The organism is Blastococcus sp. CT_GayMR20 (genome assembly GCF_004570345.1).
Map to the genome: position 1 here is coordinate 56,956 of NZ_SPQM01000001.1, position 56,156 is coordinate 113,111.

Below are 56,156 nucleotides of genomic sequence, written 5' to 3' on the forward strand. Positions count from 1 at the left end.
GATGCGCGCCGGCTCAGCTCAGGAAGCGCTGGTCCCAGGGGATCGTCGTCTCCATGACGTGCGGGAACTTCCGTTCGGCGTAGCGCTCGTAGGCCTCGATGTGCCGGCGCATCCGCTCCGCCGACGCCGCCGCGTCACCGGACTTCAGCGCCTCGAAGATCTCCTCGTGCGCGACGAGGATGGCGCTCCGGTGGTGGACGGGGTAGTCGACGCCCAGCGTGGTCCCGTCCATGATGCCGAGCAGCGACTCGATCATGTAGCCGAAGAGCGGGTTGCCGGACGAGCGGGCGATGACGTCGTGGAACCGCTTGTTGGCGTCGAGGAAGGAGTCCTGGTCGTCCATCTCGCGGTGCATCTGCTCGATGGTGTCGCCCAGCTCGTCGAGGCAAGCGGCGCTGATCCGCTCCGCGGCCAGGCTGCTGATCATCGGCTCGAGGGCGCTGCGCACCTCGACGATCGTGCGGAACGGCGCGCCCTGCAGCTGCATGAGCAGGACGACGGTGCTCGCCAGATGGGAGCCGTCCGGGGTGCGCAGCACCGGGCCGCCGTGGGGTCCCGGCTTCAGCGAGATGACGCCCTGGACCTCGAGGAGGCGGAGGGCCTCGCGCACCGTGCCGCGGCCGGCCCCGTACTTCTCCACCATGGTCCGCTCCGGGACCAGGAGGTCGCCGGGCTTCCGGTTCTCGCGGAGGGCGTCCTGGACGATCCGCTGGGCGACCAGCATCGCGGCCTTCTGCGGGCGAAGTGCGGAACTGGCGTACATGGGCGGTCCGTCCCCCTAGATGTAGAGAGCAACCATGCTAAAGATTAATAACGAACCCGCCAAGGGTCTGAGGGCGTGTGCCCCGATGGGAGGACGGCGAGATGGCGGTTGAGACGGCCCTGCAGGCCGAGGGCCTGGCGCGCGAACTCGGGGCGCTGGTCCGCGACTGGGGCGTGCGCGAGGTCCGTCCCCGGGTCCGCGAGCTCGAGGAGAAGGGGGAGTTCCCGCACGACCTCTACCGGCAGATGGGTGAGATGGGCCTGTTCGGCTGCTGCTTCCCCGAGCGGCTGGGCGGCAACGGGGCCGGCTTCCGCGCACTGGCCGCGGTGGCGGAGAACCTCGCCTGGGTCTACCCGCCGCTGTCGGCGCCGATGAACCTGCAGGCCGCGACGGTCCCGCTGACGATCGCGAACTGGGGGACGCCGGAGCTCGTCGAGCGCTACGTGCCCGGCCTGGTGAGTGCCGAGCTGCTCGGCTGCAACGCGATGACCGAGCCCGATGGCGGTTCGGACTTCCTCGGTGCCATGCGCACGCGGGCGGTCCGGGACGGGGACGACTACGTCATCAACGGCGCCAAGATGTGGATCACCAACGCCAACGTCGCCGACGTCGCCGTGGTGTATGCGAAGACCGATCCGGCGGCCGGGCACAAGGGTGTCACCGCGTTCCTCGTCCCCACCGCAACGCCGGGCTTCGAGGCGACCCGGGTGCCCTGCCGCGTGCTGGGAAAGCTCATGCCGACGAACTCGGTGACCCTGACCGACGTCCGTGTGCCGTCGTCCCACGTGCTGGGCGCCGAGGGGCAGGGCTTCGCCGTCGCCATGAACGCGATGGACTACGGCCGGCTGTCGGTCGCCGCCCGCTCGGTGGGCCTGGCGCAGGCCTGCCTGGACGCAGCGCTGGAGTACGCCGACCAGCGGACGGCGTTCGGCCAGAAGATCGGCGAGTTCCAGATGGTCAAGAAGCAGCTCGCCGACATGACCGCCGAGGTGGCCGCGGCACGCGCGCTGGTCGACGCGGCGGCCGCCGCGTACGACGGGGGATCGGTGGCGACCCGGGAGAGCTCGATCGCCAAGTACTTCGCCGGCGAGGTGTGCAACCGCGCGGCTCAGGCGTGCGCGGAGATCTTCGGCGGGGCGGCCTTCAGCGACGAGCTCCCGGTCAGTATCTACCTGAACTACGCGAAGCTCTGGCAGACCGGTGAGGGCTCGGCGAACATCCAGGCGGTCCTCATCGCGGACGACGCGCTGGGCTGGAAGGACATGGACCGGCACCGGACCCCGCTGCCGGCGCTGGTCTGAGAACGGGGAGAACACCGATGAGCCCGTGTCCCGTCGTCCGGTTCGACCACCACTCGCCCGAGCACGCCGCGGACCCCGTCGCCAGCTACCGGGCGCTGCGGGAGCAGGGCCCCGTCGCGTGGAGCGAGGCGCACGGCGGGTACTGGATCGTCTCCGGGTACGACGCGGTCTTCGCCGCGGCCCGCGATGACGACGTGTTCTCCTCCGCCCGGTCGTCCGACGGTGGTGAGGGGCTGACCGTCGTGATCCCGAAGACCCCGATGCACCTGCACATCCCGATCGAGCTCGACCCACCTGAGTTCCGGAAGTACCGGAAGATCATCAACGCGATCACCGCGCCCGCGGCCATCGAGCGCATGACCCGGATGATCGACTTCTACTGCACCTGGTTCGTCGACCAGGTCATCGAGCGCGGCGAGTGCGACTTCACCGAGATCATCGGCGTCCCGTCGATCGTGACCGTCGACTGGCTGGGCCTGCCGGTCGAGGGCTGGGCGCGCTACGCCTCGGCGCACCGGGCCACGCTCGCGAACCCGAAGGGCAGCGCCGAGTACCAGCAGGCGGTGCAGGTCGACCACCCCTACCTCGCCGAGCAGATGCGGACGACGATCGCGGCCCGCGCCCGGGAACCGCGCGAGGACGCCATCAGCTTCCTGTTGGCGCAGTCGGTCGACGGCCGGCCGCTCACCGAGGACGAGGTCTTCTCGATGGTCGACCTGCACCGCCTGCTGGTACTCGGCGCTGCCCTTCGGGTTCGCGAGCGTGGCCCGGTGCGCCGAGGCGTAGCGCGCCCAGCCCTCGACCGGCAGGCCCAGCCAGTCGACGGTCACGATCGACGGGACGCCGATGATCTCGGTGAAGTCGCACTCGCCGCGCTCGATGACCTGGTCGACGAACCAGGTGCAGTAGAAGTCGATCATCCGGGTCATGCGCTCGATGGCCGCGGGCGCGGTGATCGCGTTGATGATCTTCCGGTACTTCCGGAACTCAGGTGGGTCGAGCTCGATCGGGATGTGCAGGTGCATCGGGGTCTTCGGGATCACGACGGTCAGCCCCTCACCACCGTCGGACGACCGGGCGGAGGAGAACACGTCGTCATCGCGGGCCGCGGCGAAGACCGCGTCGTACCCGGAGACGATCCAGTACCCGCCGTGCGCCTCGCTCCACGCGACGGGGCCCTGCTCCCGCAGCGCCCGGTAGCTGGCGACGGGGTCCGCGGCGTGCTCGGGCGAGTGGTGGTCGAACCGGACGACGGGACACGGGCTCATCGGTGTTCTCCCCGTTCTCAGACCAGCGCCGGCAGCGGGGTCCGGTGCCGGTCCATGTCCTTCCAGCCCAGCGCGTCGTCCGCGATGAGGACCGCCTGGATGTTCGCCGAGCCCTCACCGGTCTGCCAGAGCTTCGCGTAGTTCAGGTAGATACTGACCGGGAGCTCGTCGCTGAAGGCCGCCCCGCCGAAGATCTCCGCGCACGCCTGAGCCGCGCGGTTGCACACCTCGCCGGCGAAGTACTTGGCGATCGAGCTCTCCCGGGTCGCCACCGATCCCCCGTCGTACGCGGCGGCCGCCGCGTCGACCAGCGCGCGTGCCGCGGCCACCTCGGCGGTCATGTCGGCGAGCTGCTTCTTGACCATCTGGAACTCGCCGATCTTCTGGCCGAACGCCGTCCGCTGGTCGGCGTACTCCAGCGCTGCGTCCAGGCAGGCCTGCGCCAGGCCCACCGAGCGGGCGGCGACCGACAGCCGGCCGTAGTCCATCGCGTTCATGGCGACGGCGAAGCCCTGCCCCTCGGCGCCCAGCACGTGGGACGACGGCACACGGACGTCGGTCAGGGTCACCGAGTTCGTCGGCATGAGCTTTCCCAGCACGCGGCAGGGCACCCGGGTCGCCTCGAAGCCCGGCGTTGCGGTGGGGACGAGGAACGCGGTGACACCCTTGTGCCCGGCCGCCGGATCGGTCTTCGCATACACCACGGCGACGTCGGCGACGTTGGCGTTGGTGATCCACATCTTGGCGCCGTTGATGACGTAGTCGTCCCCGTCCCGGACCGCCCGCGTGCGCATGGCACCGAGGAAGTCCGAACCGCCATCGGGCTCGGTCATCGCGTTGCAGCCGAGCAGCTCGGCACTCACCAGGCCGGGCACGTAGCGCTCGACGAGCTCCGGCGTCCCCCAGTTCGCGATCGTCAGCGGGACCGTCGCGGCCTGCAGGTTCATCGGCGCCGACAGCGGCGGGTAGACCCAGGCGAGGTTCTCCGCCACCGCGGCCAGTGCGCGGAAGCCGGCCCCGTTGCCGCCCAGCCGCTCGGGGAAGCAGCAGCCGAACAGGCCCATCTCACCCATCTGCCGGTAGAGGTCGTGCGGGAACTCCCCCTTCTCCTCGAGCTCGCGGACCCGGGGACGGACCTCGCGCACGCCCCAGTCGCGGACCAGCGCCCCGAGTTCGCGCGCCAGGCCCTCGGCCTGCAGGGCCGTCTCAACCGCCATCTCGCCGTCCTCCCATCGGGGCACACGCCCTCAGACCCTTGGCGGGTTCGTTATTAATCTTTAGCATGGTTGCTCTCTACATCTAGGGGGACGGACCGCCCATGTACGCCAGTTCCGCACTTCGCCCGCAGAAGGCCGCGATGCTGGTCGCCCAGCGGATCGTCCAGGACGCCCTCCGCGAGAACCGGAAGCCCGGCGACCTCCTGGTCCCGGAGCGGACCATGGTGGAGAAGTACGGGGCCGGCCGCGGCACGGTGCGCGAGGCCCTCCGCCTCCTCGAGGTCCAGGGCGTCATCTCGCTGAAGCCGGGACCCCACGGCGGCCCGGTGCTGCGCACCCCGGACGGCTCCCATCTGGCGAGCACCGTCGTCCTGCTCATGCAGCTGCAGGGCGCGCCGTTCCGCACGATCGTCGAGGTGCGCAGCGCCCTCGAGCCGATGATCAGCAGCCTGGCCGCGGAGCGGATCAGCGCCGCTTGCCTCGACGAGCTGGGCGACACCATCGAGCAGATGCACCGCGAGATGGACGACCAGGACTCCTTCCTCGACGCCAACAAGCGGTTCCACGACGTCATCGCCCGCTCGTCCGGCAACCCGCTCTTCGGCTACATGATCGAGTCGCTGCTCGGCATCATGGACGGGACCACGCTGGGCGTCGACTACCCCGTCCACCACCGGAGCGCCATCCTCGTCGCGCACGAGGAGATCTTCGAGGCGCTGAAGTCCGGTGACGCGGCGGCGTCGGCGGAGCGGATGCGCCGGCACATCGAGGCCTACGAGCGCTACGCCGAACGGAAGTTCCCGCACGTCATGGAGACGACGATCCCCTGGGACCAGCGCTTCCTGAGCTGAGCCGGCGCGCATCGTGATGGCGCTCAGCCGGCCGCGTCCTCGGCCGGCTTCTTCATCATCATGCCGGTGCGGTGGCACAGGTGGATCAGCTCGTCGCGCTGGTTGTAGCCGCGGTGCTCGAACCACACGATGCCCGCGTCCGTGCGGCTCTTCGACTCGCGCTTCTTGAGGATGGTCGACTCGGCACGGATCGTGTCGCCGTGGAAGACCGGCGCCGGGAAGGTCATCTTCTCGTAGCCCAGGTTGCCGATCGTCGTCTGGAAGGTCAGCTCCGGCACGATCATGCCGCCGACCAGCGCCGCGATGTACAGGCTGTTGAACAGCCGCTGCCCCTGGGGCAGGTTCTTCCGCGAGTACTCCTCGTCGAGGTGGATCGGCGCCACGTTCATGGTGAGCGAGGTGAACAGCACGTTGTCCATCTCGGTCACCGTGCGGGTGAACGCGTGCTTGATCTCCATGCCATCGTCGAATTCCTCGAAGTACAGGCCGCGCATGAGGGGTCCTCTCCCTGGGGTCGAACGGGGCTCAGATGCCGCCGTGCAGGCCGGCCAGCGCGTCCACCCGGGCGAGCCACCCGGTCGCCTTGTCGGCGTGCGCCTTGTCGATGTGGATGTCGCCGTACATGACGGCACCGAGACCGGCGGCCTCGGCGTCCTCGTACGCCTTGAGCAGGCCGCGGTAGAAGTCCACGTCCGCGGGGTCGGGCGTGTAGACGCGGTTGACCACCGGCACGTGGGTCGGATGCAGGACGACCTGACCCCGGAAGCCCATCTTGCGGCTGTCCACGGTGAACGCCTCCAGACCCTCGAGGTCGCGGATGCGCTCCCACAGCGCGGTCAGCGGGTGCACCCCCGCGGCGCGCGCGGCGAGCAGGATCCGGGAGCGGTGGTACCGGGACTCCGTTCCCTCCGGCGACCACTCGTAGCCGACCGCGATGGCGATGTCGGCGTGCTCGGCCGTCGGCCCGATCAGCGCGCCCACCCGCGGGGAGGCGAACGCGATCTCCTCGCAGTGCTGGATGCCCTCGATGGTCTCGATCGGCAGGATGTACTCGATGCCGGAGGCGCCGTTGCGGCGCTCGAAGTGCTCGACGAGGGCGTCGTACTTGGCGACGTCGACGGCCGAACCGACCTTGGGTGCGAAGACACCGGTCAGCCCGGGGACGACGACGGCCTCGAGGTCGGCGCCCGTCTCCCCCGTGTCCAGGGCGTTGGGGCGCACGAACAGGCCGACCCGCGGGTGCTCGTCGGAGATCCGCCCGATGGCGTCGCGGATGGCCTCCCGCGCGGACTCCTTCTCCGCCGGCGGGACCGAGTCCTCGAGGTCGAGGCAGAGGCAGTCGGCGCCGGCGACGACGGCCTTGTCGAACCAGGAGGGCTTGTTCCCGGGTACGGAGATGACGGTGCGGTAGGGCTTCATCGGTTCATCCGTCCTCGGCGAGCTTGAACTGGGGCTTGCGCTTCTCGAGGAATGCGGTGGCGCCTTCGACCATGTCCTCGCTGCCGATCGCCTGGACGAGCATCCCGAGCCCGGTGCTGAAGGAGTCCCGGGACTGGTTCCACCAGATGTTGGAACTCACCTTCGCGATCTCGAGGTAGCGCGGGCTCTTCTCGTGCAGTTCGTCGCACCAGCGCTGGACCTCGGCCTCGAGTTCGTCGTCCTCGACGACGGCGTTGACGAGGCCGTACTCCAGCGCCTGCTCGGCGGTGTAGCGCCGGCACAGGAAGCTGAGCTCCTTGGCGCGCTTCTCGCCGATCTGCACCGACATGACGTTCGTGGCCCCGGTGACCGGTGCGCTGCCGACCCGGGGGCCGGTCTGCCCGAACGTCGCCGAGCGGCCGGCGATCGCGAGGTCGCAGGCGACCACGAGCTCGTTGCCGCCGCCCGCGGCGGCACCGTTGACCGCGGCGATCACGGGGCGGGGGCAGGCCCGGACGGCGTCGAACATGCGCAGCGAGGCGCGGTAGAGCTTCCGCATCTGGGCCGTCGTCGGTGTGCTGAGCGTCGCCAGGGAGCCGCCGGCGCAGAAGCTGCGGTCGACACCGGTGATGACGACGGTGCGCATGCCGCTCGCGGACTCCAGCGCGTCGGAGATGATCCCGGCCATCGCCTCGTCGTAGGCATTGCGTCGCTGGGGAGCGTTGAGCCGGATCCACCGGGTCTCGCCACGGTCCTCGACCTGCACGGTGTCGTCGGCGTCACTCACAGATTCATAATGATGGTGCGCAGGGATTGCCGTCAAGCAGAGGGGAGCCCGGAATGGTCGTCGACGCCCACGTGCACGTCTGGGACCTGCAGGCGCACGACCACGGCTGGATGCCGCCGGACGCCCCGATCCGCCGTGACTTCGGCCTCGACGACCTGCGGTCCGCGGTCGCCGGGACGGAGGTCTCGAGCGTCGTCCTCGTCCAGGTGATCAACGACGCGGACGAGACCCGGGTCTTCCTCGAGCACGCACGGAGCGAGGAACTGGTCGCCGGCGTCATCGGCTGGATCGACCTGGCCCGGCCCGACGTCGACGAGGCGCTCGGCGCGCTGGCGGGCGATCCGGCGCTGGTCGGCATCCGGCACCAGGCCCTGGCGGAGACCGACCCGGCCGGCTGGTTGCGGTCGGATGCCGTCCAGCGGGGGCTGGAGGCGCTGGACGCGCTGGGGCTGCCCTTCGACCTGATGATCCGGCCGGAGCACTTCCCCGCGGCGGTCGAGTCGGCCCGCGCCCACCCGTCGCTGCGGTTCGTCCTGGACCACCTGGGCAAGGCGCCGATCGCGTCCGGACAGGTGGAGCCGTGGGCGACCGGCCTGAGGGCCCTGGCCGCGGAGCCGAACGTCTGGTGCAAGCTCTCCGGCATCCACACGATCGCCGCACCGGGCGCCACCTACGCCGACCTGGCGCCTTTCGCCGACGTGGCGATGGAGGCCTTCACGCCGGCCCGCGTGGTGTTCGGGTCCGACTGGCCGGTCTCGCTGCAGCGCGCCTCGTACGCCGACGTCGTGCAGACGGCCGCCCGAGCGTGCGCGGCCCTCGCCCCCGCCGAGCGGTCGGCCGTCCTGCGCGGGAACGCGCGGGAGGTGTACGGGCTGGATCAGCTCCAGTCGACGAGGTCGTCCATGCGGGCCGGGTAGCGCTCCTCGCAGTACTCCTTGTAGCGCATCATGTGCTCGCGCATGAGCCGCTCCGCCCGCTTGGGGTCGCGCTTCTCGATCGCCTTGGCGATCGCCGCGTGGTCGCGCAGGACGTCGTCGCGCTGGTCCGGCGGGTAGAGCACCCGCGTCACGCGGACCGACCAGATCGCGTAGATCGCGTCCGCGGCCAGCGCGAGCACCGGGTTGCCGGAGGCGAGCCCGACGGCACTGTGGAAGCCACCGGTCGCCGCGGAGTACAGCGTGTCGTCGTTCGCCACCCCGGCGTCGCCGGTCATGGCGGCCCGCATGATCGCGGCCGCGTCGTCCCCCTCGCGCTCGGCCGCCTTGCGGGCCAGCACCGCCTCGTACTCCACGCGCGCGTCCAGGAGCTGGCGGTAGGTCGTGCCGAGGGCCTGCAGGTGCAGCGTCATCATCTGGCCGAAGTGGGCCGGCTCGAACGGAGCGACGACCGGCCCGCCCCGGGGGCCGGGCTTGAGGACGACGAGCCCGTTGACCTCCAGGATGCGCAGCGCCTCGCGGAGCGACCCGCGGCCCACGCCGAAGCGCTCCAGCATCGCGCTCTCGGGGGGCAGCGTCGAGCCCGGGGCAAGGTTGTTGCGCCGGATGTCCTGCACGATCTCCCGTGCGACGGACTCGGCTACCTTCTCGGTGCGCTGCGCCACCCTGCGACCTCATGATCCGTGCGGGCGGCTGCGGTGCCTCGCCGCAGACGAGCCTGGACGGTGCCGATCATAGGCACCGAGCCGCCTCGAGATCACGTCGGGCTATCACGTGGTGACCCGTTGGGGTCAGTAGGACCGTGGGAGGCCCATCACCTTCTCGGCCAGGTAGGCGAGCACGAGCTCGTTGGAGATCGGCGCGATCCGCTGGACGCGCGACTCCCGCCAGTACCGCTCGACGTGGTACTCGCTCGTGTAGCCGTAGCCGCCGTGCACCTGCATGGCCCGGTCGCACGCCTCGAAGGCCCAGGTCGAGGCCAGGTACTTCGCCTCGTTCGCCTCCTTGCCGCAGGGCATGCCGTTGTCGTACATCCACGCGGCCTTGCGGATGAGCAGCTCGACGGCATCGAGCTTGGCCAGGGAGTCGGCCAGCGGGAACTGGATGCCCTGGTTCATGCCGATCGGCCGGCCGAACACCTCGCGCTGCTTGACGTACTCGGTGGCGCGGCGCAGGGCGACCCGGCCCATGCCGAGGCAGCCGCCCGCGACGATGATCCGCTCGGCGTTGAGGCCGGCGAGCAGGTACTTGAAGCCCTTGCCCTCCTCACCGATCCGGTCCTCCTCGGGGATGAAGAGATCGTCGATGAAGAGCATGTTCGTCGAGACGGCGTTGCGGCCGACCTTGGGGATCGGCTGCACCTTGATGTGCTCGCGGTCCATCTCGGTGAAGAACAGGGTCATGCCGTCGGTCGGCTTCACGCCGGCGTCGCGCGGCGCCGTCCGGGTGATCAGCAGCAGCCGCTCGGCCTGCTCGGCCCGGGAGATGAACACCTTGCGCCCGTTGACCTTGTAGCCACCGGGGACCTTCTCGGCGAACGTCGTGATGTTCGTGGTCTCGGTGCCGGCGTCGGGCTCGGTCACGCCGAACGACACCTGCAGCTTGCCCTCGGCGGCCTTCGGCAGGAAGCGCCGCTTCTGCTCCTCGCTCCCGTGCTTGACGATCGGCTCGAGCCCGAACAGCCCCACCTGCACGGTGGTCCCGGCGTTGAGCGCACCTCCGCTGCCGGTGACCTCCTCCAGCAGGAGGGCCGCTTCCTGGACGCCGGCGCCGCCGCCGCCGTACTCCTCGGGGATGCAGATCCCGATCCAGCCGGCCTCGGCCATCGTGTCGTGGAACTCCCACGGGAACTCGTGGTCCATGTCGTGCCGCATCCAGTACTCGTCCGTGAACCCGGACATGGTCTTGCGGAGGGACGTGCGGATCTCCCGCTCGTCCTCGGCACTCATCATGTCGACCACAGCAGCTCCCATCACCGATTTCTGCTAATGGTGATTAGGGTAAGCGCCCGGCGTGAGATTGCAAGGGGCCGCGTCGGCTCCTCGAACGTGCCTCGCGGAGGTCGACCCGGCCGAACCGGCCGGCCGGCCCTGCGGTCAGTCGACGGGGGTGGGCAGCCGCGACGTCGCCGTCTCGCCGCCGTCGACGACGAAGTCGGCGCCCGTGCTGTAGGTGGAGTCGTCCGAGATCAGATGGACGACGAGGGGCGCGACCTCGCCCACCGATCCGGGTCGACCGGTCAGGTTCCTGACGGCTGTGGCGGAGCGCGCTGCCATCGCTGTGGTCACGACACCGGGCGCCAACGAGTTCACCCTGATGCCCCACGGTGCGAGCTCCACAGCGGCGGAGCGGGTGAGCCCCCGGACCCCCCATTTGCTGGCGGTGTAGCCCGAGATCGACGGAACTCCCGTGAGCCCGGCGGTACTGGCGACGTTCACGATCGAGCCCCCTCCGGACTCGCGCATGAGGGGCGCACAGTGCTGCAGTCCGAGGAAGGTGCCGGTGAGGTTGACCTTCAGCACCCCCTCGAAATCCGCCAGCGGCATGTCGGTGATGCCGCCACGGATGACGATGCCTGCGTTGTTGACGAGGCCGTCGAGCCGACCATGGCGTCTGCGCACCTCGGCCACGAGCGTCCGCCACGAGATCTCCTCGCGCACATCGAGCTGCAACGCCGCACAGTCCGACCCGGCACTCTCGGCCGTCGTGGCAGCCGCCGCCGGATCGATGTCCGCGGCGACGACATGCGCCCCTTCGGCGGCGAGCGCATGGACGAACGCTGCCCCGAGTCCGCCGCCCGCCCCGGAGACGACGACGACCTTCCCCTGCACCCTGCCGCGGCGCTCGGTACCCGTCATGTCCCGGTCTCGACCAGCACCGTGGCCGGACCCCGGGTGCGGAGACCGACGTCGGCCCCCGTCTCGCCGTCCGCCAGTCGCAGGCTCGGGAAGGCGTCGAGGAACTGATTGAGCGCGACGTCCATCTCCGTCCGGGCCAGCATCGCGCCGATGCAGAAGTGACGACCCGCGCCGAAGCCGACGTGGTCGGCGGCGCCGCTGAAGGCACGGGTGTGCAGCAGGTCCTCCCGCCCGACGCGGAACTCGTCGGGTCGCTCGTACTTGGCTGGGTCCCTGTTGGCGGAGGCACCCACGAGGTACACGATGCTCTCGGCCGGGATGACCGCTCCCGCCAGCTCGACGTCCTCCTCGGTGAGCCGGGTCGTCATCTGGCTGGGGGGCGAGAACCGGAGCGTCTCCGCGATCGCGGGCGTGACCAGGGAACGGTCGTCCCGGACGCGTTCCCACTCGCCGTAGAGCAGCAGATTGCGGATCAGGCTGGAGAACGCCTTGTCCGTCGTGTCGCCGCCGGCGGTGAGGAGCAGGCTCGCGTATGCCCGGACCTCGTCGTCGGTCATCCGGTAACCGTCCACCTCCGACTCGACGATCGCCGAGACGAGGTCGCTGCCGGGCTTCTTGCGCCGTTCGGCGATGAGCGGCAGGAGGTAGTCGGTCAACTCCTGCTTCGCCCGGACCCCCCGGGCGTTCACATCGGGATCGGCGGCGTAGTTCGTCACGAACGCCATCAGCCGCGTGTACCAGTCGATGAACTGCGGCCGGTCGGCCTGAGGCAGGCCGAGCATCTCGGCGATGACGGATATCGGGAACCTCTGGGAGAACTGTGCGGCGATGTCGACCGCGCCCCCGGCCGACCCCTGTTCGATCAGCTCGCCGGTCAGTGTCGCTGCGCTGCGGGGCGCGATCTCGGACACCAGCTGCGCAGCTGCCTGGTGGATCCTGTCGTCGAGCGCGTCGAGCGCCTTGCCCCGGAAGTGCGGCGTGAGGAGCGCCCGGTTCTTGGCGTGCAGGCTTCCCTCCAGCGACAGCACGGTTCGCCCGTGGATGGTCTCGAGCGTGGCCTGGTACCCGCGCGTGGAGAACCGGGTGTCCCGGTACGCCTCCCAGACGGCGTCGTACGTCGTCACCAGGTAGGCACCCATCCGGGGGTCCCGGTACACGGGCGCATGCTCGCGGAGACGTGCGTAGTGGGCGTGCGGATCCTGCCCGACCTCCGGATCGAGGAGCGACGGGAAGGCGCTGCCGGACGGAACGGTCATCCGATGACTCCTCGGGATCGGGCTGTCGAGCAGGTCAGTCGGTGCCGGCGTAGGCGAAGGCGTCGTGGCCGGGCTGAGCGTCCATGACCCTGTGGACCTGGATGTTCTTGTGGGCGATCTTGAGGTCCCCGTCGACCTCGACGTGGTCGTCGGCGTAGCGGCCGATCAGGATCTGAGTGCCTCGATCGTGGAAGAGCCGCGCCTGGAAGTAGGCGCTGGTCCGGATCAGGTGCCCGTCCCGCGACGCGATCACATTCGTCACCGCGTGCTGGCACACCTGGAAACCCCGGAGGATGTGCGCCCGGTAGATGTCGAGGAACGCCTCGGTCCCGCCTCGCTCCGCCTTTCCGCCTCGGGTGATGCGGATGTCGTCCGTGGCGAGCTCGCGCAAGGTGTCCAGGTCCTCGCGATCGACCGCATCCGCGTAGAGGTGGTAGAGCAGCGCACTGCGCGTCGTCAGACCCGCCCGGTCGTCAGTGACAAGCATGTGGGTCCTCACGTCTCGGCTCTGACGGGAACGCTGCGTCGAGACGTTCGTCCGCTCGACGGGCGTCGTCAGAACCGTGATAATGGTTCGCTTGGATGTAGCGGCATGCTGTCAGAGCGCTCGACGCTGCGCAAGCGCCCGGCTCAGGCGCCGGTCCACTCCGGGGGCGGTGCCGGCGCCCCCGGAAGCCCCCCGAAGACGTCGGGCAGGTCCGCCGGGACGGTCCGGGTGAAGCGCGCCGGCCGCCGCTCCAGGAACGACGCGACCCCCTCGGCCACGTCCGGGCTCGCGCCCCGCTCGACCATCGCGCGCGACTCGGCGATGTGGGAGTACATGGGATGCGGGAAGGCCAGGCCCTGCCACAACAGCTGACGGTTGAGCGACACCGAGACCGGGGCGGCGGCGTCGGCGATCTGCCGCGCCAGCTCCATCGCCGCCGGCAGCAGATCGTCCGGGGCGTGGACGGCGTGGACCAGGCCCGCGGCGAGCGCCTCCTCGGCGCCGAACACCCGGCCGGTGAGGGTCCACTCCGCCGCACGCTGGATGCCGACGAGCCGCGGCAGGAACCAGCTCGACGCGCTCTCCATGACGATGCCGCGCTGGGCGAACACGAAGCCGAACTTCGCCCGCTCGCTGGCCAGTCGGATGTCCATGGGTAGGGTCATCGTCACCCCGACACCGACCGCGGCCCCGTTGACCGCCGCGATCAGCGGCTTCGTCGAGGCGAAGAACCGCAGGGCCAGCTCGCCACCGCTGTCGCGCTGCCGGGCGCTCTCGTCGTCCCCGGCACGGGCGAAGGCGTCGGGATCGGACAGGTCCATCCCCGCGCAGAAGGCCCGGCCGGCCCCGGTCACCACGACGGCGCGAACGTCGTCGTCCCGGTCGAGGTCGCCGACCACCGCGACGAGGTCGTCCTTCATGGCGACGGTGTAGGCGTTGAGCTGGTCCGGGCGGTCGAGCGTGACGACGGCGATCCCGTCGGCCTTCTCGACCGCGATCGTGCCGGCCACTACCGACCGGGCCGGACCGTCGTCGCGCAGCCCTCGGGGCGCCCGGATCGGCAGTACGGGGGGCTCGGTGGGCGCCGCGTCATGGACTAGCCTTTCCGCAGATAGTTTGGCGTATAATCATATCCATCAATCTGCTGAACGGCTGAGCCGGTGGCCGAAACCATCCCGTCGACGTCCACCGACCCATGGCCGAAGGTGAGCCGAACATGACCCACTCGATCCGACCCCAGAAGATGGCGCTCATCGTCGCCCAGCGCATCGTGCGCGACATCGAGCGCGAGGGTCTGGGGCCCGGCGACAAGCTGCCGCCCGAGCGGGTCATGATGGAGACGTACGAGGCGGGCCGCGGCACGCTGCGCGAGTCGCTCCGATTCCTCGAACTGCAGGGCGTCCTCTCGTTCAAGCCGGGGCCCGGTGGGGGTCCGGTCATCGAGAAGCCGACCGCCGACAACCTCGCGACGACGCTCACCCTGCTGCTCCAGTTCGACGGCGCGCGTTACCAGGTGATCGCCGAGGCGCGCGAGGCCTTCGAGCCCGTGATGGCACAGCTGGCGGCCAGCCGGATCACCCCCGAGCACCTCGTCCAGCTCGAGCAGACGGTCACGGACATGGCCGACAACCTCGAGGACGTCGAGGTCTACCTCGACGCCAACCGCCGGTTCCACAACGTCATCGCATGGGCGTCGGGCAACGCGCTGTTCGGTCACCTGGTCGACGTCATGGGCGGCGCCATGGACATCAGCGGGGCCGCGCAGGGCATCCAGTACCCGCTGAAGCGGCGCCAGGCCGTGCTCAAGGCGCACCAGGAGATCTTCGAGGCGATCCGGAACTCCGAGCCGGAGCAGGCCGAGAAGAGCATGCGAACGCACATCGACGAGTACCTGGTGTACGCCTCCCGCAAGTACCCCGACGCGCTGGACAAGCCCATCCGCTGGTGAGCGAGGCCCCGCCTCAGAGCAGCTGACATCGAGCCCGGACGATGTTGCCCACAGCATCCGGAGGTTCTCGGTCAGGCCGGTGGCCGCCCACGTGGTCGCGCCGTAGACGGTCCCCCGTGACGAGGTTGCTGCGTCGTCCGCTCACCGACCTGCTTACTCCGCCAGCGCGGCCTCGCCGAGGAACGCCCGCAGCACGGAGGCGTGACTGCGCGCCTCCTTGGCCTCACCGGTGTAGACGACCTCGCCTCGGGTCACGGCCACGACCGCGTCGGCGACGTCCAGTCCCGCTTCGGCGTTCTGCTCGACCATGAGGATCCCGATGCCGGCGTCGGCCATCGTCCGGACCCGCTCCAGCACGGTGTCGACGACGACGGGAGCCAAGCCCATCGACGGCTCGTCCATCAGCATGATCTTGGGCTGCGACATCAGGGCGCGGCCGAAGGCCAGCATCTGCTGCTCGCCGCCGCTGAGCAGCGCGGCGGCGCCCTCGCTGCGCTCCCGGAGGATCGGGAACATCTCGTAGACCCGGGCCAGCGTCTCGTCGAATTCCGTTCTCGACGCGGTGTAGCCACCCAGCCGCAGGTTCTCGGCGACGGTCAGGGGACCGAACACCCGACGGCCCTCCGGCACGAGCGCGACACCCCGGCGCACGATGGCGTGCGGGGCCAGGCCGGTGAGGTCGGTGCCGTCCAGCGTCACGGTGCCGCTGGCCGGCGGCTCGAGGCCGGCGACGGCCTTGAGCGTCGTGCTCTTGCCCGCACCGTTCGGTCCGAGTACGAGGGTGATCTTCCCGGGGTGCACCGAGAGGGACACCCCTCGGACCGCCTCGACGTGGGCGTAGTTGACGTGCAGGTCGCTGATCTCAAGCATGCTCGCGGAACTTCCTTCCGAGGTAGGCCTCCTGCACCAGGGGGTTCTGCACGACCTCGCGCGGCTCGCCCTCGGCGATGAGCTTGCCCGTGTTCATGGCGAACACGTAGTCGCACGTGTCGATCATCATCTGCACGTCGTGCTCCACGAGCAGCTGGCAGAGCTCGCCCTCCGAGCGCATGTCCCTCAGCAGCCCCGAGATCTCCGCGCGCTCCGCCTGGTTCATCCCTGCCGTCGGCTCGTCGAGCAGGAGCAGCCTCGGTTCCATGGCCATCGCCCGAGCGATCTCGACCCGACGCTGAGTGCCGTAGGAGAGCTCGGTCGGGTAGTAGGACTCGAAGCCGTTCAGGCCGGTCCGCGCAATCGCGGCGGCGACGGGAGGTGACGGCGGGGTCGTCCCGATCCCGGCCATGCCCTTGACCCGCGAGAGGAGGTCCCCGCGCGGAGCCGCGGAGCCTGACCCGCCGCGGCCGGTCCGCGCGTCCGCACCGACCTGGATGTTGGCCTGGACGTCGAGGTCGGGCAGCAGCCGGACCGTCTGGAAGGTGCGCGCGACGCCCAGGTGCACCAGCTTGTCGGGCCGCACCCCGGTGTAGTCCTGCCCGTCGAACAGGAGGTCGCCGCGCGTCAGCTGGGTCAGCCGGGTGATGGCACCGATCAACGTCGTCTTGCCCGAACCGTTGGGTCCGATGATGCCGTAGATCAGGCCGGGCTCGAGCTTCAGCGTGACGCCGTCGACGGCCTTGACCCCACCGAAGTGGACGGCGACGTCGCGCAGCTCCAGCACCGGTGCACCTGCGCTCTCCTCCCGGCGTCCCTCCTGTGACTGGTCGACGCTCATGCCTTGCCCCCCAGCAGCGACGTGGACGAGGACGCGCCCGTGGCGGGCGAGGTGTTCTGCGCCCCACCGGCCGTCGGACCGGTCATGAGCGGTTCGAGGTCGGGCTCGGGCTCCAGCTCTGCCGGTGGTGGGGCGGCCGGCTTGCGTCTGCGGCGCTGGATCGCACGGGTGATGTCGACGAAGACGCCGTGGATCCCGCGCGGCAGCAGGACCGCGGCGACGGCGACGATGACGCCGTAGAGCAGGGTCTCCCACTCGCCCACGAACTCGAGGAAGGTCGGCAGCCAGGTGAAGACGATCGCGCCGATCACGGCGCCCTTCCACGACATGGCGCCCCCGACGATGATCATCGTGAGTGCCAGGACGATCAGGTGGAAACCGATGTCGAGCGGGCCGATCGTGGTGCGGACCATGACGTTCAGGGCGCCGGCGAGCCCGCCCAGCGCACCGCTCACCACGAACGCGGCGAGCCGGTACCGGCGGACGTTGATCCCCGCGGACGCGGCCAGCTGCTGGTCGTCCCGGACGGCGTGCACCCGACGGCCGACCTTGCCGTGCTCGCTGAGCACCACCAGGCCGAGGACGATCAGCGTCAGGACCCACATCGTCGGCATCGTGAAGTCGGTGAGGACCCCGTAGAGGCCCGTCGACGACCCGGTGAACGTCCCGCCGTTGATCGCGATGACACCGATGATGAGGTCGAACGCGACGGTCGCCATGGCGAGGTAGAGGCCGGCGAGCCGGGCGATCACGAGGCCCAGCAGCAGGCCGATGACCGCCGTCAGGACCACGGCCAGGCCGATGGCGGCCAGGGAGCCCAGTTGCCAGTGGATGGCCATGAGGGCCGCGGCGTAGGCGCCGATGCCGTAGGAGCCGACCCCGGCGAAGGAGAACACCCCCATGCGCAGGGGCACCTGCACCGAGAGCGCCATGAGCAGGCCGGTGAGCGTCGCCTGAACGAGGACCAGGTTGGCGTAGTACCAGGTGCTCATGCCCGTCGAACCTCCTTGCGGCCGAACACGCCGGACGGCCGGACCAGCAGAACCAGGAAGATGAGTCCGAACGCGACCGCATCGGTCCACGAGCCGCTGGTGTTCAGCAGGACCCAGGTCTCGACGGCCGCGAGGGCGAAGGCGCCGAAGGCGACCCCGAGCATCGAGCCGACACCGCCGAGGATGACGATGGCGAACGCCTTGATCAGCAGGATGTCGCCGCTCTCGGGCGTGATCGCCCCGAGCGTGTAGGTGAACAGCACCCCGGCGAGGCCGGCCATGCCGCCGGAGACCGCCATGGTCACCAGGGCGAGCTGCCGGCGGTTGATGCCCATCAGGCTGGCGACCTCGGAGTCCACGCCGATCGAGCGGAGCGCGAGGCCGTGCTTGGACCGGCGGAACCACAGTGCCGTGACGGCCCACAGGGCGATCCCGATGACGATCGTGAGCACCGCGACGTTGGTGATGCGGACGTCCCCGAACTGCCAGACGTTCACGTCGAAGCTGGACTCGGAGAGCCCGAACGGGTTGCTCTTGGTCTGGCGCTGCGCGATCGCCAGGGGGATGGTGGCGATGCCGATGCCGCCGATCAGGATCTGCATCTCCGCGGAGCGCTTGGTCCGCGCGCGCTTGAGGATCTGCTCGAATGCGAGCACCTGGATCAGCAGTGACAGCAGCGCGCCGACCAGGACGCCGACGAGCACCACGCCGAGGATCGGCAGCTGCACGGAGCCGAGCACGAGGTACGCCGTGAACGTGGCGAACATGAAGATCGCCCCGTGGGCGAAGTTCAGGATGTCGATGGTGCCCCACGTGAGGCTCAGCCCCAGGGCGAAGAGCAGGTAGATCGAGCCGAGGCTGATAACGCTCAGTAGTTCCTGCAACAGTCCGCTCCGCTCTGGATGGGATCGGGAGTGGCGAGGCGGCGGGCCGCGATCTGATGTGCGGCCCACCGCCTCGCGTCAGCGTGACAGGTGGAGACTTCCGACGGGAAGGTCAGCCCTCGGCGGCGTAGAGCAGTTGGCTCTCGGTGCCGGTCCACTCGACGGCGGCGCCGGCCACCTGGATGGTGCCGTCCTCCCACGTGAGGTCCTCACCGAGCGCACCGGTCCACGGCTCCGCCGCGACGGCGGCCATTCCCTCGATGATGTCCGCCCGCTCGGCCGAGCCGGCCTCCTTGATGGCACGCGCAAGGAACCAGGCGGCGTCGTAGCCCTCGGCCGCGTAGTTCAGCGGGTCCTCGCCGTACTCCTCGTTGTAGGCCTCGACGAACGCCTGGCTGGACTCGACCTCCTGTGCCGGGTGGAAGTCGGTCGCCCACACCATGCCTGCGCCGTCCTCACCGGCCGGCGACAGGTTGCCGGCGCTGGCGCCGGCGTTGCCCAGGACCGGCCCGTCGTAGCCCGCCTGCCGCAGCTGTGTCATGGCCGTCGGGTTGGCGGCACCGACCAGCAGGAGCGACACCACGTCCGGGTCGGCGTCCAGGACCTGACTGATCGCCGCGCTGAAGTCCTGCGTCGTGGGCGTGGTGCCCACCTCGGCGACCACCTCGAGGCCGAGGCCCGGGATCGACTCCTTGGCGACCTCCTCGAGGGTCGGGGTGGGCGCGTAGATGACGCCCACGGTCTCCCAGCCGTTCTCGTCCACGTACTCCTGGAGGGCCGGGTAGTAGGAGCTCATCAGCGGCGTGGCGCGGTACGTGGCGTCACCGATCACGACGCCCTCACTGCCGGCCTGCGTGTAGATGATCGGCAGACCCGCCTGCTGCGCCAGCGGCGACTGGGCGACAGCCTCCTGGCTGGACACCGAGCCGTACACGGCCGCAACGCTCGGGTTCGCGATCGCCGTGCTGAGCTCGCTCGCGGCAGTGGGGATCTGACCCTTGGTGTCCTTGTACTCCACCTCGATGGTCGTGTTCTCGCCGAGGAAGCCCTGCTCGTTGATCTCCTTGACCGCGAGCTTGAAGCCGTCCTCGGCCGAGAGGCCGGCGAACGCAGCGGGGCCGGTCTCGGGGTTGATGCTGACGAAGTTGATGACCTCCGGAAGGTTGGCGCCCTCGGAGCCACCCCCGCCACCACCACCGGTGCCGCCTCCGTCGTCACCACCACCGCATGCCGCCACAAACAGCAGGCCGGCGGTCGACAGAGCGACCACGGCCCGGCGTGAACGCAGAATCCTCATTCCAGCCTCTCCAGACATATGACAATCATGCGCATCATCGGCATGTGTGACGGTCACCATAGGGCGAGTCCGGAGGGATGTCCATAGCCCGTTCCCGACCTGTGACAGGCGGGCTCAGGCGACCAGGAAACGGTCCAGCGCCTCGTCCCGTTCACGACAGAATCTGCGGGTGAGTGCCGCGTCCGGGGCGAACAGGTCGAAGCCGTGGACGCCGCCGGGGTAGACGTGCAGCTCGGTCGGGACCTGGGCCTCGAGCAGCCGCCGGGCGTAGTCGACGTCCTCGTCGCGGAAGAGGTCCAGCTCGGTCGTCGCGATCCAGGTGGGCGGCAGACCCACCAGCCGGTCCGCTCGCGCCGGGGCTGCGTAGGCCGGCACGTCGTCCCCGGCCAAGCCCCCGAGGTAGGCCGCCCAGCCGATGCGGTTGCTCTCGTGGTTCCACACCCGGGGATCGGTGACCGCGCGGCTGGAGACGGTGCGCTCCCGGTCGTCCAGCATCGGGTAGACCAGCAGCTGGCCCGCCACGGCGGACTCGCCACGGTCCCGCGCGAGGAGCGTCAGCCCGGCCGCCACCCCGCCTCCCGAGCTGGCCCCACCCACCACCACGCGGCCGGGGTCGGCGGCGATCCCCTTCAGGCCGGCGGTCACCGCCGCCAGGACGGCGTAGCAGTCGTGCAGGGCGGCCGGGTACGGGTGCTCGGGCGCGCGGCGCCAGTCGACGGCCAGCGCCACGCAGCCGGTGCGGGCGACGACCGTGTCGAGCAGCGGGTCGTCCTGCTCCGGCGCCCCGAGCACGTGACCGCCGCCGTGCACCCAGAGCAGGACGGCGCCGGTCGCCTCCCCCACCGGCCGGTGCACCCGGACGCGCACGTCGGGGTCGCCCGCCGCTCCGGGGACCCATCGGTCGTCGACGAGCACGCGCCCGCTGGGGGTCCACCGGGCACGCCCGGCCGCGGCCAGCCGGTCACGCTCCTCCCGGGCCCGCGGGATGTCCGTGAGGTCGAGCGAGGGGATCGTGTCGAGCACGGCCTCGACCTCGGGATCGCACCGGCCCGGGAGGGTCACCGGTCCGCGCCGAGACGCGGCCCGGGGGTGAAGGTCGCCGGGATGCGTTGGAAGCCGGCGTTGACGCCCTGGTGCGGATAGGTCTGCAGGCCCGCCTCGTCCACGACGTAGTCGGGCATCCGGCGGATCACCTGCCCGATCAGCTCCTTGGCGATCGCCCGCCCGACATGGGCGCCGGCGCAGCGGTGGATACCCATGCCGAAAGCGGTGTGCCGGTTCGGCCACCGGGTCAGGACGACGTCCTCCGCGTCCTCGAACTGCCCCGGGTCGCGGTTGGCCGAGCTCCAGGCCAGCAGCACCCGGTCGCCCCGCTTCATCGGGCAGCCGCGGAACTCGGTGTCCTGCGTGACGGTGCGCGCGAGGGCCTGGGTCGGGGAGAACGCGCGGAGGAACTCCTCCACCGCCCGCGCCAGGAGGTCGGGGTCCTCCAGCAGCTGCCGGCGCTGGTCGGGATGCCGGCTCAGGTGGACCAGGGTCTGGCTGACGAGGGACGCAGTGGTCCCAACGCCGCCGGAGATCAGCAGCTCCACCATCGAGTAGGCGGCGTCGTCGCTGATCGGCGTCCCGTCGACGTCCTGGGCGAGGAGGTAGCTGATCAGGTCGTCGCGCGGCTGCGCCCGGCGGGCTGCGATGGCCACCGTGATCTGCCCTTCCATCCACGGGATGTCCACCTCGACGGCGTGCGTGTGCGCCGGGCTGCCCGGGGAGTCCGCGAGGACCGAGTGCAGCGCCCGCGAATAGCGGCGCCAGTCGCCGACGTCGAGCCCGAGCCAGTCCAGGGTCACCACGGCGGGCACCCCGATGACCCCGGCGAAGTCGCACTCCCCCGTCTCGATGACCTGGTCGACGAACCAGGTCGTCCAGCGCTCGATCATCGGCTGCAGCTCGGCGACCGCGGCGGGCGACGTCACCGGGTTGAGGATCTTCCGGTAGCTGCGGTGCTCGGGCAGGTCCAGCTCGACCGGGATGTGCAGCCGCACGGGCGCCTTCGGGATGGTGTTCGCGAGCCCCTCACCGCCGTACGGGCTGCGGCCGGAGCTGAACACCGCGTCGTCCCGGGCGGCCGCGAAGACGGCGTCGTAGTCCGACAGGACCCAGTACCCCCCGTGCGCCTCCGTCCAGGCCACCGGGGCCTCGGCCCGAAGCCGGGCGTAGGAGGCCACGGGGTCGGCCGAGTGCCCCGGCGAGTTGTGGTCGAAGGGCACGACCGGGCATTTCCGTGGTTCGGTCATCCGACATCCTCCCAGGAATCAATGCATATGATAGGGAAGGACACCCGCCCTCGACCAGGAAGGTCGACATGCAGATCGGCGTGATCCTCGGTGACGTCCACGGCAGCGTGTCCCCCAGGCAGCACCTGGACGCGCTGCTCCGGCAGGTGGAGGCCGTCCAGCGCAACGGGCTGACCTACGTGACGATCGGCCACCACTACCTCTACGGCGACTACCGCTGGCTCCAGCCGATCCCGACGCTGGCCCGCATCGCCGCCGAGCTGGACGACTCCGTCACCCTGGGCACCGCCGTCATCCAGGTGCCGCTGCTCCACCCCATCGCCCTGGCCGAGGAGCTGGCCACCCTCGACATCATGACCCGCGGCCGGCTCGTCGTCGGCATGGGCGCGGGGTACCGCGAGGACGAGTTCACCGCGCTCGGCGTCGACTTTGCGAAGCGCTTCGCGATGATGGACGAGGCCATCCAGATCATGCGGCAGCTCTGGACGCAGGACGTCGTCAGCTTCGAGGGTCGGTTCTGGTCCTTCCGGGACGGGCACACGCACATCCGTCCGTGGCAGGACCCGCACCCGCCGCTGTGGATCGGCGCCATGAAGGACGCCGGCGTCCGCCGCTCGGCACGGCTGGGCGACGGCTGGCCGGTCACGCCGGAGACCACGGTGCCGGAGATGATCCGTCTCATGGCTCTGTACGAGGACGAGCGCGAGCGCCTGGGCCGGCCGCAGGTGAGGCACCCGCTGCGCCGCGAGATCGTCCCCGCGCCGACCACCGACGCCGCCTTCGACCGCTTCGAGGGCATGGCCAAGGAGCGGCTGCTCGCGTACGCCGCCCGGTCGCTCGAGACCCGGGACGCCGGGGTGCTCAGCCGCCAGTTCCGAGCGGTCGCCGCGAAGGAGACCTTCATCGGCACGCCGGACGAGTGCATCGAGCAGATCCGCCAGCTGGCCGCGATCGTCCCGATCGACCCGATCCTCGTGCGCGCCCAGTGGCCGCGCATGACCAGCGATCAGGTGGTGGCCTACCTCGACGACCTCGGCCGGGACATCGTGCCCGCCGTCCGGGAGATCGAGTCGGTCGACCGCGTCGTGCGCGAGGCGGCCGTCCCGTCCTGAGGTGCCGAAATGGCGGTTTCGGCACCTCGCCACAGGTGCCGAGATCGCCATTTCGGCACTAGGGCTCGGCGACGACGCCCGTCTCGAGCAGCTCGTCCACGGCAGCGCCGTCGTAGCCGCACTGGGCGAGGATCTCGCGCGTCTGCTGCCCCGGCGACACCGCCGGAGAGGGCACCGGGGTCGTGCTGCGGCTGAACCGCGGGGCCACGGCGGGCTGCGGATGCGGGCTTCCGTCGAGCGGTTCGTAGGCCGACCGGGCGACGGCGTGCGGGTGCGCCGCCGCCTCGTCCAGGTCGAGCACCGGCGTGACGCAGGCGTCCACCCCGGCGAAGGCCTCCGCCCACTCGTCCCGGGTACGCGTCGCGAACGCCGCGGTGAGCGCCTCGCGGAGCGCCGGCCAGCGGCTCCGGTCCTTGTGGCTGCCGGCGAGCCGGGGGTCCTCGTCCAGCCCGAGGACGGCGAGCATCGTCCGGAAGAAGCGCTCCTCGATCGTGCCCACGGCGACCCAGCGGCCGTCGGCGCACGTGTAGACGTCGTAGTACGGGCAGCCGGTGTCGAGCAGGTTGTCGCCGCGCCGGGCCGACCACCGCCCCCGCGCGCGCAGCCCGTGGATCAGGGCCATCAGCGTCCCGGTGCTGTCGAAGACATTCGCGTCCACGACCTGCCCGCGCCCCGACCGACCCGATTCCAGCAGCGCGCAGACGATGCCGAAGGCCAGCGACGACGCTCCTCCGCCGAAGTCGCCGACCAGGTTCAGCGGCGGCACCGGCCGCTCGCCGGCGCGCCCGATGGCGTGCAGGGCCCCGGTCAGGGAGATGTAGTTGACGTCGTGGCCGGCCGCCCCGGCGAGCGGGCCGTCCTGGCCCCAGCCGGTCATGCGGCCGTACACCAGCCGCGGGTTGCGGGCCAGGCATTCGTCCGGGCCGAGGCCGAGCCGTTCGGCCACACCCGGCCGGAAGCTCTCCACGAGGACGTCGGCCGTCGCCACCAGGTCGAGCACGACGTCGCGGCCGCGCGGCTGCTTCAGGTCGACGGCGATCGACCGCCGGCCCCGCTCCAGGACCGGGTTCGGGGTGTAGTCGGCCGACGCGGGCCCGGCGCGGTCCACGCGGACGACGGACGCACCCATGTCGGCCAGCAGCATCGCGCAGTAGGGGCCCGGACCGATCCCGGCGAGCTCCACGACGGTGATGCCCGCGAGCGGGCCGGTGTCAGTCATCGGCGGACTCGGCGGCGAGCAGCGCGCGCAGCCGCGCCTTGGCCACCTTGTCGAGGGTCGACCGCGGCAGCTCGTCCACCACCCGCACCTCCCGGGGGCGCTTGAACGCGGCGAGCAGAGCCGCGCAGCGCTCGGTCAGCTGCTCCGGGGAGAGGACGGCATCCGGCCAGGCGGTCACGAACGCCACCGGGACCTCGCCCAGCATGCGGTCGGGCCGCCCGACGACGGCGGCCTCCCGGACGCCGGCCACCCCGAGGAGCACCCGCTCGATCTCCGGCGCCCCGATGTTCTCCCCGCCGACCTTGAGCACGTCCTTGGCCCGCTCGGCGAACGTGAGCGTGCCCTCGACGTCGAGCCGCACCCGGTCGCCGGTGACGAACCAGCCGTCCGAGGTGAAGCACCGCGCCGTCGCCTCGGGGTCGTGCAGGTACTCCTGGAACAGCGAGACCCCCCGCCTGCCCCGCACGCGCAGGGTGCCGTCGGCCCCCGGCTCGACCGGGCGGCCGTCGTCGTCCAGCACCGCCACCTCGTACTCGGGCGCCGGGCGGCCCATCGACCCGGCACGGTCGGGGTGCAGCAGCCCGCCCACGACGGGGTGCGAGACGGTCTCGGTCATGCCGAACCACCCGATCACCGGGACGCCGCCCGTCACCGGCGCCGGATCCAGGCACGCGCTGCCGCCCCAGCCGCGGTAGCGGTGCCCGGACGGCACCTCCCGGTCGGCGAGCGCGCGGAGGCAGAAGGACACCACCGACGTCCACGTGGCTCCGTACCGCACCGAGACGTCCCAGAAGCGGGACGCCGAGAACTTCGGCATCAGCACGACCTGGCCGCCGGACCACAGGCTGGAGAGGAAGGAGTACGAGAGCGCGTTGGTATGGAACAGGGGCAGGTGCACGAGGTTGACGTCGGACGGGCCGAGCCCCTGGTGCGCGGCGCCGACCTGCCCGCCCCACAGGCAGTTGGCCTGGGTCCAGACGACGCCCTTCGGCCGCGCCGTGGTGCCGGAGGTGTACTGCACCGACGCCGGCGTCGACACGGGCAGCACCCCCGTCACGCCGTCCGGCTCCACCGCCAGCAGGGTCGCCACCGCGTCGGCACCGCCCCCTCCCGCGCCGCTGACGGCGAGGAACCGCAGCCCCGGGAGCGCCGTCGCGACGTCGTCGGCACGGTCGGCGGACACGACGGCGGCGACCGCGCCGCTGTGCTCGCCGGCGTAGCGGAGCTCGTCGACCGAGCCCGCGGGGTTGAGGCAGACGGCGACGGCGCCCACGGTCGTGGCGGCGGTCCACGCGAGCAGGAAGTCCGGGTGGTTCGGCAGCACGATGGCGAGGGAGTCGCCGGGGCGCAGCCCCCGCGCACGGAAGGCGGCGACGAGGGACGCCACGTCGCGGGCGAACTCCCCGCGGGTCCAGGCGGCCGGGCCGCCCTCGAAGGGCACCCAGGTGAGGAAGGGGCGGTCCGGCGCCGTGTCGGCCCAGCGTCGGACCAGCCAACCGACGTCGCGGCCCCCTCCCGGGGGCACAGGATCCGTCACGCGGGCCATTGCAGGTGCTTGACGGTGAAGAACTCCCCGAAGCCGTCCTCGCCCATGTCCATGCCGACGCCCGACTGCTTCGCACCAGCCCAGGGCACATCGGGCCGCGACCCGCCGCCCCCGTTGATGGCGACGGTTCCGGTCTCGAGACGGGCGGCGACCGCCCGCGCCTCCCCGGGGTCGCCCCACACGAGCGCGTTGAGCCCGTACCGGCTGTTGTTCGCGACCGCCACCGCCTCGTCGACGGTGTCGTACACGAAGACGGTGGCCACCGGCGCGAACAGCTCGTCCTGGGCGATCTCGTCGTCCGGGTGCACGTCGCCGAGCAGCGTGGGCTGGAGGAAGAAGCCGTCGAGGCCGTCGGGGCGCCCGCCTCCGGCGAGCACCGTCGCCCCCTTGTCCACGGCCCGGGCGAGGTAGCCCTCGACCCGCTCCCGGTGCTCCGCGGTGATCAGCGGGCCCACCTCGGTCGCCTCGGCGTACGGGTCGCCGACGGGGAGCGCGGCCAGCACCGTCCGGGCCCGCTCCAGGAAGGCGTCGGCGTCGTCGCGGTGGACGAGGATGCGGGTGGTCGCGCCGCACCCCTGCCCGGCGTTGCGGCAGAACCGCAGGATCGACGGCGTCACGGCCCGGTCCAGGTCCGCGCCCGGGAGGATCACCGTCGGCGACTTGCCGCCGAGCTCCAGCACGACCTTCTTGGCGGTCGGCGCGGCGGCGGTCATGACGGCGGCACCGACCGCGTTCGACCCGGTGAACGTCACCATGTCGACGGCGGGGTGGGAGCAGAGCCGCTCCCCCACGGCGGGATCGCCCGGGACCAGGTTCAGCACGCCCGGCGGGATCCCGGCCTCCTCGGCCAGCCGGAGGAAGGCCACCGAGCACAGGGCGCCGCGGGGCGACGGCATCAGGACGACGGAACAGCCGGCGGCCAGCGCCGGCGCCACCTTCCAGCTGATCATGTTGATCGGGTAGTTGTACGGCGTGATCGCGGTGACCACCCCGATCGGCTCCCGCAGCAGCACGCTCTCCGACTGCAGTGCCCCCGTCTGCGGCGGGAGCACCTCCTCGTAGCCGCCGCGCGGGCCGCGCTCGGCCATGTCGGCGGCCCACCGGAAGTTGACCGCCGGCGTGGCGGTCTGCAGGGTCCGCGCGAGGGAGATCGGCGAGCCCACCTCGGCGACGACCAGCCGGGCGAGCTGCTCGTGGTCCCGCTCGAGCAGGTCCGCGAGGCGGCGCAGCACGGCCGCTCGCTCCACCGGCGTCCGGCGGCGCCAGTCGCCGGCGTCGAAGCTGCGCCGGGCCGCAGCCACTGCGGCGTCGGCCTGGTCCACGCCGGCCAGCCGCCAGGTGGCCAGCTCGGCGCCGGTCCCCGGCTCCACCGAGGTGAAGGGGGCGCCGGTGCCGGTGGTCCACGTCCCGTCGAGGTAGCAGGTGCGCTCGGCGAGGGTCGGGTCGATCACGGGAACTCCCTGTGCTTACAGATCGATGTCCAGGACGAGGGACTGGAAGGCCTTGCCGTGCGGGTCCACGCGCAGGGTCATGGAGACGCCGCCGTCCAGGGCCCGCTCGAGGACGAAGTTGAGCCCGTGCGCCGCGGGGATCTCGTACCGCGTCACCGGACCGCGGACCAGGTCGCCGAAGTGTTCCTGCACGACCTCGGCGGTCAGCCGCTCCGCCAGCTTCGGGTAGTCGGCGGGGTCGTAGACGAAGACGCAGATGTTGCTCACCTCACCCTTGTCGCCCGAGCGGCTGTAGGCGAGCTCGCGCAGCTTCATGCCGCGACCACCTCGACGTCGAGCTCGACCAGTTCCCGGGGGACGTAGGCCGGGGTGACGCCGAGCGCCGGGACGACGCTGCCGGCGGCTCCCCCGCCGCCGGCCGGGCCGAAGTAGAGGAGCTCCATCTCGTGCACCGCCGCGCGGGCCAGATCGGCGTCCCGGGTGCGCAGCGCCATGCGCAGCCGCACCTCCGTCGGGTAGCCGCCCCGGAGCCGGTCCCCGAACAGCGAGTCGAACCCCTGCAGGTCGAAGCGCAGGTCGTCGATCCGGTCGGCCGCGGGCTCGAGGCGCCGGCGCACGATCTCCTCGGCCCGGCGTGCCCGCTCGACGCATCCGGGGCCGCCGTAGGACATCTCGCCGGTGGCCTTCCAGCCCTGGTCGACGCCGACGAGGACCTTCAGGTGCGTGGGGCGGGGCCGCCCGCGCGCACCGCCGAGGCGGACCCGGTCACCGCCCAGGTCCTCGAACGACACGGTGGAGAAGTCGGCCGTGACGTCGGGGGTGAGGTAGGCCGCGGGGTCGTGGATCTCGTAGTAGACCTGCGTCTTCATGGTCCGCTCGTCGACGGCGCCGCCGGTCCCGTCGAGCTTGGTGACGACGACCGACCCGTCCTCGACCTCGGCCAGCGGGAACCCGAGGTTGTGCGGGTCCGGGACCACCCGGTACGGCGGGTCCTCGAAGTTGCCGCCGGTGGAGTGCACGCCGCACTCGAGCAGGTGCCCGACCAGGGTGGCGTGGGCGACACGGTCCCAGTCGTCGAGCGCCCAGCCGAGCTCGTGGCAGATGGGGCCGACGAACAGCGAGGGGTCGGCGAGCCGGCCGCCCAGCACGATCTGCGCGCCGCCCTCGAGCGCCTCGACGATCGGCTCGGCCCCGATGTAGGCGTTCGCCGAGACCAGTGCGCCGCCGAGGGCGCGCACCGTCGTCCCGAATTCCGGCAGCTCCAGGTCGAGGTCGCGCACGAGGTCGCGGACGTCGTCCCCACGGATCACGCCGATGCGCGTGCCCGACAGGCCGACGGCCTGCAGGTTGCGCGCGAAGTCCGCGCAGGCGGCGTCGGGGTTGGCCGCCCCGAAGTTGCCGACCACCTTCCGGCCGGACGAGAGGTACCGGGCCAGCAGCGGCACCAGCGCGTCGATGCGTTCGTCCTGCCCGGCGGCGGGGTCCCGACGGCGGCGCACCTGCGCCAGTGCCATCGTGCGCTCGGCCAGGCAGTCGAAGCCGAGGTAGGAGACCCGGCCGCTCTCGGCCATCGCCGCCGCCGGCTCGAGCCGGTCGTTCGCGTAGGCGGAGCCGGCCCCGAGGGTGAGCACGCGGCCGGAGGCCATCGTCAGGAGACCTCGATCGCCAGTTCCGGGCAGCTGTCGGCGGCCAGCTGCGCGTCCTCCTCACGGCCCGGGGGGACGTTCTCGTCCTTGACGTATGCGTTGCCGTCCTCCTCGCGGGCGAAGAAGAGGTCCGGCGCACTCAGCCGGCACAGCCCGTGCCCCTGGCACGCCTGGTCGATCACCCTGACCTGCACGACGTCTCCTGTTCCACACCCCGGCGTGCTGCTCGCGGCGTCGACTCGAAGGGCGTCTGGCATTGACACCCGAGGAATCAAATATAACCATCATCACAGTCCCGCGGAACCCTTGGAAGGTGGAGCAATGCCCGAGAACGGACGCTGCCCGGTCGTGCACTTCGACCACAACTCCCAGGAGCACTCCGCCGACCCGGTCGCCTCGTACCGGGCGCTGCGCGAGCAGAGCCCCATCGCCTACACCGAGGCGTGGGGCGGCTACTACGTCCTCGCCGGCTACAAGCCCCTCTTCGAGGCCGCGCGCGACGACGACCGGTTCTCGTCGGCGCGCCTGGACCAGTACGGCGGTGAGGGCCTGTCGGTGGTCATCCCGAAGACCAAGCACCCGTTCCATATCCCGATCGAGATCGACCCGCCCGAGTTCCGCAAGTGGCGCAAGATCATCAATCTGATCACCGCGCCGGCGGCCGTCGAGCGCATGGAGCCGATCGTCAAGCACTACGTGACGTGGTTCATCGACCAGATCATCGAGGACGGTCAGGCCGACATGGCCGACGTCATCGGCGTGCCGGCGATCGTGACCGTCGACTGGCTGGGCCTGGACGTGGCCGAGTGGAAGCGCTACGCGTCGGCGTTCCACGCGACGCTCGTCGCGAAGCGCGGCAGCCCGGAGTACAAGCAGGCCGTCGAGGTGGACTTCCCCTACCTGGAGGAGCGGACCCGCGAGGTCATCGCCGCGCGCCGGGAGCACCCGACGGGCGACATCATCAGCTACCTCGTCCAGTCGGAGGTCGACGGCCGGCCCGTGACCGACGACGAGGTGTTCAGCATGGTCGACCTGCTGCTCTCCGGCGGGGTCGGCACGACGGCGTCCCTGACCAGCAACACCGTGGTCTGGCTCTACCAGAACCCCGAGGTGCGCCAGCGTCTCCGGGACGACCTCTCGCTGCTGGACAAGGCCATCGAGGAGTTCCTGCGGTTCTTCTCCCCCACGCAGGCGCTGGCCCGGACGGTCGCCCAGGACACCGAGCTGCAGGGCTGCCCGATGAAGAGGGGCGACCGCGTGCTGCTGGCCTGGTCGTCGGCCAACCGCGACCCCGAGCAGTTCGAGAACCCCGACGAGGTCGACATCGAGCGGTGGCCGAACCGGCACGTCGCCTTCGGCCTGGGCGTGCACCGCTGCGCCGGCTCGCACCTGGGGCGGGCGATGGCCAAGGAGATGCTCACCCAGATCCTGACGCGGATGGGCGACTACGTCGTCGACGAGTCGGCCCTGAAGCCATACCCGCAGCAGGGCACGAACAACGGCTGGATGAGCATCCCCGCCACGTTCACCCCCGGTCCGCGGGTGCTGCAAGGTTCGGCGGACCCCGAAGCCATCCCGTCGTACTGACGATGGAGCGCTTCGACGTCGTCGTCCTGGGGACCGGGGCGGCGGGGCTGTGCGCCGCGCTGGCGGCGGCCGATGCCGGTGCGACGGTCGGCCTGTTCGAGAAGGGCGAGCGGGTCGGTGGCACGACGGCCCTGGCCAGCGCCGTCGCCTGGATCCCGGACAACAAGTACGCCGCGGCGGTCGGCGTGCAGGACTCACGCGAGGAGGCGCTGGCCTACCTGGCCTCGCTCTCGCACGGGATGATCCTGACCGAGCTCGCCGAGGCGCTCGTCGACACCGGCCCCGAGCTGTGCGACTGGCTGGAGACCTCCACGCCGCTGCAGCTGCGGCTGGTGCCGGGCTTCCCCGACTACCACCCCGAGCACCCGGGCGGGAAACCACGCGGTGGGCGGTCGCTCGAGCCGGAGCTCTTCGCCTTCTCGCGGCTCGAGGGGTGGGGCGACCGGATGATCGGCACGCCGCGGCGCATGCGGGTGACCGAGACACCGATCGGCGGTGGCACCGGCGTCCTGGACGCCGAGACGGCCGAGCAGCGCGAGCGCGAGGGCCTGGAGGGCCTGGGCCGCGCGATGGTGGGCGCACTGCTGCGGGGATGCCTCGACCACGGCGTCGTCCCCCGCACCGAGCACCGCGCGGTCGACCTCGTGATGGACGGCGACGGGGTGGCCGGCGTCCGGTTCGAGACCCCCGACGGTCCGCTGGAGGTCGCCACCCGTTCCGTCGTCCTGGCCACCGGGGGCTTCGAGTTCGACCAGGACCTGGTCCGCGACTTCCTCCGGGGACCCATCCGCCACCCGGCCGGGGTCCCGACCAACACCGGCGACGGTCTGCTGATGGCCATGCGCATCGGCGCCCGCCTCGGCAACATGCGCGAGGCCTGGTGGGTCCCCGTCGCCGCGCTGCCCCGGACCGATGCCGACGACCACCAGCCGGTCCTGCTCGTCCTGCGCGAGCGGACCCTGCCGCGCTCGCTCATGGTGAACCGCTTCGGCGCCCGCTTCACCAACGAGGCGGCCAACTACAACGCCCTGGGCGGCGCCTTCCACCAGTTCGACGCGGCCTCGTTCAGCTACCTCAACCAGCCCTGCTGGCTGATCATGGACCAGGGCTTCGTCGACCGGTACGGCGGCTTCGGTACGGCCGCGGGCGGGCCCCTGCCGGACTGGGTGCTGCGCGCCGACGACCTGCCGTCGCTGGCCGAGCGCATCGGCGTCCCCGCCGACGCGCTCGAGGACACGGTCACCCGGTTCAACGGCTTCGCCGAGAAGGGCCACGACGACGACTTCGGCCGTGGCGACAGCGCCTACGACGGATGGTGCGGCGACCGCTCGGCCTACCCGGGCACCGCGGCCACGCTGGGACCGGTGGACACCGCACCCTTCTACGCCGTCGAGCTGATCTCCTCGACGCTGGGCACGAAGGGCGGCCCGCGCACCGACGTGGACGGCGCCGTCCTGCACGTCGACGGGGCGGTCGTCCCCGGCCTGTTCGCCGCCGGCAACGCCATGGCCGGGCCGACCGGGATGGTCTACGGCGGCGCGGGCGGCACGCTCGGCCCGGCACTGGTCTTCGGCTACCGGGCCGGGCGGGCGGCGGCCGCCCGCCGATCCGCCTGAGGTGCCGAAACCGCCATTCCGGCACCTGGATCCAGGTGCCGGAATGGCGGTTTCGGCTGGGTGCGGGCTAGACGTCGGTGATCTTGACGGCCGCGTGGGCCTTGTAGCGGCGGTTGATCGCGATGAGGTTCGCGGTGAATGCCTCGACCTGGTGGGCGTTGCGCAGCCGTCCGGCGTAGATCCCGCGGCAGCCGGCGATGCGGGCCGCGAGCTCCTGGACCAGGTCGGTGGCGGTCCGGTCGTCGCCGAGGACCAGCACGTCTGCGCCCACCGACGCGACGTCGTCGTCCAGCAGCGTCACCGCCGAGAGGTGGTGGAACGCGGCGACGACGGTCGCGTCCGGCAGGAGGCTCTGCGCCTGCTGCGCGGCGCTGCCCTCCTCGACCGGCAGGGCGTGGGACCCCCGCTCGTCGAATCCCAGCGGGTTGACGCAGTCCACGACCACCTTGCCCGCCAGGTCCTTGGCGAGGGACTCCACGAGCTCCCGGTGACCCTCCCAGGGCACGGAGACGACCACGACGTCCGACGTGCGGACGCACTCGGCGTTGTCGGCCCCGCGGACGCCGGCACCCAGCTCGGCCGCCACCGCGACCGCACGATCGGCGGACCGGGAGCCGATGACGACCTCCAGGCCGCTCTCGGCGAACCGCTTGGCCAGTCCGCGGCCCTGGGGCCCCGTGCCGCCGACGATCCCGATGACCGACCCGTCCAGGCCGGCGGGTACGGCTTCGCTCTGCGCGCTCATGGAACTCCCTCGGGTACTTGCTTGTGGTCCGTCTCTAGACTAATCATATTCATGAATAGCGTGAGGGGTAGAGGATGAGCCGCAGCATCGTGGTGGTCGGAGCGGGACTGGCCGGCCTGCGGGCCGTCGAGCAGTTGCGCGGGGCGGGGTGGACCGACCCCGTCACGGTCCTCGGGACCGAGAACCATCTGCCGTACAACCGCCCGCCGCTGACGAAGGCGGCACTCCAGGGCGGCGTCGATCCCACGGCACTCGCGTTCCGGCGCCGGCCGACGACCGAGGACGTCGAGTGGCGCCTCGGCACCACCGTGGCGGGCGTGGACCTCGACGGGCACACGGTGTCCCTCCAGGACGGCAGCACGCTGGCCTACGACGGCCTGGTCGCCGCCTCCGGCGTCTCGTCCCGGCGGCTCGACCTCGCCGCACCCCTGCACTGGCGGCACGCGATCCGCACCGTCGAGGACGCGCACGCCCTGCACCAGCAGCTCCGGCCGGACGCCCGCGTCGTCATCATCGGCGCGGGCTTCATCGGCTGCGAGGTGGCGGCGACCGCGGTCGGCATCGGCTGCTCGGTCACCGTCGTCGAGCCCTTCGCCGTACCGCTCGAGCGCCAGGTCGGCCCGGTCGTCGGCGAGGAGATCCGCCGCCGGCACGAGGAGCGCGGCGTCCGCTTCCACCTGGGGCGGGTCGTGGTCGCGGTCGAGGGTTCGGACGCCGGCCCCTCAGCGGTGGTCCTGGACGACGGCACGCGCATCGCCGCGGATGTCGTCGTCGAGGCCGTCGGGTCGGTCGCCAACACGGGCTGGCTGGAGGGGCAGGGCCTGGACCTGAGCAACGGCGTCCTGTGCGACCTGGACCTGCACCCCCTGCGGTCCGGCGTCCCGGTGCCCGACCTGGTGGCGGTCGGGGACGTCGTGCGCTTCCCCGTCCCCATGTCGGGGGCCCTGCACCGGATCGAGCACTGGACGATGCCCACGGACATGGCCGGTCACGCCGCCCGGAGCCTGCTCGCCGGCATGGAGGGGGCCACCCTCGAGGGGCCGCCGTTCTTCCCCGTGCCGACGTTCTGGAGCGAGCAGTACGGCGTACGCATCCAGTCCTTCGGGCTGCCGGCGCTCGGCCTGGACGACGTCCGGGTCATGGAGGGCGACCTCCGGTCGGAGGGTGTCGTGGGCTACCACCGGGACGGCGTCCTGGTCGGCCTGGTGCTGTTCGGGATGGGGAAGCAGATGGTCCCCTACCGCCAGCGGCTCGTCGAGGAGACCCGCGCCGCCGTCGCGCACCTCCTCGAGGAGGCCGCGCCCTGATGCGGCGCAGCGACCGGTGACCGAGATCCCCATCCCGGTCACCCAGGAGCCGGATGCTCCGGAAGCGGGTTCGTCCCGTCTGCCAGCGTGGGTCTTCGTCGCGATGGTGACGCTGATCGGTCTCAACCTGCGGGCCGCGCTGGGCTCGGTGCCACCGCTGCTCCCGCACATCACCGACGACCTGCACCTGTCGGGGACCTCGCAGGGGCTCCTGACGTCGGTGGTCATCGCCTTCATGGGCCTCTCGGCGCCGTTCGGCCAGAAGCTCGGGGTGCGCTTCGGGGCCGAACGCGCGACGGCCGCGACCCTGCTGGTGCTCGCCGCGGGCTGCACCCTGCGGCTGGCCGCCACCAGCGAGGCGGTCTTCCTGCTGTCGTCGGCGATCACGGGCATCGGGATGGGCGCGTCCTCCGCGCTGGTGCCGAGCCTGATCGGGCAGCACGTGCCGAGGATCCGCGGCTTCACGATGGGGCTGTACTCGACCGGGCTGGCGCTGGGTGTCGCCGTCGCCGCCTGGGTCGCGCTGCCGTCGGAGCAGTGGCTGTCCGGCTGGCGTCCGGCCCTGGGCCTGTGGGGCGGGATCACCGCACTGACGGTCGCGCTGTGGCTGGTCCTGCTCCCCCGCCTGCGCGGTCGGCCCGGCACCCGGCGTGCCACCACCGCGGTCGTGAACAACCGGCTGCCCTGGCGCTCGCCGACGGCCTGGTGGGTCACCTGGTTCATGACCGCGAACATGATCATCGGTTTCAGCGGACTCGCCTGGATCACGCCGTTCTACGTCGAGCACGGCGTGCCCGACCAGCGGGCCGCCCTGTACTTCGTGGTGTTCCAGGTGGTGCAGCTCGTCGCCATGCTCACCCTGCCCGCGGTCACCGACTTCACGCGGGACCGGCGGCTGATGCTCGCGGCGTGCGTGGCGTCCAGCGGGCTGGGGATCGTCTTCCTCCTGGTGGCGCCGCTGACGCTGGCGATCCCGGCCGTGTGCCTGTTCGGCCTCGGCGTCGGCGGCGCCTCCACGCTCGCGCTGGTGCTGCTCGTCGACACGACCGACACGCAGGCGGACGCGGCACGGCTGAGCGGGATGGTGATGCTGGTGGCGTTCCTCGCCGGCGCCTCCGGCCCGGCCCTGCTCGGCCTGCTGCACGACCTCACCGGCGACTTCGTGGCCGGCTACGCCACGGTTCTGGTTCTGACGGTGCTGACGCTCGTCAGCATCCCGGTGCTGCGACCGGGACGGACCATCGACGACGAACGGCTGCCGGCCGGCCAGGTGGCCGTCGAGCCGGCCGGCTGATCCGCCCGGTCCTCAGCCGTCGTCCTCGAGCACGTCTCGATCGGTCATCGGACGGACTGCATCACCCGCGACGACAGCTGGTCGCGGGCGGCGGGGGCCACCGAGAGAGCCAGGCGTCCCAGCTGGTCGTCGCTCTTGGTCGCAGCAGGGTGCGGAACGACGAGGCTGTGGTAGCCCGGAGCACCTAGATTGACGGCGAACCGGGCGACGTGGGACACGAACACGTCGGTGATGAGCACGGTGGCCGGCACCCCGGCTCGCTCGAACAGCAGCGCATCGTGCAGCGAACAGGCGCTGCACGCACCGCAGTCGCCGAGTCCGGTGACGACGAGGTCCACCCGCTTCGCGATCTCCGAAGCCTCCTCGTCGGCCAGCGGCGAGGCCGCCGACGGCTTGCTGACCATCTCGACGGATCCGAGAGGCAGCAGGCGCCCCAGCTCCTCGGCGAGCATGCCGAGGAGGTCGCCGGCCCTCGGCTTGCCGTTGTCGACCAGGAGGAGTCGGGCTCCCTCCACCACTCCGGTGCGGGGCGCCAGCTCCACCGGCGCCGCCGGCGCGCTGAGCACCACGGGCCGGTGCACCCGGATCGTGCGGGAAAGGGTCGTCGTCATGGCATTCCTCGGGGGTCTCGGTGGGTCTACCGGCGGGCAGCGGAGAGGGCAGCGAGATCGATCTCGCAGGAGTCGGGGCCGCAGTCGGGCATCGACTCCCCGGCCAGGCGCACCCGCCGGGTGATGGCCCGCGTGTGCTTGACGGGGGCGAAGGCGGGCAGATAGGCCGACCACCCGGCCCCGGGTCCACCGGCGGTGACCAGGAAGACGTCGTCGGCGGACGCCAGGCTCGGCAGACGGCCGTCGCTGCCGGGGGTCATGTCGTGGGCGCTGGCGACCTCCAGGTGCACCCCGTTCTCCACCAGCTCCTCGGGACGGATCCGGCTCTCGCGGGTGAGGAACTCGCACGCCTCGTCCTGCGTCCAGCCCGCCTGGCGCACGGCCAGGGCGTGCTCGGGACCCATGACGACGACGGCCTGACCGCCCTTCCCGACGGAGAAGGTCGCCGGGACCTTGATCGCCGAGACGAACGTCCGCAGGACGTCCTCGGGGTCCTCGGACAGGATGTTGGCGATCTGCCGAGGGCCCTCGGTGGCCATGACGGTGACCGTGGTGTCCTCCGGCGCGAAGCCGAGCCGGACGCGCAGCGGGAGCCAGGGGCTCGGCGGGTCCTCCTCGGCGAAGCACAGCGTGTACTTGCCGGGGTTGCCCATGGAACTGGCGTCCATGTCGCCGGTGGCGGCACCGAAGACGTTGCGCGCGACGAGTCGCACGGCGCGGCCGATCGTCGCGTTCGCCCGGTTGCCGGAGCCCAGGGCGTTGTGCGATGCGTTCATGCCCACCGCAGCGGCAAGTGGGCCGCTGACGACCACACAGGTCGCCGCGCCACCGGTGCTGGTGAAGGCGGCATGGGCGTTGAACGCGGGATCGAGCGCCGCGCCGAGGGCGGCCACCACGATCGGGAAGAACTCGGGGCGGCAGCCGGCCATGACCGCGTTGACCGCTCCCTGCTCGACGGTGAGCCATCGGTTGCGGCGTGGGATGCCGCCGATGACGTCGTCCCGATCGAGGTCGACCGTCGCGATCATCGCGTCGACGGCCTCGGGCGTCGGCGGGACGACCGGCAGGCCATCGGTCCAGCCCCGCTCGAAGAACTCCTCGGCCACCCGATCGGCGTCGAACTCGACTATGTCCGTCATGGGTGTCCTCCGCGCTGTCCCGGGTGTGACAGGGAGCACGCTAACGCGCTAAGCGGACTGGGTCAATCCGCTTTGGTAAGGTCCTCCCATGAGCGATGCCGGAGCCGCTCGACCGACGCGAGGTCCACGTTCCGATGCCGCGCGCAACCGGGCCCGTGTGTCCGCGGCCGCGGACCAGGTCCTGGCCGAGCAAGGCCTCGGCGCCACGGTGGGCGACATCGCCGCGCGGGCGCGGGTCGGCAACGCCACGGTCTTCCGCCACTTCCCGACCAAGGCCGACCTGCTGTCCGAGGTGGCGATGCGCTGGCTGGAGGACTGGCGCGCCGACCTGGAACAGCGGCTGGCGTCCGATGCTGCGGGCACCGCGCTCCGCGACCTCATCGCCGAACTCTTCGAGCGACTCCGCGAGAACCGACTTGCCCTCGACCTGTTCCGCGCGCACGAGTTCGACCGGCTCCGCCAGAGCCGTCCGCCGCTCGATCCCTTCCAGGTCGAGAACCTCGACCACCGCGTGAACGAGTCCCGGCGAGCGGTCGAGGCTCTGCTCACCGAGGCGCTGCACCGCGCGATCCGGGACGGGCTCGTGGCCGCCGACGTCACGTACGCCGATTTCACCGTGCTCGTCCTCGGGACCGCCGGTCGCCTGTCGGACATGGCGGACGCCGAGCCCTCGCGATGGCGTCGCCACGCCGACTTCGTCTGGGCCGCCATCGCGGCCCGCAGGTCGGATCTGCCCTGACGCCAGCGCTGTTCGTCGGCACCCCGCCGCCAGAGCGCTCCGATGCCCTCGCGCAGTTCATCTCACCGGGCGAGGTAACCGCCGTCGACCGGAAGAGCGACCCCCGTGATGAAGGACGCCTCCGGGGAGGCCAGGAAGTGAACCGCTGCGGCAATCTCCTCCGGCTGCGCGGCACGTCCCAGCGGTACCGATCGCACCAGCATCGCGCGCCTCTCCTCCGGTGTCGCCTCGTCATCGCGGGAGACGAACTGCGGGAGCATCGCTGTGTCCGTCGGTCCCGGGCAGACGGCATTGACGCGGATGCCCGCGGGCGCGAGGGACAGTGCCAGTGACTTCATCAACGTGACGATGCCGCCCTTCGTCGCGGAGTACAGCGGGCTGAGGGGCGACCCGACGATCCCCGCCACGGATGCGGTGAAGACGACCGCGGCATCCGGGGCCCCGCGCCGCAGCAATGGCTCCGCGAAGGACGTCGCGTAGAAGGCACCTCGCAGGTTGATCTCGACGGTGGCGGCCCACTCGGCCTCGCTCATGTTCGTCCCGCTCGGACCGGGGACGCCGGCGTTGTTGTACAAGACGTTGATGACGCCGAACTGCTCCGCGATCCGATCGAAGAGCTCGCGGAGCGCAGCGGTGTCGCGGACGTCGACCGCCGCGCCGGAGGCAGTTCCTCCGGCGTCCCTGATCTCCTTCTCCACCGCAGTCGCCCGCTCACCGTCGATGTCGGTGATGACCACGTGCGAACCGGACCGGCCGAAGCGGAGGGCAGCGGCACGTCCCATGCCGTCGCCGCCCGCCGTGATGACGACTACCCGCTGACCGTCCGGCATCTGGTCGACGCCCCCTTCGTTCAACGCGCTTCTCGCTCCGGGCCGGAGCGACGCCTCACGGCAGCGACCACTGCACGTGCTGGGGCTCGAGGAACTCACGGATCCCCCACTCGCCGTGCTCTCGTCCCATGCCGCTGGCCTTGAATCCTCCGAAGACGCCGTCGGGACGCAGGGCACCTCCGCCGTTGATCGTGACCAGGCCGGCCTGGATCCGGCCGGCCAGCCGCACCGCCTGCTCGACGTCGTCGGCGTAGATGTTGGCGGCGAGGCCGTAGTCGGTGTCGTTGGCGATGCGGACCGCCTCGTCGACGTCGTCGTAGGCGATGACCACGGCGACCGGGCCGAAGATCTCCTCTCGCACCACCGCCGACTGCGGCGAGGCCCCCACGAGGAGTGTCGGGGCCACCCAGTACCCACCCTCGTCGCCGGAGGGGAGGTGGCCTCGGGCGACGACCTCGGCACCCTCCTCCTCAGCTGCGGCGATGATCTCTGTGATCCGATCGCGATGTGCCGCACTGATGACGGGGCCGACGACCGTCTCGGGCTTCCACGGATCCCCGACCGGGACCGCGTCGAACACCTGCTGCGAGCGTTCGATGAACTCGTCGTACTGGCTCCGGTGGACGAGCAGTCGGGTGGGAGACGCGCATCCCTGCCCCGCGTTCCGGAGGTATCGCAGGTGCACCGCCGCGGTGACCGCCTCCAGATCGGTTCCGGGCAGGAGGATGTTCGGGGACTTCCCGCCCAGTTCGAGCGTGATCCCCTTCATCCCCTCGGCGGCCTGCTTCATCACCTCGGCGCCGACCCGCAGGGAGCCAGTGAAGCTGATCTTCCGGACCGCGGGTTCACGCGTCAGCGCAATGGCGCACTCGGCTCCCCCGACCACCACGTTGAGCACCCCGTCGGGCAGCCCGGCCTCCCTCGCGGCCTCGCCGATGAGCAGGGTGGAGAGGGGCGCGAGAGGCGACGGCATGAGGACGACGGTGCACCCCGCCGCCAACGCCGCCCCCATCTTCGACACCGCCAGCAGGAGTGGGTAGTTGTAGGCCGTCAGCGCCGCCACCACGCCCGTCGGGCGATGCGCGATGATGCTCTCGCTGCGCGGCGTCGCCACGCTGACGCCGATGCTCTCGGTCCAGTCACGGCCAGCCTGCTCCGCGTACCACCGCATGTGCTCGAGCGGGGTGTCCACCTGCAGGGACCGGGTGAGGGAGACCGGCGTGCCCGCTTCGGCGACGATCAGCGCGACGAAGCGGTCGCGCCGGGCGGTCAGCGCATCGACAAATCGTTCCATCGCCGAGCAACGCGCCTGCGGTGACAGCTGCGACCAGGAGCCGAAGGCGCGCTCCGCGGCCTCGACGGCCTCAGCGACCTGCGCCGTGTTCACCTGGACGACGGTCGCAAGCTCTTCACCGGTGCTGGGGCACTCGACGGACAGGGGGAGGCCTCGGCCGCCCACGGCCTGCCCATCGATGGTGTGCTCCAGGCACAGCGGGCCGGTGGGGGACGTCATCGAGCTCCTCGGTTCCGTTGCGCGGCAGAGCAGTCGCCCCTAGGGTGACGAGACCCATGATAACTATGCACATAGTTCTCGTCCAGGAGTACCGATGAGCCGCACAGGGCTGCCCGAGCTCCGCGTGGGTCTGGTGCTGGACTGGGTGCACGGGCCAGATGTCGACCCGCGGCAGCAGTTCGACGAACACGTCGCACTGCTGGAGACCGGCCGCGCCTTCGGCCTCGACCTGATGACGTCCGGGCAGCACTTCCTGCCCGACGGCCTGCGCTTCTACCAGCCGATTCCCTACCTGGCGAGCCTCGCGTCCGCCTTCCCCGACATGCGGCTCGGCACCGCGATCCTCCTCCTGCCGCTGCTGCATCCCGTGGAGGTGGCCGAACAGGTGGCGACGCTGGATGCGATATCCGGCGGCAGAGTCGTCTGCGGTCTGGGTCTCGGATACACCGACCGCGAGTTCGAGATCTTCGGGATCGATCGCCGGGAGAGAACCGCACGGTTCGAGGAGTCGGTGGCGATCCTCCGCGCTCTGTGGGCGGGCGGTGAGGTGGAACACCACGGCCGGTTCTTCGACGTCCCGGCATCGCAGTCGATCGTCTCCCCCGTCCAGCGGCCCGGGCCGCCCATCTGGATCGCCGGCGGCACCTCGCCGTCCGCCGACCGCGCGGCCCGGATCGGTGACGCCTTCTACCCGCCACCTTTCGTCGACCACGCCCAGCTGCGGGTGCTGCAGACCGAGTACCGGAGGAAGCGTGACCAGCTCGGCCGCGGCGCACCGAGCAGTGTCCCGATCAGACGGGACATGTACATCGCAGAAACGCCGTCGGCCGCCGCCGCCCGCATCGAACCGTTCGTGAGCGGCCGCAGTCGCACGTACCTCACGTGGGGCATGGGGAAAGAAGGCGCCTCCGTGGCCGGGATGGCGGCGGAGAACGAGGAGACCCTGAGTAGGCGCCTCCTTCTCGGCTCCCCCGAGGAGATCGCGGCCGGACTCAACGCGCTGCGCCGCGACGTCGGCATGACCGACTTCGTGCTCCGCGTGCAGTGGCCCGGCATGCCGGTCGAGGAGAGCATCCGGCAGATGGAGCTCTTCGGCGCCGAGGTGCTTCCACTGGTCGACTGACCGGCGTTCCGGACCGCGTCAGCGGTAGTACTGCTCCAGGAACGCGTTCCCGCTGTCGGAGTAGAGGACCTCGGGCCAGTCGCTGGGCCGGTGGTCGCCGTAGGCCCGGACGCTGTTGCGGTCGCCGAGTCCCTCGGGCAGCTCGCTGAACGGCAGGTAGTACATGTAGCCCATCAGCCGGTCGGCGAACTTCCACCGGCCGTCCTCCTTGCGGTAGGTGTCCTTGTAGCGCAGCGCGACCTGCATCGCGACGCCGTTGCGCGACACCTCGGCGTGCGACGCCAGCAACCCGGTGGCGCGGTTGCGATCGGCGTCGTCGAGGCGGACGACGTGCCCGTGGGAGAAGTGGTTCGTCGGCCCCAGGGCGGCGAACCGGCCCAGGTAGGTCGACACGATCTCCTCCAGGCCGTTGGCGGCGAAGACGCCGTCCTCGGAGCGGAGCGTCGCGTCCTCGCAGAAGATCTCGCGGATCCCCTTCTCGTCGCGCTCGTCCATGATGAACCCGTAGAGGACGCCGAGCTCCTGGATCGCCGCCCTGTCCTCGAGCCGGCCGATCCGGTCCTCCAGCGATGCCGACATCTACGTCCCCTTCCTCGTCCTGGATCTCTGCGGAGTGCGTGCGGTCCTCATCGGAGGCGGTAGCGGTTCCGGACGCGCAGCGCGGTCATGACGACCAGCGTGCTCACCACGGTCAGCGTGACGCCGAGGGCGGCGATCGTCGGGTAGCTCCCGTGGCTCCACTGGTCGAGCATGACGAAGCCGACGACCGGCGTCCGCGTGCTCGCCAGCATCGCCGACGCCGTGATGTCGCCGGCCATGAGCACGAAGATCAGCGCCCACCCCGACACCAGGCCGGGCACCATCAGCGGCAGCAGGACGCGCCGGAGCGTCCGGGTGTCCGATGCCCCGGACACCGACGACGCCTCGACCAGCGGCCGGCCGATCTGCTGCAGCGCCGCCGCCGAGTAGAACGTCGCCTGCGGCAGGTACATGACGATGTAGGCCGCGATCAGGATCAGGGCCGTGCCCGTCCAGCCGAACGGCGGCCCGCCGAAGGCGGCGATCAGCGCGAGCGCAAAGACGATGTGCGGGATGGCCGCCGGCGCCTTCACGATGCCGTCGACGATCCGCGGCGCACCGCCGCGGGAGTACTCGGTCAGCCGGGTGATGAGGACGGCGAAGAGGATCACCACGGTGGCGCACCCGGTGGCGAGCAGGAAGCTGTTGCGCATGCCCTCGCGGAGCACCGGGCGGCTGAACATCTCCGCGTAGGCGGAGAAGTCCAGCGAGGCCCAGTCGATCGTGGCGCTCCAGAAGTTCTGCAGGCTCACGAGGACCAGGCCGAGGAACGGCAGCACGGCGGCGGCGGCCAGGTACCCCACCATGAGGACGCGGGCCGGCCACTTGGCCTTCCCGAGCTCGGTGGTGCTCGCGCGGCTGCCCTTGCCCCCGATGGTCGCGAACGCCTGCGCCCGGTGCGCTCCGACGAAGCGGCGCTGCAGGAATCCGGCCAGCAGCACGATCGCCAGAAGGATCGCACTGCGCGACAGTGCCGACAGCTCGTCGACGGGGTAGCTCTGGGTCACGTCCTGGACGATCAGGACCGGCAGCACCTCGATGCCGGCGCGCGTCCCGATGATCACCGGGATCGAGAAGAGCGCCATGCCCATGACGACGACCAGCATGATCGAACTGCCCAGCGCCGGCTTCAGGCTGGGGAGGGTGATCCGGAAGAACGTCCGGGCCGGACCGGCGCCGGCGGTCCGGGACGCCTCCTCCAGCGACGGGTCGAGCGACTGCAGCCCGTTGGCGATGGCGAGGTAGGCGAAGGGCACCAGGAAGACGGCATAGGTCCAGATGAGGCCGTACCAGGAGTAGATGTTCAGCGGTCCCTCGTCCAGCGAGATCCCGAGCGGCGACAGGAGCCCGCGCAGCGCCATGTTCAGCAGGCCGACGTCGGGGTCGAGCAGGAAGACCCAGCCGATCGCGGCGGCCAGGGACGGCACGAACATCGAGATCAGCGGCAGCACCTCGGCGAGCCAGCCGATCCGCGCATTCGTGCGTTCGTTGAGCCAGGCGAAGGCCGCGCCGATGAGGACCGCGATCGCACCGCCGCTGAGCACCAGGATCGCGGTGTTGAGCAGCGCCCGCAGCGTCTCCGGGTGGGTGATGACGCCCCACGGCGAGTCGGCGGTCTGGCCGGGGACGGCGTCGAGCCCGATGAGGCCGAGCAGGGCCTGCACCAGCGGATAGGCGATGAAGAACGCCAACAGGGCCGCCAGCAACCAGGTGACGACGGTGAGCGGGGACAGCCGCCGCAGGCCGCGGCGTACCGGCGGCGGGGACGGCAGCGGCGCCTGGGGGCGCTCGAGCAGCGCCTCACTCATCGTCGACCACGACCACGCAGTCCTCGGGCGAGACCCCGACCCACACGAGGTCACCCTCTTCGAGGTTGCGGGCGCCGTTGCCGTGGTCGTGCCACACGCGCACGAGGGTCCCGCCGACGTCGACGATGAACTCGGTGTACATGCCGAGGTAGGCCGCGCTGACCACGCGCCCCTGCCAGGCGTTGTGCCCCGACGTCGGCCCGTCGGCCCGGATCCACCACGAGTGGGCGCGGCTGGTGACCGCGACCCGCTCGGCCTCCTCGGCCCCGGCGGCGGTCACGGTGATCGTTCCGAGCGCCGTGTCGAACGCGCTCAGCCGGTCGGGCCGCTCGGCGGTCCGCGTGGCGGGGAGGACATTCGAGATGCCCACGAAGTTGGCGACGTACCGGGTAAGCGGAGCCCGGTAGATCTCCTCGGGGGTGCCCAGCTGCACGACGCGGCCGTCGCGCATGACCGCGATCCGGTCGGCCAGTTCCAGGGCCTCCGTCTGGTCGTGGGTGACGTAGACGGCGGTGAAGCCGAGCCGCCGCTGCATGCTGCGAAGCTCGAGCCGGAGCGCCTCGCGGACCTTGGCGTCGATGTTCGACAGGGGCTCGTCGAACAGCACGACGTCGTTGCCGGCCGCGATGGCGCGGGCGAGGGCGACCCGCTGCTGCTGGCCGCCGCTGAGCTGGTTCGGCTTGCGCTCGGCCATCGCGTCCAGACGCATGAGCTGCAGCAGTTCCGTCACCCGCTCGCGGGCCTCCGCCTTCGACATCCGCGCGCTGCGCGGGCCGGTCGAGAGCGGGTAGCCGACGTTCTCCTCCACCGTCATGTGCGGCCAGAGCGCGTAGCTCTGGAACACCATGCCGACGCGGCGGTCGGCCGTCATCTCCGCCCGTGACCCGGCACCGAAGACGGTGCGGCCGGAGAGCCGGATCTCGCCGGAGTCGGGCACCTCGAGGCCGGCCAGGCACCGCAGGAGCGTCGTCTTGCCGCACCCGCTCGGGCCGAGCAGGACGAGGAACTCCCCGGCGGGGACGGCCAGGCTCACGTTGTCGACGGCGGCGACGCGGTTGCCGTGGTCGTCCACGAACTCCTTGCGCAGGCTGTCGACCTCGATGCCCAGCGCGTCCGCGGGGCGGGACCCGCGCCGCTGGTCCGCTGCCGCACCGGTCACCGCACCGGCCTCCTTCGTCCCCGACCGCGCCGTCATCCCAGGCCCAGCGCGGAGAGGATCTCGGCCTTCTTGGCGACGGCCCCGGGGACGTCCGGCGACTCGTAGCCCTCGGGCAGGGGCACGGTGCCCTCGAGGTCACCGAGCACCGAGGACCCGATGTTCTCGTTGATGATCTGCTGGGCCTCCTCGGTGAGGAGGTAGTCCATGAACAGGCGGGCGGCGTTGGGGTGCGGTGCGCTGGTCGAGATGCCGGCGTACTGCTCCACACCCGTGGTCGGCGTCGGGAACACCGTCTCCACACTGGCACCCTGCGCCTTCAGGGGGTTGCTGACCGACAGCAGGCTCGGGTAGACGACCGTCCCGGCGCCGGCCGCCAGCTGCTGGGCACCCGGGACGGCGCTGTCGACCAGCGTCGGGTCCTGCGCGGCCAGCGAGGGGAGGAAGTCCTCGCCGTAGGTGTCGCTCATCATCTGCATGTGCGCCAGCCAGTTCGGCACGTTGGCCGGGTTCACGAGGTAGAGCTGGCCCTTCACCGAGGGGTCGAGCAGCTGCTCCCACGTCTCGAAGTCCTCGGGGTCGGCCTTGTTCGTGTCGATCGTGACGCCGATCGGCTGGATGTTCACCAGCGCGTAGGCGTCCTCGCGCAGGGCGTCCTCCGGCCAGTCGGCGAGCGCCGGGACGTCTTCCTCGTCGAGGGTCTCCATCCACTCCTTCGACACCGCGTCGCCGAAGAAGACGGGATCGGCGACGGTTACCACGTCCGCGGGCGAGTTCCCCGCATCCATCTCGCTGGCGTACCGGGTCGTCATGAGTCCGGACGTGAGCACGATCATCTCCACCGTGATGTCGTACTTCGCCTCGAAGCCCTCCACCGCGGAGGTCGAGATGGCCTCGGGGATGGACGTGTACCAGGTGAGCGATCCCTCCGACTCTGCGGCGTCGGCGATGGCCTCGGGGTCCGCCGCGACGGACTCCGAGCTCTCCTCCGGCGACTCGCTGAGGCAACCGGTGAGGACGAGCGCGAGGGCGGTCATCGAGGCCCCGTACTTCAGGCCCCGGCGGGACGACTTGCCAGACATGGTCCTTCTCTCAGCTCGGGCGCCGCGCGGAGCACGGCAGGGTCACCTGTCCTGGGCCGACGTGACCGGCCTCACGGCGAAGCTAACAAACTCTTCTAATCATGTATAGAGTTTGGACATGACGGCACGTCGTGGGGATGCGGCCCGCAGGTCCGATCCGACGGGCGACGAGCACGTCCGCGTGGCGCTGCGGGCACAGGACCTGGTGGGCGAGGGCCCGTTCTGGGACGCCGCACGGCGGGAGCTGCTGCGTGTCGACATCCGGGCCGAACGGGTGGTCCGCTGGTCCGCCGAGCAGGACGCCGAGACGGCCCTCGACGCAGAGGGTCCGGTCAGCATCGCCGTCCCCGACGGCTCCGGCGGACTCGTCGTGGCCGGTGGCAGCACGGTGTGGCGCTGGCGCCCCGACGGCACCCGGGTGGAGATCTGCCAGGTGGACGCCGGGACGCCCGCCACGACCCTGAACGACGGGAAGTGCGACGCCCGCGGCCGGCTGTGGATCGGGACCTGGGACCGCGAGGGCGGTGCCCGGGCCACGTTGCACGTCGTGGACCTCGACGGCTCCGTGCGCCTCGCCGAATCAGGCCTGTCCTCGTCCAACGGGCTGGCGTGGGACGCCGACAACACGACCTTCTACCTGGTCGACACGCCCCGCCGGGTGATCTGGCGGTACGACTACGACCTCGAGGGTGGCCGGCTGGGCGACCGCGAGGTGTTCGTCCGGATCGACGACGGGGCCGGCCTGCCGGACGGGCTGGCCACCGATCAGGCAGGCGGGGTCTGGGTGGCCCTCTTCGCCGGCGGGGCGGTGCACCGCTACGACGCCGGCGGGGCGCTGACCGACGTGGTCCCGATGCCGGTCACCCACCCCACCAGCCTCGCGTTCGGGGGGGCGCACCTCACCACGCTCTACGTGACCACCTCGAGCGCGCACCTCGGACCCGGCGGGCCGGCCTCGCAGCCCCTGGCCGGCAGCGTGCTCGCCTTCCCGGCCGAGGCGCCCGGTGTGCCGGTCCAGGTCTACCGCGGAGCGGCCTGAGGCGGCTCCTCCTCGCCCTGCGGGCCCCGGGTGAGCTGACGGATCTCGGTGACGACGTCACTGGCGACGGCGCCGAGGGAGTTCAGCGCGCCGGAGACCAGCCGGCGCACACCCGTCATGTCCAGTCCGAGCCCCGCGCCGATGCCGGCCGCGACGTCCATGCCCCGCAACTCGCCCAGGGACGGCTGGCGCTCCGCGAGGTCCGGAGACCAGCGCATCGCGTCCCCGGACATCGACCAGTCGCCGGTCGCACCGTCGATCGCCTCCGCGACGGGGTTCACGGGGTCTGCCATCACGCCTCCTCCGGAGGTGGCGGAAATCGGGGTCGGCTGCGGTCGGGGTCCCACGGTCGGACGTCGGGGTCCGGCGAGTGCACCGGGACGGCCGTCTGCCCCTCGCTCGCGCGGGTGTCGATCTCGCCCATGCCGGCCCCCATCAACGTGTTCAGGGTCGCCACGGCACCCCCGCCGGTCAAGGGGCTAGAGGCGGGTCAGTGCCAGGAGCGCGATGTCGTCGGCGCGGTGGGTCCCGGTCATGTCGGCGAGCAGGCGGTCGCACAGCTCGTCCGGGTCCGACGTGCCCGCTCCGGCCGCCGCGGCCAGGAGGTGGGCCAGGCCCTCGTCGATGTCGGCCGACCGGCTCTCGACCAGCCCGTCGGTGTAGAGCACCAGCGTCGCGCCGACCGGCACCACACCCGCCCATTCCAGTGCTGGCGCCGGGGCCGGGGGGGCGCCGAGCATCCGGCTCGGTGTCACCGGCAGGAACTCGGCGTGGCCATCGGTGAGCAGCAGCGGCGGCAGGTGCCCGGCCGACGCCACCCGCAGCTGCCCGGTCGCCGGATCGAGCGTGGCGAACAGAGCGGTGGCCATGCGTTGCAGCCCGAGCAGCGACCACGAGGCCTGCAGGCGGTCGATCATCGAGCTGGGCGACGGGCGGTCGGCCAGCAGCGCCCGGTAGACGCTGTTCAGCTGTCCCATCGTGGCCGCCGCGGTGATGTCGTGGCCGACGACGTCGCCGACCGCCAGGGCGACGTGGGCGTTCGGCAACTCCACCACGTCGTAGAAGTCGCCGCCCACCTCGACGCCGTAGCTCGCCGCCAGGTACCGGACCGCGGTCGCGATCCCGGTGAGCGCCGGGGGCGCCGGCGGGAGCAGGTTGGCCTGGAGCGTGTGCGAGGTGCGGACGTCGGTCTCGTAGCGCTGCGCCTTCGCCACCACCAGCGACACCTGCAGACCCAGCTGCTCGGCCACCTCCACGTCCGCCGCGGTGAAGCCGCCTCGCTGCCGGTCCGCGCACAGGGTCAGCACCCCGAGCCGCCGTCCGTCGGCGACCAGCGGCACCGCGACGATGCTCACCAGGTCCAGCGCCAGGACCACCTCGGCCTGCCGTTCGTCGAGAGCGGTCTCCCGGATGAAGTCCTCCGGCACGGAGCGCATCCACCGGGTGCCGCCCTCCCGCACCGCCTGGATGCTCGGGTGCTGCTCCCGCCCGCCGCCGCCCAGGTGCCGCTCCCGCAGCTCGTCGGCCATCGGCTGCATCGCGGGATCCCGGTGCCGGACCGTGGCACGGGTGAGCCCCTGCTCCGTGGCCAGGTCGATGACGCAGAGGTCGGCCAGCTTCCGGACGGCGAGGTCGCCCAGCCGCTCCACCGTCTCGGGGACGTCCGCCGCACCCGCCAGCAGTCGGGCCGCCTCCAGCAGGAAGGCCGCCCGCTCCGCCTGCCGCGCCGTCTCCTCGTGCAGCCGCGCGCGCTCCAGCGCCTGCCCGGCCTGCCGGCCCAGTGTCCAGAGCAGGTCGACGTCGGCCGGCGTGGGCGAGCCGGCGTCGTCGGGCTCCTCGAGGCTGATCAGGTCGCCGGGGACGCCGAGTCCCAGGAGCAGCACGCCGAGCCGCCGGCTGTCGGCCGTCACCGGCACCGTGACCAGGCCCGCCAGCCCGTCGGCCTCCATCGCGGCGGCCACCCCCGGCTGCCTCGCCCTGAGCCGGTCATCGAGCGGCACGGAGCGCACCCCCTGCTCCAGTTCCAGCGTCAGCTGGCTCGCGGCGGCGAGCTGGAGTTCCGCCAGCAGGTCCGGAGCCAGCCCGTCGGCGTCCGCGACGCGGAGGGTCGGCATGGCGTCCGGACCGTCATGCGGGTCCTCCACGAGCACCAGCGCCGCGCCCCGGGCGCGGATCGCTTCGCGTCCGTGCTGCACGATCACCGCCGCGACGCCGCGCACCGAGGTCGCCGCAGCGAGGTCGGACACGACCCTCTGCACGATGCTGGACCGGGCCTCGGACTCCTCCGCCGCCCGCTGCGCCGCGAGCAGCTCGCGCTCGTACCGGCGCCGCGCCGTCGCCTCGAAGAGCGTCGCCCGCACGAGGAGCGGGGCGCCGGACTCGTCGCGCAGCTCGACGGCGTTGAGCAGGCACGGCAGCAGGGACCCGTCCACGCGGACGACGTCGAGGGCGATCTCCCGGACCGCTCCCTGCATGCGCAGCAGCGGCGACAGGTGCGTCTCGTGGAAGACCTGGCCGCCGATGCTGAGCAGGTCCTGGAACCGCGATCCGATCAGGTCGTCGGCCGCCCGGCCGGTCCAGGCGCAGAACGTCCGGTTGACCTTGACGATCCGGCCGTCGGGCAGCGTCGACAGGTAGCCCATCGGTGCGTTCTCGTAGAGGTCGGCCGGGTCCTCCTCGAGCAGCCGGCCGAGCTGCGCGCGGGGGTCGCTCCCGGGGTTGCCGACTGGGTCCATACCGCCGTCCCCTGTGCTCATCCCGTCAGGAAGGCGCGGATCGCTGCCGTGGTCTCCTCCGGAGCGCTCAGGTGGGGGACGTGGCCCGTCGCCTCCAGCTGGGTGAACACGCTGTCCGGCACGTGCTCGGCCACGAACCGGCCCACGACTTCCGGGGCGATCGCGTCCTCGCTGCACTGCAGGACGAGGGTGGGGACGGAGACCGTGGGCAGGTCGACGCGGTTGTCCGACAGGAACGTCACACGGGCGAACTGCGCGGCGATCCCTGGGTCGGTGCGGCAGAAGCTGTTGGTCAGCTCGTCGGCCAGCTCGGGGTGCTCGGGATTGCCCATGATCACCGGTGCCATCTGGGCGGACCAGCCGAGGTGGTTGGCGTCGAGGGCGTCGAGCAGCCCGGCGATGTCGGTGCGGCTGAAGCCCCCGACGTAGTCGCCGTCGTCGACGTAACGCGGATTGGGGCCGACCATGACCAGCGCCCCGAACAGCTCCGGTGCCCGCTGGCAGGCCAGCACGCCGATCATGGCGCTGACCGAGTGCCCGACCAGGACGACGTCGGTGAGCTCGAGCTCCCGGCAGACCTCGACGATGTCCTCGGCGTAGCCGCGCAGGGAGTTGTACTTCTCGGGGTCGTAGGCGCTGAGGTCGGACCTGCCGGACCCCACCAGGTCGAGGAGGACGACGCGGTGGTCGACCTCGAAATCGGGCGCGACGAACCGCCACATCGCCTGGTCGCAGCCGAAGCCGTGCACGAAGAGCATCGGCCGGCCTTCGGCGACCCCGCTGACGCGGACGGCGTTCCGCGCGACGACGTTTCCCACCCGACGACCCTATGGGACGGACGTGCAGCGCGGTGCCGCACCTCCGGGTCACAGCGAGAGGGTTCCGTGACAGGCCGGAAGGACGCGCCGCGAGCGTGCCGTGGACCCCTCCCCGACCCTCGGGGCCGCGGCCGGAATCCCCTGTCGCACGGGGCCCCCTGGCCCTACCCTCCCCCGCATCCGCTCCGGCAGGACCGCCGGCGCTGCGCTCCGTCGTTGAAGTGCTGACCGTCGAACGAGGTGTCCGCATGACCGCTGCCGCGGTCCGACCGACCACGTCGATCCCCGCTCCCCGCACCGCCGGGGACGACTCCGTGCCGCCGAGCGCTGGCCACCGCCGCCGGGATCCCGCCGCCTGCCGCGCCGTGGCCTACCAGCGCGTGCTGCACCAGCTGGTGCGCCGCGAACTGCGGCTGCTCGCCGACCTCGCGACCTGGGCGCCGGCGGACGAGGCCGAGCGGACCGTCACGCTGACCCGGCACTCCGAGCTGATCAGCCGGGTCCTGCTGCACCACCACTCCGTCGAGCGGGAGGCCGTCTGGCCGGCGCTGCTGCGCGCAGTCCCGGCCGACGAGGCCGCCGGGGCCCGGCAGCTGCTCGACGCGTGGACGGCGAGCTGCGCGCGGATCGACCACATGCTGCGGGACGTCGCGACCGCCGCCCGCCAGTGGCAGGTCGTCGGCTCGTGCCACGCCCGCGACGCCTTCGCGATGGCCTGCCGTGCGGTGGCCGACGCGGTCGACGAGCAGACCGCCGAGGAGGAGCGCACGCTCCTGCCGATGCTCGCGGAGCACTTCCGCGCGGAGGACTGGACGGCCATCGCGCACTCGTCGCACTGCCGGCTCACCGCGCGCGAGCAGCTGCTGGTGCTGGGGTTGGCGCTGGAGGACTCCTCCGCCGGGGACCGTGCCCGGCTGCTCGAGGGGCTGCCCCGCTCGGCCCGGATGGCCTGGCGGGTGAACGGCGGCCGGTACTACCGCTCGGCAGTCGTGAGGCTGCGCGGCGCGCCGCCGGCCGCCTGAGCCGGCCTCAGTAGCGGGACGTCCCGCAGTCCTTGCACCGCTTGCGGACGGCGGCGGTCTCGCCCTGGCAGTTGTCGCAGACCCATGTGGTCCGCTCCTTGGTGCTCGTGCTCATGTCGCTCTCCCCTCGTCCCGGGCTCACCGAGAACGGTAGGAGCCGCATGTATCCGCGAGGTGTCCCCGGAGTTGCGCTTGCCCGTCGACGAATGAGCGATGACTTCCCGGCGTCCGGGTGGTTCCATCCCCTGTGACGACATTCGTGCTCATCCCCGGCGCCGGCGGGCAGGCCTGGTACTGGCACCGCCTGGTGGCGGAGCTGGAGCGCCGCGGCCACACGGCGGTGGCGGTCGACCTCCCCTCGCACGACGAGTCCGCCGGCCTGGCCGCCTACACCGACACCGTGGTGGCGGCGGTCGACGGCCGGGCGCCGGTGGTCGTGGTGGCGCAGTCGATGGGCGGCCTCATCGCGCCGCTGCTCTGCGCCCGCGTCCCCGTCGAGCGCCTGGTGCTGGTCAACCCGATGATCCCGCGGGCAGGTGAGACCGGCGGCGAGTGGTGGACGGTCACCGGACACGCCCGCGCGATCGCCGAACACGCCGAGCGCGACGGCCTGAGCGGGGACCCCGGGGACCAGGAGACGTACTTCTTCCACGACGTCCCCGCCGAGGTGGTGGCCGCCGCGTTCGAGCAGCCGTTCGCGCAGTCGGGGCGCCCCTTCGAGGACCCGTGGCCGCTGGAGCGCTGGCCCGACGTCCCGACCTCCGTGGTCAGCGGCCGCGACGACCGGTTCTTCCCGGCCGGCTTCGTGCGGCGGCTGGCCGCCGAGCGCCTGGGCCGCACCGTCGACGAGATCCCGGGCGGGCACCTCGTGGCCCTGAGCCGACCCGTCGAGCTGGCCGACTACCTGACGTCGAGGTAGGCCACACCGCCGTCGAGGTCGATCCGGCCGTACGGCGGGGCACCGTCGTCGACGTCGTCGCGGGTCATCTCCCGCACCCGCCGCTGCTCCAGGTCGACCGCCTTGCCGGGGAACAGCGCGGCGGAGAAGACGTCCATCCCCCCGGCCGACAGCGCGTGCCGCTCCCGCCGGTGCAGGGGACTCCGGCGACCGTGTCGCGACCAGGCATGCTCGGCGACGGCCAGGACGACGAGGAGAATGGCCAGACCCGGCAGGACCATCGCGAACAGGACGCCTGCGGCCATGCCCCACGGTAGCGGTGCACCGAGCAACGGAGAGAGATCAGTTTGTCTTCAGCACGACCCGCTCCGCGCGACGACGACGACGAGCTGGCGGCGGAGCAGGGGTACGTGACGGGACTGCACCGCCGCCTGGACGACGTCCGCGCGCGGGCCGCCGCCCGGCTCGCCGAGGCGCTCGGGACCAGGGCGCACAACCCGCAGTCGGTCGGCGAGCGGGAGGCCGCGGTCCAGCTCTACAGCGAGCGGCTGGTCGCTCTCGACGCCGCGGAGAGCGGCCTGTGCTTCGGCCGGCTGGACCGCCGGGACGCCGACGTGCCGCGGTACGTGGGCCGGATCGGGCTGCCCGCCGACGACGGCGTCGAGGAACCGCTGCTGATCGACTGGCGGGCACCGGCGGCGCAGCCGTTCTACACCGCCACCCCGCTGCACGACCTCGGCGTCCGCCGCCGCCGGCACATCCGCACCCGCGGCCGGACCGTCGTCTCGATCACCGACGAGACCCTCGACCTCGACGACCCGGACGTCACCGACCGGTCGGGGCTGGCCGGCGAGTCCGTCCTGCTCGCCGCCCTGAACGCGAACCGCACCGGGCGGATGACCGACATCGTCCGCACCATCCAGGCCGAGCAGGACCGCATCATCCGCGCCGACGCCCGGGGTGCCCTCGTCGTGCAGGGCGGGCCGGGCACCGGCAAGACCGCCGTGGCGCTGCACCGGGCGGCGTACCTGCTCTACACGCACCGGGAACGGCTGGCCCGCAGCGGCCTGCTCATCGTCGGCCCGTCGCCGGCCTTCCTGCGCTACATCGCCGACGTGCTGCCCTCGCTCGGCGAGACCGGCGTGGTGCTCTCGGACGTGGGCGGACTGCGGCCGGGGCTGCAGGCCGCCGGCGTCGAGCGCCCGGAGGTGGTCGAGGTCAAGGGGCGGATCGCGATGGCCGACGTGATCGCCGCCGCCGTCCGCCGCCGCCAGGCCGTCCTCGACGCACCGGTGGAGCTGGAGCTCGACGGCACCGTGCTGCGGTTCACGAAGGCCGACGCCGCCCGGATCCGCTCCCGCGCCCGCTCGGCCTCGCGGGTGCACAACGAGGCCCGCCCCGCGGCAGCCCGCGCGGTGATCGAACTCGTCGCCCGCAAGTACGCCGACAAGCTGGGCGAGAACGTGCTCGGCGGCGCGAACCTGCTCGAGCGGTCCGACGTCGCGGCCCTGCGCCGGGAGGTGGCCGCCGAGACCGTGGTGCACCGCCTCGTCGACCGGTTGTGGCCGCGGCTGACCGCCGAGCGGCTGGTCCGCGACCTCTTCGCCTCGGCCGAGGAACTGGCTGCGGTCACCCCGGGCTGGAGCGACGCCGACCGCGACCTGCTCCTGCGGGCGCCATCGGCACCGTGGACGCCGGCCGACGTTCCGCTGCTCGAGGAGGCCGACGAGCTGCTCGGGGAGGACGACTCCGCGCAGCGGTCGGCGGCCCGGCGGGAGCAGCAGCAGCGCCGCCGGCACGCGCAGGAGACCCTCGACCTGCTGCACGGCTCCCGGTCCACCGACAGCGAGACCGAGGAGGAGGCCGAGGAGCTGAGCGTCGGCGACCTGCTCGACGCCGAGGGTCTCGCCGAGCGGCAGGAGGTCAGCGACTTCCGGACGACGGCCGAGCGCGCGGCCGGCGATCGCACGTGGACCTACGGGCACGTGATCGTCGACGAGGCGCAGGAGCTGTCCGCCATGGCCTGGCGGCTGCTGGTGCGCCGCTGCCCGACCCGGTCGATGACGGTGGTGGGCGACGTCGCCCAGACCGGTTCACCGGCCGGTGCCACCAGCTGGTCGGCGATGCTCGATCCGCACCTCGGCCCGAGTTGGCGGCTGGAGGAGCTCACCGTCAACTACCGCACGCCGGCCGAGATCATGGACGTCGCCGCCGCGGTCCTGGCCGCGGGCGGCTCGTCGGCGTCCGCCGGCCGCTCGGTGCGCACGACCGGCATCCGGCCCTGGGCGCTGGGGGTGACCGACGAGACGCTGGCCGACGCCGTCGCCGACGCTGCCGCCGCCCTCGACGCCGAGGACGGCACGCTCGCCGTGCTGGTCCCCCGGTCGCGGCTCGACGCGGTGGCCGCCGCCGTCCGGGCACGGATCCCCGCCACGTCGGAGGACCTGACCTCCGGACCGGTCGTCCTGCCGCCGGAGGGCGCCAAGGGCCTGGAGTTCGACTCGGTGCTGGTGGTCGACCCGGCCGGGATCGTGGCCGGCGGCGTCCGCGGCCACAACGACCTCTACGTCGCCCTCACCCGGGCGACCCAGCGGCTCGGCGTGGTCCATCCGGGCGAACTCCTGCCGGAGCTCACCGGGCTCGAGGCCCGCGCATGACAGGAGGGCCCGGCAGCGAGTTCGCTGCCGGACCCTCCCGGTGCTGCGTAGGGATCACAGGCGCGCCCAGATCTCGTCGCGCATCTTGTAGACGATGACGCCGGCCCACGCCATGCCGATCGCGACCAGGCCGCTGCCGAGCGAGGGCAGCCACGCGTCACCGGAGAAGAAGGTGAACACCAGCCAGCCGACGACGCTGAGCACCAGCGGGAACACCGGGATGGCCCGGGCCCTCCAGGCGACGTACATCGCGAGGTTGATGCCCAGGGCCATGCCGATCACCGACGGGGCCGCGACGAGGCCGCCCTGGCCGTAGCTGCCGGCCAGGTCGAAGATGCGCAGCGCCTCGTCGGCGGGCAGCGCGTTGGCCAGGGCCACGTCGTAGAAGTCGACGACGACGATGCCGGACAGGCCCATGCCGAGGCCGCTGAGCACCGTTGCGACGATCGACGTCCTCGGGTTCCGCCGGCGCGCCAGGCGGATCAGCGTGAACGCCGCCGGCACCAGGAGCAGGTAGCCGAAGTGCAGGACGACGGCGGCCCACAGGATGTTCGTCCGGTGGTCCACGCCGGTCTGCAGGTACTGGGCGACCGTCTGGTTCTCGTAGGGGATCATC

Annotated in this window: 54 protein-coding genes (1 of these 54 running past the window's edge); 15 read left to right on the forward strand and 39 right to left on the reverse strand. The window is 71.7% G+C overall.

The window, feature by feature from the left end; all coding sequences use genetic code 11:
• Positions 1–13 precede the first annotated feature (13 nt).
• Complete coding sequence (locus tag E4P40_RS00270; protein ID WP_209305144.1) at positions 14–763, reverse strand: FCD domain-containing protein; 750 nt, start codon at positions 761–763, stop codon at positions 14–16.
• A 101-nt stretch (positions 764–864) separates the two neighbouring features.
• On the opposite strand from E4P40_RS00270, the gene E4P40_RS00275 reads away from it, so the two are divergent.
• Positions 865–2,064 carry an acyl-CoA dehydrogenase family protein gene (locus E4P40_RS00275; RefSeq protein ID WP_135156579.1) on the forward strand — a complete coding sequence of 400 codons (1,200 nt, stop codon included), beginning with the start codon at positions 865–867 and terminating at the stop codon, positions 2,062–2,064.
• 1,285 nt (positions 2,065–3,349) lie between these two features.
• Here E4P40_RS00275 and E4P40_RS00290 read toward each other — a convergent pair.
• A complete protein-coding gene (locus E4P40_RS00290; RefSeq protein WP_135156579.1) occupies positions 3,350–4,549 on the reverse strand; it encodes an acyl-CoA dehydrogenase family protein in 1,200 nt (399 codons plus the stop codon).
• A gap of 101 nt (positions 4,550–4,650) precedes the next feature.
• On the opposite strand from E4P40_RS00290, the gene E4P40_RS00295 reads away from it, so the two are divergent.
• Complete coding sequence (locus E4P40_RS00295; RefSeq protein WP_209305144.1) at positions 4,651–5,400, forward strand: FCD domain-containing protein; 750 nt, start codon at positions 4,651–4,653, stop codon at positions 5,398–5,400.
• Positions 5,401–5,423: 23 nt separating this feature from the next.
• Here the strand turns inward: E4P40_RS00295 and E4P40_RS00300 are convergent, their stop codons facing one another.
• Genes E4P40_RS00300 through E4P40_RS00310 form a run of 3 tightly spaced genes read right to left on the reverse strand, consistent with a single transcriptional unit; the run spans position 5,424 to position 7,606 of the window.
• Positions 5,424–5,894, reverse strand: coding sequence for a MaoC family dehydratase (locus tag E4P40_RS00300; protein ID WP_135156577.1), 471 nt, complete (start codon positions 5,892–5,894; stop codon positions 5,424–5,426).
• A gap of 31 nt (positions 5,895–5,925) precedes the next feature.
• Entirely contained in the window at positions 5,926–6,819 is an 894-nt protein-coding gene (locus E4P40_RS00305) for a CoA ester lyase (RefSeq protein WP_135156575.1), read from the reverse strand.
• A 4-nt stretch (positions 6,820–6,823) separates the two neighbouring features.
• Positions 6,824–7,606 (reverse strand): enoyl-CoA hydratase-related protein, encoded by a 783-nt coding sequence (locus E4P40_RS00310; RefSeq protein WP_209305143.1) that lies wholly within the window; start codon positions 7,604–7,606, stop codon positions 6,824–6,826.
• A gap of 53 nt (positions 7,607–7,659) precedes the next feature.
• On the opposite strand from E4P40_RS00310, the gene E4P40_RS00315 reads away from it, so the two are divergent.
• Entirely contained in the window at positions 7,660–8,523 is an 864-nt protein-coding gene (locus E4P40_RS00315; protein WP_135156573.1) for an amidohydrolase family protein, read from the forward strand.
• Here E4P40_RS00315 and E4P40_RS00320 read toward each other — a convergent pair.
• The 6 genes from E4P40_RS00320 to E4P40_RS00345 form a co-directional block, all read right to left on the reverse strand.
• On the reverse strand, positions 8,484–9,206 hold the full coding sequence (locus E4P40_RS00320) for a FadR/GntR family transcriptional regulator (RefSeq protein ID WP_135156571.1): 723 nt from the start codon (positions 9,204–9,206) through the stop codon (positions 8,484–8,486). The two genes, E4P40_RS00315 and E4P40_RS00320, sit on opposite strands and share 40 nt — an antisense overlap.
• Before the next feature lie 126 nt (positions 9,207–9,332).
• Positions 9,333–10,514 (reverse strand): acyl-CoA dehydrogenase family protein, encoded by a 1,182-nt coding sequence (locus tag E4P40_RS00325; RefSeq protein ID WP_209305142.1) that lies wholly within the window; start codon positions 10,512–10,514, stop codon positions 9,333–9,335.
• A 123-nt stretch (positions 10,515–10,637) separates the two neighbouring features.
• Positions 10,638–11,399: an SDR family oxidoreductase gene (locus tag E4P40_RS00330; protein WP_135156569.1), complete on the reverse strand. Its 762-nt coding sequence runs from the start codon at positions 11,397–11,399 to the stop codon at positions 10,638–10,640.
• Positions 11,396–12,655 carry a cytochrome P450 gene (locus E4P40_RS00335; RefSeq protein WP_135156567.1) on the reverse strand — a complete coding sequence of 420 codons (1,260 nt, stop codon included), beginning with the start codon at positions 12,653–12,655 and terminating at the stop codon, positions 11,396–11,398. The genes E4P40_RS00330 and E4P40_RS00335 overlap by 4 nt, the downstream gene beginning before the upstream one ends.
• Before the next feature lie 34 nt (positions 12,656–12,689).
• Entirely contained in the window at positions 12,690–13,142 is a 453-nt protein-coding gene (locus E4P40_RS00340) for a nuclear transport factor 2 family protein (RefSeq protein WP_135156565.1), read from the reverse strand.
• Positions 13,143–13,285: 143 nt separating this feature from the next.
• Positions 13,286–14,152 (reverse strand): enoyl-CoA hydratase-related protein, encoded by an 867-nt coding sequence (locus tag E4P40_RS00345; RefSeq protein WP_135156563.1) that lies wholly within the window; start codon positions 14,150–14,152, stop codon positions 13,286–13,288.
• Positions 14,153–14,358: 206 nt separating this feature from the next.
• On the opposite strand from E4P40_RS00345, the gene E4P40_RS00350 reads away from it, so the two are divergent.
• The gene (locus E4P40_RS00350) at positions 14,359–15,090 is read left to right on the forward strand and encodes a FadR/GntR family transcriptional regulator (RefSeq protein WP_135156561.1); all 732 of its coding nucleotides are present in this window, start codon (positions 14,359–14,361) and stop codon (positions 15,088–15,090) included.
• A 153-nt stretch (positions 15,091–15,243) separates the two neighbouring features.
• Here E4P40_RS00350 and E4P40_RS00355 read toward each other — a convergent pair whose 3' ends face one another.
• The 7 genes from E4P40_RS00355 to E4P40_RS00385 all read right to left on the reverse strand — a co-directional run bounded on the left by E4P40_RS00355 (position 15,244) and on the right by E4P40_RS00385 (position 22,268).
• Positions 15,244–15,960, reverse strand: a complete 717-nt coding sequence (locus E4P40_RS00355; protein WP_135156559.1) for an ABC transporter ATP-binding protein — start codon at positions 15,958–15,960, stop codon at positions 15,244–15,246.
• Entirely contained in the window at positions 15,953–16,801 is an 849-nt protein-coding gene (locus tag E4P40_RS00360) for an ABC transporter ATP-binding protein (protein WP_135156558.1), read from the reverse strand. The genes E4P40_RS00355 and E4P40_RS00360 overlap by 8 nt, the downstream gene beginning before the upstream one ends.
• Positions 16,798–17,793, reverse strand: coding sequence for a branched-chain amino acid ABC transporter permease (locus E4P40_RS00365; protein WP_135156557.1), 996 nt, complete (start codon positions 17,791–17,793; stop codon positions 16,798–16,800). The genes E4P40_RS00360 and E4P40_RS00365 overlap by 4 nt, the downstream gene beginning before the upstream one ends.
• Complete coding sequence (locus E4P40_RS00370) at positions 17,790–18,677, reverse strand: branched-chain amino acid ABC transporter permease (RefSeq protein ID WP_209305141.1); 888 nt, start codon at positions 18,675–18,677, stop codon at positions 17,790–17,792. Before E4P40_RS00370 ends, E4P40_RS00365 begins: the two co-directional genes overlap by 4 nt.
• Positions 18,678–18,789: 112 nt before the next feature.
• Positions 18,790–19,947, reverse strand: coding sequence for an ABC transporter substrate-binding protein (locus tag E4P40_RS00375; protein ID WP_167762058.1), 1,158 nt, complete (start codon positions 19,945–19,947; stop codon positions 18,790–18,792).
• 141 nt (positions 19,948–20,088) lie between these two features.
• Positions 20,089–20,997, reverse strand: coding sequence for an alpha/beta hydrolase (locus E4P40_RS00380; protein WP_209305140.1), 909 nt, complete (start codon positions 20,995–20,997; stop codon positions 20,089–20,091).
• 35 nt (positions 20,998–21,032) lie between these two features.
• Positions 21,033–22,268 (reverse strand): cytochrome P450, encoded by a 1,236-nt coding sequence (locus tag E4P40_RS00385; protein WP_135156553.1) that lies wholly within the window; start codon positions 22,266–22,268, stop codon positions 21,033–21,035.
• A gap of 68 nt (positions 22,269–22,336) precedes the next feature.
• Here E4P40_RS00385 and E4P40_RS00390 point away from each other — a divergent pair, with 68 nt between their 5' ends.
• Positions 22,337–23,380: an LLM class flavin-dependent oxidoreductase gene (locus E4P40_RS00390; protein WP_135156551.1), complete on the forward strand. Its 1,044-nt coding sequence runs from the start codon at positions 22,337–22,339 to the stop codon at positions 23,378–23,380.
• A gap of 58 nt (positions 23,381–23,438) precedes the next feature.
• On the opposite strand, the gene E4P40_RS00395 is transcribed toward E4P40_RS00390, so the two are convergent.
• Genes E4P40_RS00395 through E4P40_RS00420 form a run of 6 tightly spaced genes read right to left on the reverse strand, consistent with a single transcriptional unit; the run spans position 23,439 to position 29,436 of the window.
• Positions 23,439–24,599 carry a CaiB/BaiF CoA-transferase family protein gene (locus E4P40_RS00395; protein WP_135156549.1) on the reverse strand — a complete coding sequence of 387 codons (1,161 nt, stop codon included), beginning with the start codon at positions 24,597–24,599 and terminating at the stop codon, positions 23,439–23,441.
• The gene (locus E4P40_RS00400) at positions 24,592–26,136 is read right to left on the reverse strand and encodes an AMP-binding protein (protein WP_167762057.1); all 1,545 of its coding nucleotides are present in this window, start codon (positions 26,134–26,136) and stop codon (positions 24,592–24,594) included. Before E4P40_RS00400 ends, E4P40_RS00395 begins: the two co-directional genes overlap by 8 nt.
• Positions 26,133–27,596: an aldehyde dehydrogenase family protein gene (locus E4P40_RS00405; RefSeq protein WP_135156545.1), complete on the reverse strand. Its 1,464-nt coding sequence runs from the start codon at positions 27,594–27,596 to the stop codon at positions 26,133–26,135. The genes E4P40_RS00400 and E4P40_RS00405 overlap by 4 nt, the downstream gene beginning before the upstream one ends.
• A 15-nt stretch (positions 27,597–27,611) precedes the next feature.
• On the reverse strand, positions 27,612–27,911 hold the full coding sequence (locus E4P40_RS00410; protein ID WP_135156543.1) for a hypothetical protein: 300 nt from the start codon (positions 27,909–27,911) through the stop codon (positions 27,612–27,614).
• Positions 27,908–29,242, reverse strand: a complete 1,335-nt coding sequence (locus tag E4P40_RS00415; protein WP_135156541.1) for an acyclic terpene utilization AtuA family protein — start codon at positions 29,240–29,242, stop codon at positions 27,908–27,910. The genes E4P40_RS00410 and E4P40_RS00415 overlap by 4 nt, the downstream gene beginning before the upstream one ends.
• Before the next feature lie 2 nt (positions 29,243–29,244).
• Complete coding sequence (locus tag E4P40_RS00420) at positions 29,245–29,436, reverse strand: ferredoxin (RefSeq protein ID WP_135156539.1); 192 nt, start codon at positions 29,434–29,436, stop codon at positions 29,245–29,247.
• A gap of 127 nt (positions 29,437–29,563) precedes the next feature.
• On the opposite strand from E4P40_RS00420, the gene E4P40_RS00425 reads away from it, so the two are divergent.
• Positions 29,564–30,829 carry a cytochrome P450 gene (locus E4P40_RS00425; protein WP_135156537.1) on the forward strand — a complete coding sequence of 422 codons (1,266 nt, stop codon included), beginning with the start codon at positions 29,564–29,566 and terminating at the stop codon, positions 30,827–30,829.
• Between the two features lie 2 nt (positions 30,830–30,831).
• Positions 30,832–32,445: an FAD-dependent oxidoreductase gene (locus E4P40_RS00430; RefSeq protein ID WP_135156535.1), complete on the forward strand. Its 1,614-nt coding sequence runs from the start codon at positions 30,832–30,834 to the stop codon at positions 32,443–32,445.
• 67 nt (positions 32,446–32,512) lie between these two features.
• Here the strand turns inward: E4P40_RS00430 and npdG are convergent, their stop codons facing one another.
• Positions 32,513–33,190 carry an NADPH-dependent F420 reductase gene (npdG, locus tag E4P40_RS00435; RefSeq protein ID WP_135156533.1) on the reverse strand — a complete coding sequence of 226 codons (678 nt, stop codon included), beginning with the start codon at positions 33,188–33,190 and terminating at the stop codon, positions 32,513–32,515.
• Between the two features lie 74 nt (positions 33,191–33,264).
• Here npdG and E4P40_RS00440 point away from each other — a divergent pair, with 74 nt between their 5' ends.
• Complete coding sequence (locus E4P40_RS00440) at positions 33,265–34,497, forward strand: FAD-dependent oxidoreductase (RefSeq protein WP_135156531.1); 1,233 nt, start codon at positions 33,265–33,267, stop codon at positions 34,495–34,497.
• 16 nt (positions 34,498–34,513) lie between these two features.
• Positions 34,514–35,791 carry an MFS transporter gene (locus E4P40_RS00445; RefSeq protein WP_135156529.1) on the forward strand — a complete coding sequence of 426 codons (1,278 nt, stop codon included), beginning with the start codon at positions 34,514–34,516 and terminating at the stop codon, positions 35,789–35,791.
• A gap of 44 nt (positions 35,792–35,835) precedes the next feature.
• Here the strand turns inward: E4P40_RS00445 and E4P40_RS00450 are convergent, their stop codons facing one another.
• Together E4P40_RS00450 and E4P40_RS00455 are read right to left on the reverse strand one after the other, a co-directional pair.
• Positions 35,836–36,402: a hypothetical protein gene (locus E4P40_RS00450; RefSeq protein ID WP_135156527.1), complete on the reverse strand. Its 567-nt coding sequence runs from the start codon at positions 36,400–36,402 to the stop codon at positions 35,836–35,838.
• A gap of 26 nt (positions 36,403–36,428) precedes the next feature.
• Positions 36,429–37,541 carry a hypothetical protein gene (locus tag E4P40_RS00455; RefSeq protein WP_135156525.1) on the reverse strand — a complete coding sequence of 371 codons (1,113 nt, stop codon included), beginning with the start codon at positions 37,539–37,541 and terminating at the stop codon, positions 36,429–36,431.
• A 157-nt stretch (positions 37,542–37,698) separates the two neighbouring features.
• On the opposite strand from E4P40_RS00455, the gene E4P40_RS00460 reads away from it, so the two are divergent.
• Positions 37,699–38,280: a TetR/AcrR family transcriptional regulator gene (locus tag E4P40_RS00460; protein ID WP_167762056.1), complete on the forward strand. Its 582-nt coding sequence runs from the start codon at positions 37,699–37,701 to the stop codon at positions 38,278–38,280.
• A gap of 62 nt (positions 38,281–38,342) precedes the next feature.
• Here E4P40_RS00460 and E4P40_RS00465 read toward each other — a convergent pair whose 3' ends face one another.
• Entirely contained in the window at positions 38,343–39,134 is a 792-nt protein-coding gene (locus tag E4P40_RS00465; RefSeq protein WP_135156521.1) for an SDR family NAD(P)-dependent oxidoreductase, read from the reverse strand.
• A gap of 31 nt (positions 39,135–39,165) precedes the next feature.
• Positions 39,166–40,623 (reverse strand): aldehyde dehydrogenase family protein, encoded by a 1,458-nt coding sequence (locus E4P40_RS00470; RefSeq protein ID WP_135156519.1) that lies wholly within the window; start codon positions 40,621–40,623, stop codon positions 39,166–39,168.
• Between the two features lie 94 nt (positions 40,624–40,717).
• Between E4P40_RS00470 and E4P40_RS00475 the strand changes: the two genes are divergently transcribed.
• On the forward strand, positions 40,718–41,746 hold the full coding sequence (locus tag E4P40_RS00475; protein WP_135156517.1) for an LLM class flavin-dependent oxidoreductase: 1,029 nt from the start codon (positions 40,718–40,720) through the stop codon (positions 41,744–41,746).
• A gap of 18 nt (positions 41,747–41,764) precedes the next feature.
• Here the strand turns inward: E4P40_RS00475 and E4P40_RS00480 are convergent, their stop codons facing one another.
• The 4 genes from E4P40_RS00480 to E4P40_RS00495 are packed head-to-tail and all read right to left on the reverse strand — an operon-like array spanning position 41,765 to position 46,371.
• A complete protein-coding gene (locus tag E4P40_RS00480) occupies positions 41,765–42,325 on the reverse strand; it encodes a nuclear transport factor 2 family protein (protein WP_135156515.1) in 561 nt (186 codons plus the stop codon).
• Positions 42,326–42,372: 47 nt separating this feature from the next.
• Positions 42,373–44,133, reverse strand: coding sequence for an iron ABC transporter permease (locus tag E4P40_RS00485; protein ID WP_135156513.1), 1,761 nt, complete (start codon positions 44,131–44,133; stop codon positions 42,373–42,375).
• On the reverse strand, positions 44,126–45,292 hold the full coding sequence (locus E4P40_RS00490) for an ABC transporter ATP-binding protein (RefSeq protein WP_209305138.1): 1,167 nt from the start codon (positions 45,290–45,292) through the stop codon (positions 44,126–44,128). Before E4P40_RS00490 ends, E4P40_RS00485 begins: the two co-directional genes overlap by 8 nt.
• Before the next feature lie 32 nt (positions 45,293–45,324).
• Complete coding sequence (locus tag E4P40_RS00495) at positions 45,325–46,371, reverse strand: extracellular solute-binding protein (protein ID WP_135156508.1); 1,047 nt, start codon at positions 46,369–46,371, stop codon at positions 45,325–45,327.
• 118 nt (positions 46,372–46,489) lie between these two features.
• Here E4P40_RS00495 and E4P40_RS00500 point away from each other — a divergent pair, with 118 nt between their 5' ends.
• On the forward strand, positions 46,490–47,410 hold the full coding sequence (locus E4P40_RS00500) for an SMP-30/gluconolactonase/LRE family protein (protein ID WP_135156506.1): 921 nt from the start codon (positions 46,490–46,492) through the stop codon (positions 47,408–47,410).
• Here E4P40_RS00500 and E4P40_RS00505 read toward each other — a convergent pair.
• From E4P40_RS00505 to E4P40_RS00515, 4 genes are read right to left on the reverse strand one after another with little or no spacing between them, the layout of a single operon-like run.
• The gene (locus E4P40_RS00505; protein ID WP_135156504.1) at positions 47,392–47,703 is read right to left on the reverse strand and encodes a hypothetical protein; all 312 of its coding nucleotides are present in this window, start codon (positions 47,701–47,703) and stop codon (positions 47,392–47,394) included. The genes E4P40_RS00500 and E4P40_RS00505 overlap by 19 nt on opposite strands.
• The gene (locus E4P40_RS27855) at positions 47,703–47,867 is read right to left on the reverse strand and encodes a hypothetical protein (RefSeq protein WP_167762055.1); all 165 of its coding nucleotides are present in this window, start codon (positions 47,865–47,867) and stop codon (positions 47,703–47,705) included. The genes E4P40_RS00505 and E4P40_RS27855 overlap by 1 nt, the downstream gene beginning before the upstream one ends.
• Before the next feature lie 22 nt (positions 47,868–47,889).
• Positions 47,890–50,166 (reverse strand): SpoIIE family protein phosphatase, encoded by a 2,277-nt coding sequence (locus E4P40_RS29275; RefSeq protein ID WP_280790564.1) that lies wholly within the window; start codon positions 50,164–50,166, stop codon positions 47,890–47,892.
• Positions 50,163–50,963: an alpha/beta hydrolase gene (locus E4P40_RS00515; RefSeq protein ID WP_245160070.1), complete on the reverse strand. Its 801-nt coding sequence runs from the start codon at positions 50,961–50,963 to the stop codon at positions 50,163–50,165. Before E4P40_RS00515 ends, E4P40_RS29275 begins: the two co-directional genes overlap by 4 nt.
• Before the next feature lie 248 nt (positions 50,964–51,211).
• On the opposite strand from E4P40_RS00515, the gene E4P40_RS00520 reads away from it, so the two are divergent.
• Positions 51,212–51,985, forward strand: coding sequence for a hemerythrin domain-containing protein (locus E4P40_RS00520; protein ID WP_135156502.1), 774 nt, complete (start codon positions 51,212–51,214; stop codon positions 51,983–51,985).
• Positions 51,986–52,232: 247 nt separating this feature from the next.
• Complete coding sequence (locus tag E4P40_RS00525) at positions 52,233–52,904, forward strand: alpha/beta hydrolase (RefSeq protein WP_135156500.1); 672 nt, start codon at positions 52,233–52,235, stop codon at positions 52,902–52,904.
• Here the strand turns inward: E4P40_RS00525 and E4P40_RS00530 are convergent.
• Positions 52,886–53,188, reverse strand: a complete 303-nt coding sequence (locus E4P40_RS00530) for a DUF6191 domain-containing protein (protein ID WP_135156498.1) — start codon at positions 53,186–53,188, stop codon at positions 52,886–52,888. The two genes, E4P40_RS00525 and E4P40_RS00530, sit on opposite strands and share 19 nt — an antisense overlap.
• 42 nt (positions 53,189–53,230) lie before the next feature.
• On the opposite strand from E4P40_RS00530, the gene E4P40_RS00535 reads away from it, so the two are divergent.
• Positions 53,231–55,540, forward strand: coding sequence for a helicase (locus tag E4P40_RS00535; protein WP_245160069.1), 2,310 nt, complete (start codon positions 53,231–53,233; stop codon positions 55,538–55,540).
• Positions 55,541–55,594: 54 nt separating this feature from the next.
• Here the strand turns inward: E4P40_RS00535 and E4P40_RS00540 are convergent, their stop codons facing one another.
• A protein-coding gene (locus E4P40_RS00540) for a hypothetical protein (RefSeq protein ID WP_135156496.1) crosses the window boundary here: on the reverse strand, positions 55,595–56,156 show its 3' portion. The gene runs 128 nt beyond the window's last position; 562 of the gene's 690 nt are visible here — the last part of the coding sequence; the start codon falls outside the window, past its right edge; the stop codon is at positions 55,595–55,597.

Excerpts from the sequence above, each read along its gene's own strand:
- E4P40_RS00270 (WP_209305144.1), bottom strand. The coding sequence starts at position 763 with ATGTACGCCAGTTCCGCACTTCGCCCGCAGAAGGCCGCGATGCTGGTC.
- E4P40_RS00275 (WP_135156579.1), top strand. The coding sequence starts at position 865 with ATGGCGGTTGAGACGGCCCTGCAGGCCGAGGGCCTGGCGCGCGAACTC.
- E4P40_RS00290 (WP_135156579.1), bottom strand. The coding sequence starts at position 4,549 with ATGGCGGTTGAGACGGCCCTGCAGGCCGAGGGCCTGGCGCGCGAACTC.
- E4P40_RS00295 (WP_209305144.1), top strand. The coding sequence starts at position 4,651 with ATGTACGCCAGTTCCGCACTTCGCCCGCAGAAGGCCGCGATGCTGGTC.
- E4P40_RS00300 (WP_135156577.1), bottom strand. The coding sequence starts at position 5,894 with ATGCGCGGCCTGTACTTCGAGGAATTCGACGATGGCATGGAGATCAAG.
- E4P40_RS00305 (WP_135156575.1), bottom strand. The coding sequence starts at position 6,819 with ATGAAGCCCTACCGCACCGTCATCTCCGTACCCGGGAACAAGCCCTCC.
- E4P40_RS00315 (WP_135156573.1), top strand. The coding sequence starts at position 7,660 with ATGGTCGTCGACGCCCACGTGCACGTCTGGGACCTGCAGGCGCACGAC.
- E4P40_RS00325 (WP_209305142.1), bottom strand. The coding sequence starts at position 10,514 with ATGGGAGCTGCTGTGGTCGACATGATGAGTGCCGAGGACGAGCGGGAG.
- E4P40_RS00330 (WP_135156569.1), bottom strand. The coding sequence starts at position 11,399 with ATGACGGGTACCGAGCGCCGCGGCAGGGTGCAGGGGAAGGTCGTCGTC.
- E4P40_RS00335 (WP_135156567.1), bottom strand. The coding sequence starts at position 12,655 with ATGACCGTTCCGTCCGGCAGCGCCTTCCCGTCGCTCCTCGATCCGGAG.
- E4P40_RS00340 (WP_135156565.1), bottom strand. The coding sequence starts at position 13,142 with ATGCTTGTCACTGACGACCGGGCGGGTCTGACGACGCGCAGTGCGCTG.
- E4P40_RS00350 (WP_135156561.1), top strand. The coding sequence starts at position 14,359 with ATGACCCACTCGATCCGACCCCAGAAGATGGCGCTCATCGTCGCCCAG.
- E4P40_RS00355 (WP_135156559.1), bottom strand. The coding sequence starts at position 15,960 with ATGCTTGAGATCAGCGACCTGCACGTCAACTACGCCCACGTCGAGGCG.
- E4P40_RS00360 (WP_135156558.1), bottom strand. The coding sequence starts at position 16,801 with ATGAGCGTCGACCAGTCACAGGAGGGACGCCGGGAGGAGAGCGCAGGT.
- E4P40_RS00365 (WP_135156557.1), bottom strand. The coding sequence starts at position 17,793 with ATGAGCACCTGGTACTACGCCAACCTGGTCCTCGTTCAGGCGACGCTC.
- E4P40_RS00385 (WP_135156553.1), bottom strand. The coding sequence starts at position 22,268 with ATGACCGAACCACGGAAATGCCCGGTCGTGCCCTTCGACCACAACTCG.
- E4P40_RS00390 (WP_135156551.1), top strand. The coding sequence starts at position 22,337 with ATGCAGATCGGCGTGATCCTCGGTGACGTCCACGGCAGCGTGTCCCCC.
- E4P40_RS00395 (WP_135156549.1), bottom strand. The coding sequence starts at position 24,599 with ATGACTGACACCGGCCCGCTCGCGGGCATCACCGTCGTGGAGCTCGCC.
- E4P40_RS00410 (WP_135156543.1), bottom strand. The coding sequence starts at position 27,911 with ATGAAGCTGCGCGAGCTCGCCTACAGCCGCTCGGGCGACAAGGGTGAG.
- E4P40_RS00415 (WP_135156541.1), bottom strand. The coding sequence starts at position 29,242 with ATGGCCTCCGGCCGCGTGCTCACCCTCGGGGCCGGCTCCGCCTACGCG.
- E4P40_RS00425 (WP_135156537.1), top strand. The coding sequence starts at position 29,564 with ATGCCCGAGAACGGACGCTGCCCGGTCGTGCACTTCGACCACAACTCC.
- E4P40_RS00430 (WP_135156535.1), top strand. The coding sequence starts at position 30,832 with ATGGAGCGCTTCGACGTCGTCGTCCTGGGGACCGGGGCGGCGGGGCTG.
- npdG (WP_135156533.1), bottom strand. The coding sequence starts at position 33,190 with ATGAGCGCGCAGAGCGAAGCCGTACCCGCCGGCCTGGACGGGTCGGTC.
- E4P40_RS00440 (WP_135156531.1), top strand. The coding sequence starts at position 33,265 with ATGAGCCGCAGCATCGTGGTGGTCGGAGCGGGACTGGCCGGCCTGCGG.
- E4P40_RS00450 (WP_135156527.1), bottom strand. The coding sequence starts at position 36,402 with ATGACGACGACCCTTTCCCGCACGATCCGGGTGCACCGGCCCGTGGTG.
- E4P40_RS00455 (WP_135156525.1), bottom strand. The coding sequence starts at position 37,541 with ATGACGGACATAGTCGAGTTCGACGCCGATCGGGTGGCCGAGGAGTTC.
- E4P40_RS00470 (WP_135156519.1), bottom strand. The coding sequence starts at position 40,623 with ATGACGTCCCCCACCGGCCCGCTGTGCCTGGAGCACACCATCGATGGG.
- E4P40_RS00475 (WP_135156517.1), top strand. The coding sequence starts at position 40,718 with ATGAGCCGCACAGGGCTGCCCGAGCTCCGCGTGGGTCTGGTGCTGGAC.
- E4P40_RS00480 (WP_135156515.1), bottom strand. The coding sequence starts at position 42,325 with ATGTCGGCATCGCTGGAGGACCGGATCGGCCGGCTCGAGGACAGGGCG.
- E4P40_RS00485 (WP_135156513.1), bottom strand. The coding sequence starts at position 44,133 with ATGAGTGAGGCGCTGCTCGAGCGCCCCCAGGCGCCGCTGCCGTCCCCG.
- E4P40_RS00495 (WP_135156508.1), bottom strand. The coding sequence starts at position 46,371 with ATGTCTGGCAAGTCGTCCCGCCGGGGCCTGAAGTACGGGGCCTCGATG.
- E4P40_RS00500 (WP_135156506.1), top strand. The coding sequence starts at position 46,490 with ATGACGGCACGTCGTGGGGATGCGGCCCGCAGGTCCGATCCGACGGGC.
- E4P40_RS00505 (WP_135156504.1), bottom strand. The coding sequence starts at position 47,703 with ATGGCAGACCCCGTGAACCCCGTCGCGGAGGCGATCGACGGTGCGACC.
- E4P40_RS29275 (WP_280790564.1), bottom strand. The coding sequence starts at position 50,166 with ATGAGCACAGGGGACGGCGGTATGGACCCAGTCGGCAACCCCGGGAGC.
- E4P40_RS00520 (WP_135156502.1), top strand. The coding sequence starts at position 51,212 with ATGACCGCTGCCGCGGTCCGACCGACCACGTCGATCCCCGCTCCCCGC.
- E4P40_RS00530 (WP_135156498.1), bottom strand. The coding sequence starts at position 53,188 with ATGGCCGCAGGCGTCCTGTTCGCGATGGTCCTGCCGGGTCTGGCCATT.